We start from the raw sequence: 56,535 nt of genomic DNA, 5'->3' as shown, positions 1-56,535 counted from the left end.
CATATAAAGCGATCCAGCCTTTCCGGGGCCGGATCGCGAATGATCAGTGATAAGCCGGGAGCCGGTCTTTGTGCGCTTCAAATAAGTCATCGCACAAAGATATGATGTCATTCATGGAAAGCTCGGCGCTCGTATGCGGGTCAAGCATGGCCGCCTGATATACGGCTTCCTTTTTTAAAGTAACGGCCGCTTCGATGGTTAAAAGCTGTGTGTTAATGTTTGTTCTGTTGAGCGCCGCGAGCTGCTCCGGAAGTTCGCCCGAATAGGACGGCATAATGTGGTTTTTGACGGCTGTGCAAGGCACTTCAACGACCGCTTTCGCTGGCAGATTCGGTATCAGCCCGGTATTCAGCACATTGCCGCCGAATGTGAACGGACGGCCCGTCTCCATCGCTTCAATAATTCTCGAACCGTATTCTTTTGAGCGTTCATGCGTCAGGTTTTGGTTGTTGATGATGCCGTCTCTCATCGTTTCCCAATTGTTGATTTGTTCCGCGCATCTCCTCGGATATTCATCAAGCGGGATTTGGAGTTCATCTATCAGCTCCGGATACCGGCTTTTTATAAAATACGGGTGATATTCGGCATTATGCTCAGATGATTCCGTTACGTAGCAGCCGAATTTATCCATCAGCTCAAACCGCACCATGTCCTTATGTTTCGTCTTTTGTTTTTCGCGTGCCCGTCTTTTGATTTCCGGATATAAATCAATTCCGTCCTTTTTAATCTCCAAAAGCCAAGCCATATGGTTGATGCCGGCAATGCGTTCTTCCGTACCTTCATGATCCATGCCGAGTGAGTCAAACAGATCTTTGGTACATACCTGGACGCTGTGGCACAGGCCGACCGTTTTGACATTTGTATGTCTGAGCATCGCTCCGGTCAGAGAGGCCATCGGATTTGTATAGTTTAACAGCCACGCATCCGGGCAGACCTCTTCCATGTCTTTTGCGATGTCAAATAAAACGGGGATGGTGCGAAGGGAACGGAAAATGCCGCCTATCCCGACGGTATCGGCAATCGTCTGACGGAGACCGTACCGCTTCGGGATGTCAAAGTCAATGACCGTCGCGGGTTTATAGCCTCCGACCTGAATGGCGTTTATCACATAGCCGGCGTGTTTCAGCGCCTGTTTTCGGTCATCGTAGGAGATGATGGATATACTCGTATTGTAGCGGTCTCTCATGTTTTCCAGCATGAGCTGGGATTCTTTCAGCCGTACAGCGTCAATATCATAAAGCGCGAATTCAAACCCGTTTAATGCTTCAGTCAGTAAGCAGTCCCCCAGTACATTTTTTGCGAAAATCGTGCTTCCCGCTCCGATAAACGTAATTTTCTTCAACAGAAATTCCTCCCTTTTCTTCTCAGCCTTTGACCGCCCCGGAGGACAGCCCTGAGATAAAATATTTTTGAAGCGCCAAAAACAATACGACCATCGGCAGCATCGCCATAATCGCGGCTGCGGCGACTAAGTGAAGATTGTTCGCGTTTTCGCCGAAAAATCCCGTCATGGCCACGGTCAATGTCTGCACCTGTTGATCTTGTAAAAAGAAAATCGCAAATTGGTAATCGTTCCAGATAAACACGCAGGAAATAATGCAGACCGTTGCGGTAATCGGTTTCAACAAAGGAAACACGATTGTATAAAAAGTCCTGATCAATCCCGCGCCGTCCATCCTGGCGGCTTCCTCAAGCTCTTTCGGAATGGAAGAGCGGATAAACCCTGAATATAAGAAAACGGTCAGCGGCATATATGCAGCCGTATTAATGAGAATGGCTGCGGCATGCGTATTGATCAGCCCCGCATCAGCGACCATCTTGTATAAAGGAACCATGGAAGTCAAAGGCGGGATGATCATGATTGAAATCAAAAGGCCGAAGATGATTTTGTTCAGCTTTGTATTTCTTCTTGCGAGCGGGTATGCGGCAAGCGAACCCATGAAAATTAACAAAGCGGCGGAAACGGCTGTAATGATGATCGTGTTCAGAAAGGATTGCCCGAGAGAGGCACGTTCCCATGCTTCACGAAAATTCTGAAATGAAAAGACGGATGGCAGCGACCATTTTGAACTGTAGTCTCCTTTTGCTTTTAATGACGTGGTCAGCAAAATATAAAAGGGGACAATATGAACGCACGAGATAACGGCTGCCAACAGCGTAAAAATCCGCATTCGGGCTGTTTTCATGACATTTCCGTCTCCTTTCGCTTGAAATACACGAGAGCCGAAAAGCTGATGACAAGAATAATGACGGACATAAATACTCCTTGGGCGGCGGCATATCCCGCATCCTGCCGTTTAAAATATAAATCATACATAAACGTCGACATCGATTGAGAGGAATTGCCCGGCCCGCCTGCGGTCAGCGCGAAAATGACATCAAACAGCTTCAGCCCTCCGATGATATTGATGACCATGTTGATGGTGACAGCCGGCATCAATAAAGGCAGGGTGATGGTGAAAAACGGCTGAAGACCTCCAGCGCCATCCATTTTTGCGGCTTCGTAATAATCTTTCGGAATGCTTTGCAGCCCCGCTAAATATACAATCATCGCAATGCCTGCGTATTGATACGTGTTAATCATGACGATAATCCACGGGTTTGCCGCAGGGCTTGCCAAGGCGTTGACAGGACCGATTCCCAGTGCGCCAAATACATCATTCAGCGCACCCCCGTCATATGAGAAAATAAAATACCAAATGTATCCCATAATCAGCGGACTGATAATGACGGGCAGGTAGACGATCGTTCTTGTGAGCGCCTTCATTTTTAAGCTCTGATTCAAAAGCAGCGCATATAAAAGTCCGAGCATATTCTGAAAAAAAGTGCTTCCGATGCCGTAAAGCAAAGTGTTTTTCACAACAAGCCACGTGTCCGGATCTGTAAAAAGCCTTTTATATTGAGTGGCCCCCACCCATTGATACGTCTGTGAGAAGCCGTTCCAGTTTGTAAATGTGATAAAAGCGCCTTTGACAAACGGAAAAATCATGAAAATAAAAACCGTGGCAAGAGCGGGAACGTACATCCACCACAGTGACGCGGGTTTTACCGGCTTTTGATGTTGAAATCCTTGAGTTTCTCTTGCAAGATCACTCATTCTTTTTCAGCTCCCCGTGAATCAGATTGAAGCCGGAGCCGCTTATATTCCCTGCCGAGTTTCGCTGAAATTTCAGCGGGGGTTAAGATATCGGCCATCAGCTCCTGCCCGGCTGTTCCCATCACATCCCACATTCCGTTCGGCAAATAAAGGCGGTCAAAATAAGGCTGCACCTTAATATGCTGATAGCGCTTATAGTCATTTGCGTAGAAAATGTCCGTTTGCACATTCACTAATCCGGCCGGAAGCGAGGTCGCTTCGGCAATTGATTTTGCATGCTCGGGGCGGGCCATAAATGCGATAAACTGTTTCGCTTCTTCAAGCCGCGGGGAATCCTTGAATGCCGCCAGCGTGTAACGTTCGCCTCCGATCCAAACCGGCGCGTCTCCCTTGTGGACGGCCGGGGTCGGTATGATGCCGACTTTTACCTTCGGATTGATTTGAGCGACGTCTTGGCCGAGGGTGCCGCCCTGCAGCGTAAAGGCGATTTTGTTTTGCGCCATCAGTTCAATGAGCTGGGACCGTTTTGCCGTCACGGCATCTATATTGAGCAGGTTTTCCTTTTGCATCTCTTTCAGTTTGTCAGATAAATAGGTGAAGTGTGTCCAGCGGAAGGTTCCGTTTAACAGCTGTTTTTTGTAACGGTGTGCGGGATCTGTGATGAGAAGCGGTGCGGCGAATTGATCGTAATATTGGGCAAATGAGCTTTTCTCATAGCCGGCAAACCAAAAGGGGGTGATTGTTCCGCCGCTTTTTTCTTTAATCTGTTTCAATGCCTTCATAAAATCATCCATTGTTTCCGGCGGTTTTATTCCGTATTTTTCCAACAGTGTGCGGTTGTAGGCCAGTCCGTCCTTTGCCTGATTCAGAGGGAAGGCGTATATTCTGCCTTTGGCGTCTTTGAGCATGTTGTTTAAATTCGGATCGAGCCGCTTCGTCCAAGACATGCCGCTGAGGTCAGCGGTATATTCTCCGTAGCGGATTTTGGCCCAGCCGTGTGTGTCGAAAAGATCGGGCATATCACCGGCCGCCATTCTGACCCTCATCATATTTTCGTAGTCATTGCCTGGGAAATGAACGTTTACTTGAATGTCCGGATGTTCTTTTTGGAATGAATCAGCCAACTTTCTGAATACGGCGCGTTCGCTGTCTGAGGATATGGTGGAATAGACTGTCAATGTTTTCTGCTTTTCTCCGGCGCCGCTCTGTTCTGCCGAGCAGCCGGGAAGGATCATGCAAGTAAAAGAAAGAAACAAAGCCAGTAAGCGTTTCATCTTTTCCTCCTTTAAATATGATAGTAACGCTGCGGGACACGTCACCTCCTTTCTTGTGAGCCGCAGCTTTGTCTGACAATCAATGAAGTGGGGAGCGTCACGGCCAGCGGGACGGTTCTGCCGTTTAAACGGTCGAGAAGCAATTTGACACCCGTCCGGCCCATCTCTTCCGTGTATACTTTTACCGTTGATAACGGCGTGCTGGCGTATTCTGCCTCATCAATTCCGTTGAAGCTGACAACCGCCGTATCGCGCGGGACTTGAAGGCCGGCTTCCTGCAAGGCTTTTAAAGCGCCGACAGCCATCGAATCACTTGCGATAAAAAAGGCATCGGGGAGACTGCCGCCTTTGATGGCTTCATTCATCAGCCGGAACCCTTCGTGCATGCTGTATTCGCCGATCAGTACATGCTCCGGCTCGGCGCCGGCCATTTGTAAGAAAGCGGTCAGACGCTTATCCTCAATCGTTTTATTGCTGTTTACGCCGTCTATGACGGTATGCTCCCGCTCCCGGCCGCCGATATAACCGAGCCGCTGATAACCGAGCGACAGAAGATGTTCTATCGCCTTCTGCGCTGCGGCATAAAAATCCACGCTGACGGAATCGTAGCGGGCGGGATCGGGGGTGCCGTTAACAAATACCGCGTGCCTGAAAGCGGCGCTGATATTCGTAAGCGCCTCGTCTTGCAGGCTGCCGATGACGATCACGCCGTCCAGTTCGTGAAACATATGCTCTTGAAAAGAACCGAGATGGATAGAAGATGTGATAAAAACTTTTTGCCGAAAGCATTCTTCCTCAATGCCTTTTCGGATCGCCGAAAAATAAGGATCCTGCCGTTCTTCTTCCGGTGACAGACAGCTGACAACGCCGATCAGGGGCGCTGAATCGCTGCGGCTGCGGTTCTTCCGTTTTTTTGCCGACGGCTGATAGCCCAGCTCATCGGCGATCCTCAGAACTTTTTCTCTTGTTTCATCAGTCACGGCCAAAGAGTCATCCTTATTCAAAATTCTCGATACTGTCGCGCTGGATACAGATGCCTGTAAGGCAATATCTTTGAGACGGACCATTTCGCATCTCCTTTTTACTAAATATTTACTAAATAGAAATGACCTGGTTATTGTTAAAATGATATTATCATACGTTAGTAAGCGTTTTCAACAACTATTTTTGGTTGCTTTTAGTAAAAATCAGTAAAAAAGAAAATCTGTTTTTCTCTATCATATTTCAATTGAACCGGAATAAATTGATAGAGAAAGGAGAGGGTGATGTGCTGAAGATAGCTGTTTTTGATGAGGAGCATGAAAAGGATCTGCAGACTGAAGTCAATACATTTTTAAAGGGGATTTCTGATGAACAGCTCGTTGATATTAAATATACGGTAGCGGCGGCCTGTGATCCTGAAGGTGAGCAGCTTTATTGTTTTTCCGCTCTCATTTTATACCGAAAATAAAAAAGCCCGGACGAAATGCCGGGCTTCTTTGTGCATTATGCTTTTTTGACGCGGGGGCTTCTCGGTTTTTGGTATTTCTCCGCTTGTTTGATTCCTTTTCTCTCGCTCGCTAATGACTTGTACAGAGACACGATCATCAGAAGGATCACGACTGAAAACGGAACCGCGGCGAGAATGGCCGTGTTTTGCAGTGCGGCCAGACCGCCGGAATATAATAATACCGCTGCCACGGCGGACTGGATGATGCCCCAGATGATTTTCACCCGGTTTGACGGGTCTAATGAGCCGTAAGACGTTTGCATTCCAAGCACAAATGTCGCTGAATCCGCTGATGTAATAAAGAATACAGCGATCAGAACAAGCGTTAATACGGATGTCACCATTGTCAGCGGATAGTGGCTGAGTGCGCCGAACAGCATCGTATCCGTTGACATTCCCGCGACATTGAATACGCCTTTCTGCTGAAGATCCATCGCGGATACACCGAAGATCGCAAACCATAAGAAAGCCAATATACAAGGTGTCACCAACACCCCGATTAAAAATTCCCGGATCGTCCGGCCCCTTGATACACGGGCGATAAAAATGCCGACAAACGGCGACCAGGATATCCACCAGGCCCAATAGAAAATGGTCCAGCTGTTAATCCATTCGCGTTTTTGGGGATCATTCGGAGACAAGCGAAAGCTCATCTGCACGATATTTTGGATGTATTGGCCGATAGAATCGGTAAATGAGTTCATAATCAGCACCGTCGGGCCTGCAATGAGCATAAAGATCATTAAAATACCCGCGAGCGCCATGTTGGTATTGCTTAAGTATTTAATCCCTTTGCCGATTCCGCTCCACGCAGAAATCAAAAATAACACGGTCACGACAGCGATCAGGATCAGCTGAATGGAAAATGTTTTCGGAATGCCGAATAAATAATGCAGACCGCCGTTGATCTGAGTCGCTCCGAGCCCTAAGCTTGTCGCCACACCGACAACGGTCGCAAACACCGCGATACAGTCAATTGCTTTGCCGATCGGCCCGTTTACTTTATCGCCCAAAAGCGGTGTCAGTGTGCTGCTGATCAAACCGGGCGCGTCTTTTCTGAATTGAAAATATGCGATACATAAAGCGACGACCGCATAGATGGCCCAAGCGTGCAGCCCCCAGTGGAAAAATGTGTACCGGAGCGCATCACGAAATGCTTGGGGCGTTTCTGTTTCACCTGAGGGAGAGCTGATGGCGTAATGGCTGATCGGTTCCGCAGCCCCGTAAAATACCAAACCGATTCCCATGCCCGCGCTGAAAAGCATGGCAAACCATGATAATAAGCCGAATTCCGGTTTTTCCCCGGGTTTGCCGAGTTTTATTGTGCCGATCGGACTCACAATGAGAAAGAGACAGAAACCGACAAATATAGAAACGACCAGCAGATAATACCAGCCGAAAGAATCCGTAATAAATTTTTGTGCCGTATCAGTGACTTGCTGCAGGCTGTCAGGAGAAATGGCCCCCCATAAAACCGCAGCTGCTGTGATGACAATCACAATCCAAAAAACACTGGAGATGTTCTTCTTCAAACGTTCTCACCCTCTGACTATTTTTTTCAATACGCCATTTTGTTTTAGTGTGGTCGTACGATTGCAGATCATTCCTTTCTTCCTATTCCCTCAATCAGGTGAAACAAAACGCAGAAAACTCTATCATGTTTTTGGTCAATTATCAACGGGGACGCTCAGGTAAATGCGCTTTAAACCATTTAGAGCGAGCGTGAGAAACGTCCTGCATTCAAACCGGCGAGACGACCCGTGACAAAGGCTGAAGTGATATTGTAGCCCCCGGTATAGCCGTGAATGTCGAGTATTTCTCCGCAAAAATATAAGCCTTCCATTTTTTTAGACGCCATTTGTTTCGGCTCAATCTCTTTTACGGAAACACCTCCGCCTGTGACAAACGCTTTGTCCAAAGAAAGCGTTCCGTCAGCGGCAACCGTAAATTGTTTGCAGTCTTTGACAAAAGCCCTGAATTGATCCTTCGGCAGTTCCGTAAAGCTTGTCTGCGGATCAAGACCGTTCCGTTCCAGAAGAAAAAGCAGGTACCGTTCCTGCATCCACGGCTTCAGCGCGTTTTTGAGCGCTTTTTTCGGTGCGTCTTTCAGTTCCTTGTGCATCTTTTGAAATAACTCTTCCTCGTTGATGCCGGGAAACAGATCGATGCGGAGTTTGACCTCTGGCTGCTTTTTCAGTTCTTTGACGACAAACTGGCTGCAGCGGAGAATGGCGGGGCCTGACAAGCCGAAATGGGTAAACAGCATGTCCATCACATGTGTGACGATTGGTTTGCCTTTTTTATTCAGGACGCTGACGGCCGCGTTTCTAAGAGACAGCCCCTGAAGTGTTTTTTGTTTAATAAACGGTTCTGACGACGTAACCGGCACTTCCGTCGGAAAGAGTTCGGTCACGATATGACCGGCCGCTTCCGCCCATGCATAGCCGTCTCCGGTGCTGCCGGTATGCGGGACTGATTTTCCGCCGACCGCGATAATGACGGCGTCTGCGTTAATGTGTTCGTCATTGTTTGTCGTAATGCCTGCTGTCCTGCCGTTCTCGTACCGCACTTCTTTGATTTTTTCATTTGTGCGGGTGGTGACATTCAGTTGTTTTAATCGGTTCAAAAGCGCATCGACAACGCTTTGCGCTTTGTCCGTCACCGGGAACATGCGCCCGTGGTCTTCTTCTTTCAGCTGAATGCCGAGTTTTTCAAAAAAGGCGATGATATCTTCATTATTAAATTCGGAAAACGCGCTGTATAAAAAGCGGCCGTTGCCGGGGATGTGTTTGATGATTTCTTCAACGGGGAGGCGGTTGGTCACGTTGCAGCGCCCGCCGCCGGAAATCGCCAGCTTCCGTCCCAGCTTGTTTCCTTTATCGATTAATAATACGTCCGCCCCTTCTTCGCCTGCGGCAATCGCAGCCATTAAACCGGACGGACCGCCGCCGATCACAATCACGTCATAATGTTTCATATTTCATCAACAACTTTCTTTTTCACGTATAATAGGCGGAAATGTCCGCTTTCTGCTATTATAGCGAAAGAAAGGGAATCCTTAAACGTATTTTGTTTTTTAAAGGGTTTTCCCAAAAAGTTTCCCGCTGTAATTATTACCGTCTAATTGCCCAGTTGTGTTAAAATAGAAAAGTTGAATCTTCGTAGAAAATGGTGATGAGGAAACATGTCAAGCAAATTGTTAAGGGGCACGTTCGTGCTGACGCTCGGCACCTATATATCGCGGATTTTAGGGATGATTTATCTGATCCCGTTCGGAGCGATGGTCGGAGCGACGGGCGGAGCTTTGTTTCAATACGGATATAATCAATATACACTGTTTTTAAACATTGCCACGATGGGATTTCCCGCCGCGGTTTCAAAATTTGTCTCGAAATATAACTCCAAAGGAGACTATGAGACGAGCAGGCGGATGCTGAGAGCGGGAATGTCGGTTATGCTCGTAACCGGGATGATCGCTTTTTCAATTCTTTATATTTCGGCGCCGTTTTTTGCGGAAACATCTCTCGGCGGCACGAGTAACAACGGACTTACGATTGACCACGTCGTTTATGTCATCCGGATGGTCAGTCTGGCACTTTTGGTCGTGCCGATTATGAGTCTTGTGCGCGGTTTTTTCCAAGGTCACCAGATGATGGGGCCGACAGCCGTTTCACAGGTTGTGGAGCAGCTTGCCCGGATCATCTTTTTATTGGGCGCAACGTATTTGATTTTAAGAGTGATCAACGGCGGCCTTGTTATCGCAGTCGGATACGCGACTTTCGCGGCGCTGATCGGATCATTCGGAGGGCTTGTCGTCCTTTATATTTACTGGAATAAGCGGAAGGGCGATCTCCTGGCGATGAAGCCGAATCTCGTCCCGTCTGCGAACTTAAGTTATAAAAAAATGTTCATTGAGCTTTTCAGTTATGCCGCTCCTTACGTATTTGTCGGACTGGCGATTCCTTTGTATTCATATATCGATACGAATACGTTTAATAAAGCGATGATTGCGGCGGGCCATAAGGATATCAGCCAGGACATGCTTGCGATTGTCACCCTTTATGTGCCGAAGCTTGTCATGATCCCGGTTTCTCTGGCGACCGCTTTCGGTCTGACGCTGATTCCGACGATTACTGAATCGTTTACGAGCAGGAATTATAAGCTTTTGAACCAGCAGATTAACCAGACGATGCAAATCATTCTGTTTTTGGTTATTCCCGCCGTTGTCGGGATGTCCGTGTTATCGGGGCCGGCCTATACGTTCTTCTACGGCTCTGAAAGTCTTCGCCCGGATATCGGACAGGATATATTGTTCTGGTACGCGCCTGTCGCGATTTTGTTTTCTCTGTTTACCGTAAACGCCGCGATCCTGCAAGGGATTAATAAGCAGAAATTTGCTGTCGTGAGCCTTTTCATCGGCGTCATTATAAAAGTGGTGCTGAACGTGCCGCTGATCAAGCTGTTTCAGGGAGACGGGGCCATCCTGGCAACGGCGCTCGGTTATATCGCTTCTCTTCTGTACGGTTTTATCATGATTAAGCGCCATGCGGGCTATTCGTATACGGTACTTATAAAACGGGTCATTTTAATCGCAGTCCTGTCCGTCCTGATGGGAGTCGCGGTCAAGCTGACTCAATGGCTGCTCAGCTTCTTTGTAACATACCAAAGCGGCCAGGTGCATGCGGCGATTGTCGTCTTTGTCTGCGCCGCTGTCGGCGGTGCGGTGTACATGTTTGCCGCGTACCGAATCGGATTTTTACAGAAAATGTTTGGAAACCGTCTGCCCCGCGTTTTGAGAAGTGGCAGGCATTCCGCCCATTAAGAATAATGAATAGTCCGCTTATCGCGGGCTTTTCTTTTTAAAGGAGAGGATCAGGATGAGACTTGATAAGCTGCTCGCCAACAGCGGATTCGGCTCAAGAAAAGATGTGAAAAAAATCGTCAAGGCTGGGGCTGTCATGATTGACGGAGAGCCGGCGAAAGATGTGAAAACCCATGTCGATCCGGAAAAACAGGACATCACGGTATACGGAGAGCCGGCAGATTATCGTGAATTTATTTATGTCATGATGAATAAGCCGCAAGGAGTGCTGTCCGCTACCGAAGACAGCCGCCAGCAAACGGTGGTTGATCTGCTGACGCCTGAAGAACAGCGATTTGAACCGTTTCCGGCGGGACGTCTTGATAAGGATACGGAAGGCTTTTTGCTTCTGACCAATGACGGGCAGCTCGCTCATCGCCTGCTTTCTCCGAAAAAGCATGTGCCTAAAACATATGAGGTCCGGTTAACTTCACCTCTGTCACCGGAAGACATCGTTCATCTGGAAAGAGGCGTCTTCATTGAAGGAGGCTATAAGACGAAGCCGGCAGCCGTTGAAATCATTACAGAAAGTCCGGATGAAACGGTGATTCACTTGACCATTACAGAAGGCAAATATCATCAGGTGAAGCTGATGGCAAAGGCTGTCGGAAATGAAGTGGCTTATTTGAAGCGGCTTTCGATGGGGGCTGTTTCTCTTGACCCGGATCTTAAACCGGGAGAATTCCGCGAGCTGACTGAAGAGGAGCTCGAAACGCTGAGAGGCGCTGAAGTGTAATCGATATCAGAAAAGCCCAAAACAGATTTGTTTTGGGCTTTTTATATAGAGGAACAAAAAACAAGGCAAAGACGCTGCTTTGCCTTGCAGCATGTCAGGCCGAAAAGGGCCTTATGTAATTGTTCGCTTAAGATGTAATTTTCACTTTTTTTCGTGTTGTCTCCCACTTGCCTCGGCTAGGACTATGAACAAGATCATTGTATGCTAACACATTTAAGTCTCGCTGAATGGTTCTAGGTGTAATGCCGAATTCATCAACCAGTTCCTGTGTTGTCACAAGGCCTTTTTCCTGGATGAACATGTAAACTGATTTAATCCGAGTCAGCATACGATTTGTTGAAGGTTTCAAAAAACCACTCCCTATCATAAGATCGGATGGACTTGATATACCACAACTTTCGACTCTAAAACTTCGTACGAATAAGCAACAAAGGATGACATTCTGTTTTTTCTCTTTTAACTGCCTCCATTATACACGATATGGACGACATGAATCTAGGAATAAGCGCAGATAATTTTTTCCAAATGGGTGCCGCCTTGGTGCATTACTATGTCCGGTCCGCTTTTATTATTATGGAAACTGAAACTTTTTTTATACATGTCCGTATGAAAACGGGGGAGTGAGAAGTTTGGGAGAATTATTGAATGCAAACATTGTCTGCGCCGGTTATGCTGACAGGCCGAAGGTGATTTCTGATGTATCTCTGTCAGTCAACGCTGGTGAAATTGCCGGTTTAATCGGAGCGAACGGCGCGGGGAAAAGTACAGTGATAAAGGCGGTTCTCGGGCTGTCCCGGGATATAGAAGGCGATATTGAGTGGAATGATTCCTCTTATGCTTACATACCGGAGCGTCCGAGTTTTTACGATGAACTGACGCTTTGGGAGCACCTCGAGCTGACCGGGTCATTGCGGGGTATAGAAGGGGAAGAATGCCGTGAGCGGGCAGGGCGGCTGCTTGAAGAGTTTTCGCTGACGTCTGTAAAACATGATTTGCCTTCCGGCTTTTCAAAAGGGATGCAGCAAAAATTGATGCTCATACAGGCATTTTTGGCGAAGCCGGATATTTACATCATTGATGAGCCTTTTATCGGACTTGATCCGATCTCAACAAAGCTGTTTACCGACATGCTGATTGCTGAGAAAGAAAGGGGCGCGGGGATTTTAATGTGCACTCATGTTCTGGATACGGCGGAAAAAATCTGCGACCGGTTTTATTTGCTGGATCAGGGCGCTCTGCTTCTTCAAGGCACGTTAGAGGAGCTTCAGGAAAAAACGGGGAGCCGTTCACTGCTGGATTGCTTTTATTCAGCGGTTCGGAGCAGTCAGCGATGACCGGGCGGGCTTTGTTTTTTCAAAGGCTGTTTCATTATTGGCGGTATCAATGGAAGGTGTTCCAGCCGGTCATTGATTGGACGGTCGCGCTGTATATCGTTCTTCCGGCTGCCGCATTTGCCGTTTATCAATATGCTGATTGGCTGAACGGCAGGGGGCTTCTTAATGGAGCGGCAGGAGTATTAGGATGGGGCTGGCTGTATGTATTCAGTGCCCTGCTATTGTGCACGGGTTTTATTCATACCTTTTTGCTGGAAGCGGATCACGTATTTTTGGTGCATGCAAAACATCTGATGCAAAAGCTGAAACGATACGCGCTTTTGTATTCGATGTTCCTTTCCCTTATCAAATGGGGTGCGCTTGCCGTATTGTTATTTCCCTTATGGCGCCAATACGGTGACTGTACCTTACCGGCATATTCAGGTATGTTTTGCTGTCTGTTCGGCTTCCATACTGCAATATTAGCGGTGCACCGGCACAGAAAAAACAGCAGGCGGACATTCGGGACTCAGGCGGTGGGCTGGCTGAAAGTGATGGTTCTGATGGCGGGTGCGTTTTTTATGATCGTCTTTGCCGCCGAATGGTATTGGCTTTGGCCGGCGGGCTGTATATTGTTCATCTGTTCCGCTCTTTTGACTTGGAAAGGGACGGAGACATTATCAGCCTTTGAGGAAGAAGTGCTTGAGGAGAACAGGCGCAAGCTTTCATTCGCGGCCTCTGTTTTGATGCTCAGCCATGATGTGCAGCTCCCGAATGGTAAAAATAAAGGGCGGAGCAAGCCGTTTTTATATCCCGGCTCAAAGCACATCTTTACAAAACGGTCGGCGTATACGGCGTGGAAAGAATTGTTCTTTAAAGTGCTGATCCGAAACGGCGGGTATCTCCGGCAGCTTTACCTTTTAACCGCGGCTTTTACGGCTCTTATTCTCGTTCTTCCGCTCTTAGTGAAGCCGGCAGTCCTTATTTTATTTGCGATCGTCAGCCGCTATGCCGCGTCGCTTTTATTTGACCGGATCACGGATAAACCGGTTTTAAGCGGTATCAAGAGAGACAGTGATGATTATTTCCGGGCGCGAAACAGCGCATTAACCGTCATTCAAATCATCTGTTCCGCCTGGTGTCTCATTGCCGCGATTCTTTCCGTTCTTTATATGTGAAAATCCCTTTCCGAAAAAGGAAAGGGATTTTTCTTAATGTCCGTTCAAAATAAAAAGCTGAATAAAAAACAGCACGGCGAAGATGATGACTAGAGGATGGATTTCGCGCCATTTTTTCTTAGCTGCTTTAACAAGCGGATATGAAATGAAGCCAAGTGCGATTCCGGTTGAAATACTGGACGTTAAAGGCATCGCCAAAATGACGAGAAAGGCCGGGAACGCTTCATCAAGCTCATTCCAGCGGATATTCGATACCGCACCCATCATCAGGCTGCCGACAATAATCAGAGCCGGTGACGTAATCGCGGACACTTCCGATAAGACGCTGACAAGCGGGCTGAAAAACATGGAAACGGCAAACATAACGGCTATCGTCAGCGCCGTCAGACCCGTTCTTCCGCCGGCCGCCACACCTGCTGAAGATTCAACGAACGCGGTCGTCGGGCTGGTGCCGAAGATGCTTCCCACCGTGGTAGCGGTCGAATCAGCCAAAAGCGCTCTTCTGGCATTCGGCAGCTGATTGTTTTTGATCAATCCCGCTTGTTCGGCGACACCGATCATGGTGCCGGTCGTGTCAAAAATCGTAACGAGAAGAAAAGAAAACACAACGGCGTACAGACCGTGATGCACGACATCCCCGAGGGCACCGAACGGATTTGTAATCAAAAGCCCCTCCGGCAGGTGCGGGAAGGACATGAATCCTTTCGCGAAATGGATCTGTCCGGTCAAAAAGGCAATGATAGCGGTCAGCGCCATTCCGATGAACAGAGCCCCGTTTACATTCAGCACCATCAGTACAATACTGATGATAAGTCCGATAAGCGTTAAAATGACGGCGGGCGAATGAAGATCGCCAAGTGCGACCAGATTAGATTTATCAGCCGTGATGATTCCGGATTGGCGTAAGCCGATAAAAGCGATAAATAAGCCGATGCCGGTCGTAATTCCGTATTTTAAATTGTCCGGAATCGCTTCTATAAGTTGTTTTCTTAAAGGCGTTAACGATAAAATAATAAAGATGACTCCCGCGATAAAAACGGCGCTGAAAGCCGTCTGATACGTAATGCCGCTGCCTGTGCCGACAACGTGAAAGGCAAGATACGCGTTTAAGCCCATGCCGGGGGCAATGGCGATCGGAAAATTCGCAGCGAGAGCCATCCATAAAGTTCCGACAATGGAAGCGATAATCGTCGCGGTGAATACCTGGTCAAACGGAATTCCCGCATTGGAAAGGATCACCGGATTGACGACAATGATATATACCATTGTGAAAAAGGTGGTCAATCCCGCGGTAATTTCTCTTTTTATTGTCGTTTGATGCTTGTCGAGATGAAACATAAGTACCTCCAATGACGAACATTTTTTCAAAACATCATCTATATTATTCGTTTTATCGACATTTTGCAAGTCTTTATCAAGAAAGGGGATTTGTGATGAACTGGGAAGTTGAAGTCATCAGAAACAAAGAAGATCTGATCCGTGACACGCAGAAGTTTTTGCAGATCAACAGCGTAATGGACGAATCAACAGCCGGTCCCGGCCGGCCGTTTGGAGAAGGCGTCAATGCCAGCCTGACGTCACTGTTGGAATTCGGTGAAAAAGAAGGTTTCACCGTAAAGAATCTTGACGGCTATGCGGGCCATATTGAATGGGGAACGGGTGACGAAACCGTCGGCGTTCTGTGCCACGTCGATGTCGTTCCGCCCGGAGACGGCTGGACGAGCGATCCGTTTTCAGCCGATATCAGGGACGGCCGGATATATGCCAGAGGCGCCATAGATGATAAAGGGCCGACAATGGCGGCGTTTTATGCGCTGAAAATCGTCAAAGACATGCAGCTTCCTTTATCCAAACGCGTGAGAATCATCATCGGGACGGATGAAGAAAGTGATTGGAGATGCGTGGATCACTACTTCAAACACGAAAAAATGCCTGACATCGGCTTTGCTCCTGACGCAGATTTTCCGATCATTAACGCGGAAAAAGGAATTATAGATGCGTCACTGCGCATTGCAAAAAGCGCTTCTGATAAAGACGCAAAAAACGGGCTTCTGTCATTCCGTTCAGGACTGCGCTTGAACATGGTGCCGGATGCGGCTGAAGCGGTTATTGAAGGGAACGGTCTTGATGCCGTGCACGCATATTTCAGCAAATGGCTTGAGCAGTCAAAAACACAAGGTGAAGCAGTTTCGGAAAATGGAAAACTGACGCTTCGGGTATACGGAAAATCATGCCATGCGATGGAACCGGATAATGGTGTCAATGCCGGCTTAAAGCTTGCTGAATGCCTTAACGGAACAGAGCTGGATGAAGCCGGAAAGCACTTTGTCAAAACCGTCAGTGACTATTTTTCAAATGATACACGAGGCAAAAAACTGAAAATTGATTGCAGGGATGACATCAGCGGAGAGCTTACATTGAATGTCGGCACCTTTACATACAGAAAGGGTGAGGAAGGAGAACTCGGCATCAACATCCGTTATCCCGTCACTTCAGACAGCAAAGTCATCCGTGATGCTTTTACGTCTGCTGAAGAATTCCGGCTTGAAGAATTTAAAGACAGCAAACCGCACCACGTTTCTGCCGATCATCCGCTCGTAAAGACGCTTCAAAAGGTTTACGAAGGACAGACGGGAAAGAAAGCGGATCTAATTTCAATCGGCGGAGGAACGTATGCGAGATCCCTTTCGGCGGGCGTCGCGTTCGGGCCACTGTTCCCCGGCCGGCCTGACAGCGCGCATCAAAAGGATGAGTACATTGAAATCGATGACCTTCTCCGGTCAACCGCTTTATACGCCGAAGCCATTTATGAGCTTGCCAAGTGATAATAAAAAGGGACGCCGAAAGCGGCATCCCTTTTTATCATTCAAATGACCATAAATCCGTTGATAAATAACGTTCTCCCGTATCGGCCGTCATACAGATGACGATCTGTTCGGAAGGGAGGCGTTTGGCGGTTTCAATGGCGGCGAAGCAGGCGGCGCCTGAAGACGGGCCGACGAGTATACCTTCTTCCCGGGCCAGACGCCGTGTTGTCGTATACGCATCTTCATCAGATATTTTCATGATTTCATCGTAAACGTCCTGATTCAGTATGCCGGGAATAAATCCGGGGCTTGTCCCGACAAGCTTATGAGCGCCGGGTTTTCCGCCAGACAGGACGGGAGATCCCGCAGGCTCGGCGACATGAACAATCATATCCGGGAAAAGCTCCTTCAGCGTTTCTCCGGTTCCGGTAATGGTTCCGCCCGTTCCTGCCGTTGCCACAAAAGCACCGAGCGGTCTGTTGAGCTGCTGAACGGCCTGATAGATTTCAATGGCGGTCGTTTTTCGGTGGGCATCTGGATTAGCGCCGTTATCGAATTGCATCGGGATAAAACTTCCCGGAATCTGTTCGGCGAGTTCTTTCGCTTTTTTGATGCTGCCGGGCATTCTTTCCGCCCCCGGTGTTAACACAACCTCCGCGCCGTACGCTTTCAGGAGGTTGATGCGTTCTTTCGTCATTGTGTCAGGCATGACGAGGATTGCCTTGTAGCCGCGCGCCGCCGCGTTCATCGCCAGGCCGATGCCTGTGTTGCCGCTTGTCGGTTCGATGATGACAGAGCCAGGTTTTAAATGCCCGCTGTTTTCCGCTTCAATGATCATATTGTAAGCCGCTCTGTCTTTGACACTGCCGCTCGGGTTAAACGATTCTAATTTTAAATAGACCTGTGCTGCATGTTCTGGCTGAAGGCGATTGAGCTTTACGATCGGTGTGCCGCCGATCAGCTCCGCCGTGCTGTTTACGATTTTCAAGGCCGGCTCATTCCTTTCTGTATAAAACGTTCGGTACATAATATCCTATCATAATGAGCGGACAGGGTTCTCCTCTCCGCTTATCCGTTTTATAATAACACCATAACCAAAGAGGGGGAGATCCTCGTATGAAAGCTTCATTGCCGCATTATTTTATCGGCATTCCGATTCCGGCTGACATTGCTGAACCGATTTGGGAAGCAGCCAAAAGGGAGCCGGCGTTGTCATTCAAAAAATGGGTGCACCCGCATGACTATCATATTACACTCATTTTTCTCGGAGCCGCGGATGAAGAACGGCTTGCGAAATTATCGTCTCTGCTCGCAGATGCGGCGTCGGCAGCGCAGCCGTTTACCGTACAGTTTCAGCATCTGGATATTTTCGGCGACCGCAGACAGCCGAGAGTGCTTCACCTTGAGCCCGAACGGAATGAACTGCTCTTTGATTTGCGGGAAAAAACAAAACAGGCTGTTTTGAAAGCCGGTTTTCAAGTGGAAAAACGGCCGTATCACCCTCATATGACGATGGCGCGGAAGTGGGCGGGAGACCGGCCGTTTCCTGACGATGTGCCGTTTGAAAGCGGCAGGGTGCAAAGTGCCGTCAGCCGGTTTTCCCTGTTTCAGACCCATCTTGACCGGTCGCCTAAATACGAAGAAATCGCACAGTTTCAATTGACATAAACAAATATTCGGAGTGGAGAAATCACATGGCACAGATCATCAAAATTCACGACTGCATATCCAGATATGAACTTGATCCATATCATTATATGAACCAGTTTATCCGGCTGAAGAAAGAACGCTGGGAGGCGCTTCTTGAAGCGTTTGACCGGATGACGGAAGAAAAAGAAACGGAAACGGCTGCGGGCGGGGAAACCGATCAAGCGCCGGCCAGGAAAAAATTTTCTTTGAAAAAGAGAAAAGAAGAAAATACGGCCGATATAAATGAAAAGAGGCACCAATGGTTTGATGAGCCGGAGGGAGAAGAGGCGCTGTTCGGGAATCTTCCGTCTCAAAAGTCTGAGCTCGCGCCTTTTTTCAAAGATCAGCTGTATGACTTTCAATTAAAATGGGCGAGCTCCACGCTTTCTCAAAAGTCTGAGCTTTCGCAGGCGGTCAAAAGGGACAGGATGTTAAAAATGCTGGCTCAAAAGCTGCCCGATTCCTATTTTGTGATGTATCATCCGGTTCTGCAAATTCAGCAGGCGTCCGTCGAACTGAGCATGATCATCATCTCGCCGCTGGAGATTTTCTGCGCCGCTTTTATGGAAGCGGAAGAGGACAGCGTATATATCGGATCAAAACACCGTTTTTGGGAAGAAAGGGGCTCCGGCAGCACGCGCCAAGTATTGAATCCGTCTCTCAGCCTGCACCGGACAGGCTCGGTCGTTTCGCAAATCGTAAAAGAAAAGCAGGCCGACATTCCCGTGCGGAAGCTTTTGCTCAGCAGAACATCTTATATTGATTACCCGGAGCCGCCGTACGGGCTGGAAATAGCTGATAAACGGACTGCCGCAGAGTGGCTGGAAAAGCAGCAGAAAAATACGGCGCCGATCAAGCACCACCAGCTGAAGGCGGCGAAGGCTCTTTTGTCTTACGGCTTGAGCGATTCAAGCCGGAGACAGGAATGGCTTGATTAAAACGGACGTTTGCCGGCTGTCTCTTCATCTATGAAGCAGGTGAAAACAAACGATGAGTCAATGGTTTTTTATTATTAATCCGGCCTCAGGGGGCGGGCGGGGCCGGCGTGTCTGGAAATCAGTTCAAAAAGAGCTGACCAGGCGCGGGGTTAGCCACCGCTCTTTTTTGACCGGGCATCCCGGACATGCGGAAGTGCTGGCGAGACAGATTTCAATGATGCAGGATCATAAGCTTAAGCGGCTGTTCGTCATCGGCGGTGACGGGACGATGCATGAAGTCATTAACGGACTGAAAGGAACGGATCAGATTGAGCTGACCTTTGTGCCTGCCGGTTCGTACAATGACTTTTCGAAAGGGCTCGGTATTAAGAAGTCGGCGCTCCTCCAAGAAATCAAAAGTCTGCACCGCCCGCTCACACGGAAATTTTTTGCGGGAAACATCAACTTTTTTCATGACAAAGCGCAATCACTTTATTTTATTAACCACCTGTCTGTCGGCTTCGATGCCTCAGTTTTGAAGGCAGCCGCGAATTTTCCGTTTTCGCGCGTTCTTCGGTTTTTGCGTCTCGGCTTTGTGATTTACCCGCTCGCGCATTTACATACGGCCACGGGGTTTCAGCCGTTCAGATTTGTTTGTAAGGCAGACGGCCAGAGGCATGAATTCCGCAATGTCTGGTTTGTCATTGCGGCTAATCACCCTTATTACGGAGGCGGCATGAAAGCGGCGCCTTCAGCAAATCCCCGTCAAAACCATTTTGATATTGTCATCGCAGAAAACCTGTCCTTTTTCTCGCTGTATCGTTTTTTATGGGCGATGAGCTTCGGCCGGCATATCAAAATGGAAGGAGTGACGATGATAAAGGGGAAGGAATTCGTTTTTGAAACAGATGGGAAAATTCCGTTTCACGCTGACGGCGAGCTGATCGGAACGACGCCGTTTCGGCTTATGCCGGGCGGTACGCCGTTGAAAATAAAAACATAATAAACAAATGAAACCCGTCACATGTTTCACGGCAAAGAGCGGTTCGCGGCATAAATCTTCAGAATTCACAGGTGTTCTTGCTAGTTTTGCTTGACGAAGTTTGTGCTGTAGCGCTAAAATTTATAGGACGGCTATTGATTAGCATATGAGACTCTCAATAGCTGTCTTTTTTATTCTCATGAAATTGTTTATGACAGGCCGCTCCGCCAATAGTGAAAGGCTGGAGGCCTATTCTAAAATATTTTAAGAAATGATGGGTTGAACATTGATATGAACTGGTTGGGACAATTACTAGGTAGCGATTGGGAGATCTTCCCCGCCGGAGGAGCTACAGGAGATGCATATTATGCGAAACATAACGGCCAACAGCTTTTTTTAAAACGTAATAGCTCGCCCTTTTTAGCCGTGTTATCCGCCGAAGGCATTGTTCCGAAGCTGGTTTGGACGAAACGGATGGAAAACGGAGACGTCATTACGGCTCAGCATTGGATGGCGGGCAGGGAGCTGAAGGCAAAGGATATGAGCGGACGCCCGGTGGCTGAGCTGCTCCGCAAAATCCACACATCAAAAGCTTTGCTCGACATGCTGAAAAGATTGGGAAAAGAACCGCTTGATCCGGGCGCCCTTTTGTCGCAGCTGAAGCAGGCCGTCTTTGCCGTGCGGCAATTTTCGCCGCTTATTCAGGAAGGCCTTGCTTATTTGGAAGCTCATGTGGATCAGGTGCAATTCGGTGAAAAAGTCGTTTGCCATTGTGATGTGAATCATAATAACTGGCTTCTGTCTGAAGACAACCAGCTGTATTTAATAGATTGGGACGGCGCCATGATAGCCGATCCGGCCATGGATCTCGGCCCTTTATTGTATCATTACGTCGAAGAGCCAGCGTGGGACAGCTGGCTTGGGATGTACGGCATGAAGCTCACGGAAGGGCTTCGGCTGCGGATGGCGTGGTACATGTTATTGGAGACCATCACCTTCATCGCCTGGCACAAATCAAAAGGAAACGACAAAGCGTATCATGATGCCATGGAAGAGCTTCATGCCCTGATGAAGCGGATTGTCAAGTAGTCAGGAGTACGAATCCATCTGCTCCACCCATTGGGACAAATGGTTTTGGTGCTCCTGAATATGCGTGTCGATGGAATCGGCCGTGATGCCGGACTGGCTGTAGCGGTAGACATCCTCGAGCACGTTTTTTATATTTGAATCAAGCCCGGTGTTGGCCATCAGTGATTTGATGACGCGCTCCAGCTGTTCATACTCGGCAACCGTGCCGCAGCAATCCAATTGGTGGTCGGCCAGTATGTCCTTTAATAACCGGACCTGATGTTCGCTTGTTAAGCCCATGATTCATATACACATCCTTTCTGTGTCATACATTGTGCAAAGCGGTGCGGTTTTATGCATCACATGAGTGTTCCGGACCGGGGAGCCTCTTTTTTTATGCAGCCGGCGCCTTTAAAAGGCGCTTGCGGCTCTTTATGTTTCATGGTATGTTGTTACTCGAAATTATAGATAGAGGTGTCAATCATATGAGAATGCGCCATAAACCTTGGGCGAATGATTTTCTGGCAGAAAACGCTGACATCGCCATCAGTGACCCGGCCCAGTATAAAGGGCGGTGGAACACGGTCTTTGGCAATGACAACCCGATCCATATTGAAGTCGGTACGGGAAAAGGGCAGTTCATTTCAGGAATGGCCAAGCAGAATCCGGATATCAACTATATCGGGATTGAGCTGTTTAAAAGCGTCATCGTCACTGCCGTCCAAAAAGTAAAGGACAGCGGGGCTCACAATGTCCGTTTGTTAAATATAGACGCGGAAACACTGAATGACGTATTTGAACGGGGAGAAATCAAGCGCGTATATTTAAACTTTTCTGACCCGTGGCCGAAAAACCGTCACGAAAAGCGCCGTTTAACATTTAAAACATTCTTGAAAAAATACGAAGAAGTGATGGGCGAAACAGGTGAGATTCATTTTAAAACCGATAACCGCGGGTTATTCGAATACTCTCTGAAAAGCTTTTCCGAATACGGCCTGCTTCTGACGGAAGTCAGCCTTGATCTGCACAACAGCGATCCGAAGGGCAATATTATGACAGAATACGAAGAAAAATTCTCCGCGCTCGGCCAGCCGATTTACCGGGCCGAAGTTGAATGGAGAACAAAAGACAGACTCTGATGCGGGAGTCTGTTTTTTTATGCCGCCATTTGCTACCATTACATCAGGAGGGATCAAGATGGAGACATTGAATATTGGGAATATTTCACTAACATGGCTGGACGGCGGTGTAACGCATATGGACGGCGGAGCGATGTTCGGCGTTGTCCCGAAGCCTTTATGGTCGAGAAAATACCCCGTAAATGACAAAAACCAGATTGAATTAAGAACAGACCCGATTCTGATCAGAACAAACGGCCTGAATATATTGGTTGACGCGGGTATCGGCAGAGGGAAATTCTCTGATAAACAAAAAAGGAATTACGGCGTAACACAGGAATCCAATCTGAAACAATCTCTTTGTGAACTCGGGCTTTCCTGTGAGGACATTCATATTGCCGCGATGACCCATCTTCATTTTGACCATGCATGCGGCCTGACGGAGTACAGCGGAGAGGAGCTTGTCTCTGTTTTCCCGAATGCCCGCATTATCACTTCTGCGACAGAGTGGCGCGAAATGAGAAATCCTAATATCAGATCGAAAAATACATATTGGAGAGAAAATTGGGAGGCGGTACAAGATCAGGTCGAAACCTTTGAGAACGAGTATCAGCTGACAGAAGGCATTACGATGCACCACACCGGCGGCCACAGCGACGGCCACAGCGTCATCGTCTTAGAAGACGGAGGGGAGACGGCTGTGCATTTTGCCGACCTGATGCCGACGAACGCGCATAAAAATCCGTTATGGGTGCTGGCCTATGATGATTATCCAATGACTTCCATTCCAGAAAAGCAGAAATGGCAGACGTTCGCGGCAGAAAAAGACGCCTGGCTGATTTTCTATCACGACGCGATTTACAGAGCGGTAAAATGGGGCGAAGACGGCGAAGTGGCTGCATCTGTCAAACGGGAGAAAAAATAAGCGGATCGATGATTTACCTGTATGAATTTCGGGAATAAAAGCAAACCTAAGACAAATTGCTTTGAAAGGAAGAGACAGGTGAATCAATTTCAAGTGACGAAAGATGGAGAAATCAAAACAACTCTGCGCGGATTAGAAGTGCTTTCTACGCCTTTTTTAAATAAAGGGGTGGCCTTTACACAGGAGGAAAGAAAGGAACTCGGGCTCGAGGGATTTCTGCCGCCGAAAGTATTGACAATCGAAGAGCAGGCGAGGCGGGCCTACGAACAATTCAGTTCGCAGCCTGATGAGCTGAGCAAAAATGTCTACTTGACCGCTCTCCATGACCGGAATGAAACGTTATTTTACAGGCTGTTAAATGATCATTTAGGCGAAATGTTGCCGATCGTATATACGCCGACCGTCGGCACCGCGATCCAGCGTTACAGCCATGAGTACAGAAAACCCCGCGGTCTGTATTTGTCAATAGATGACCCTGAAGGAATGCGCGCCGCATTTCAGCAGTTCGGAAAAAATGAAAACATTGACTTAATCGTTGCGACAGATGCGGAGGGCATTCTGGGAATCGGTGACTGGGGCGTCGGCGGCATCGCCATTTCTGTCGGAAAACTCGCGGTGTATACGGCGGCGGCCGGAATTGATCCGTCACGAGTGCTTGCGGTCGTATTGGACGCGGGGACAAATCAGGAAAGCCTCTTAAATGACCCGCTTTACGTCGGAAACCAGCATTCAAGAGTGCGCGGCGAGAAATATGACCGCTTTATTGATGAGTATGTCTCGCTTGCCCGGGAAACATTCCCGAATGCGCTGCTTCATTGGGAGGATTTCGGTACGGCTAACGCCCGCGGCATATTAAAACGGTATAAAGATAAAGTCTGTACGTTTAACGATGACATTCAAGGAACGGGCGCGGTATCGCTTGCAGCTGTTTTAGCGTGTGCGAAAGCATCAAAAGTGCCTTTAAAAGAGCATAAAGTCGTCGTCTTCGGCGCGGGAACGGCCGGTATCGGAATTGCTGAGCAGCTGCGTGAAGCCATGGTGCATGACGGATTAAGCGAAGAAGAATCCTACAGCCATTTTTGGTGTATCGACAGAAACGGATTGTTAACGGATGATATGAAGGACTTGCGTGATTTCCAGGTTCCGTACGCTCGCCCTGCTGATGAAGTGAAAGAGTACGGCCGCAGCGGTGAAGGCGGATCAATCGATCTGGCGGAGACGGTGCGTCAAGCCAAGCCGACGATTCTGATCGGCACATCCACCGTATCAGGCGCATTTACGGAAGAAATCGTCAAAGAAATGGCCTCGCATGTCAAACGGCCCGCTATTTTGCCGATGTCAAACCCGACGACATTATCAGAAGCAAAACCTGAAGATTTAATTAAATGGACGGAAGGCCGCGCGCTTGTCACTACGGGAAGTCCATTCCCGCCTGTTGCGTATAACGGCGTTACCTACCATATCGGACAGGCGAATAACGCGCTCGTATTCCCGGGACTCGGGCTCGGAACGATTGTGACGAAAGCAAGGCTCATTACGGACAATATGTTCGTTGCCTGCGCGAATGCCATCGCCGGTATGGTGGACGTCGGCAAGCCCGGTGCGCCGATGCTTCCGAAAGTGGAGGATCTCAGGACGGTATCGGCAACCGTGGCGGTAGCCGTAGCGAAAGCAGCCATTCAGGACGGTGTAGCGGAAACGGAACCCGAGGATCTGATCCAAGCGGTGCAGGACGCGATGTGGCACCCCGTATATAAACGAATTCGGCCGATGTAACCGAATAAAGCCCAAAACGCTGATGGTTTTGGGCTTTATTTTTTGCTTGTCTGAATTATGAGGCGACAGAATCAATGACATCGACAATCTGGCCTGTTTTTGCATTGACCATAACTTCATATTGCTCCAGTTCGCCGAATGCCGAACGTGTCACGCCGGTTTTGTATACCTGGATGGTTTCTCCGTTTACCTGGTAGGGCTCGGGCTCTGTGTAAATCCATGATCCGTCTATCGGCCCGCGCTGTTTAAAAGCCGCTTTCACGATACGGAGCGCTTTTTCTGAAGAGATATAAGGTTTCATCGCATACTTTTTCACTGCGATGGCAGCGCATAATCCGACTCCTGCACCTAAGAGAAAATGACGTAATTTCAATATGAAGCACCTCCAATTATGTCGTAGTTTTTATTATACAGAAGATGCCAGACGGTGTTAAGTAAAGCGGCGGTTTTCCAGCCCATTCAATCTGAGCGCTTGGAAAACGGTTGTTTTTCTAATAAAATAAAAGCATTACATAGAAATGAGGGGAAAATATGAATGAGGAAACGAAAACGCTTTTCCGGACGCTGACGCAGCTTCCCGGCGCACCGGGAAATGAACATCAGGTCCGCTCCTTTATGAAACGGGAGCTTGCGAAATATGCGGATGACATCGTGCAGGACAGACTCGGAAGTGTTTTCGGAGTAAGGCGCGGCGCTGAAGATGCGCCGACCGTTATGGTAGCCGGCCATATGGATGAAGTCGGGTTTATGGTAACGCAGATTACGGATAACGGCATGCTGAGATTTCAGACGCTAGGCGGCTGGTGGAGCCAGGTGCTGCTTGCCCAGCGCGTCGAGGTGCAGACGGATAACGGACCGATTATCGGCGTCATCTCAAGCATCCCGCCCCACATTTTAACAGATGCCCAGCGCGCAAAGCCGATGGAGATCAAAAATATGATGATTGATATCGGTGCCGATGACAGAGAGGACGCGGTCAAAATGGGGATCAGACCGGGACAGCAGGTCGTGCCGGTCTGCCCGTTCACCCCGATGGCCAACGAGAAGAAAATATTGTCCAAAGCGTGGGATAACCGCTACGGCTGCGGGTTAAGCATTGAATTATTAAAAGAGCTGCAAGGAAAAGACCTGCCGAACAATCTGTACGCCGGGGCCACCGTTCAGGAGGAAGTCGGCTTGAGAGGGGCGCAGACAGCGGCCAACATGATTCAGCCTGATCTCTTTTTCGCGCTTGATGCCAGCCCGGCAAATGATATGAGCGGCGATAAGGAGCTGTTCGGCCGTCTCGGCGAGGGGGTGCTGCTCCGCATTCTCGACAGAACGACGGTCATGCACCGCGGGATGAGAGAGTTCGTCCTTGATATGGCGGAAACGCACAATATCCCTTATCAATATTTCGCTTCAGGCGGGGGAACGGATGCCGGACGGGTCCACATCTCAAACAGCGGGGTTCCGTCTGCCGTCATCGGCATTTGTTCAAGATACATTCATACAAATGCCGCTATCATCCATGTCGATGATTATGCCGCGGCGAAAGAAATGCTCATTAAGCTGGTCATGGCGAGTGACAAACAGACGGTCGAAACGATTAGAGAAAATGTGTAAAAAAATAAGCAGTCAATAAGTCCTTTTGAATACTTATTGACTGCTGTTTTTACATGATGCCAGGTAACACATATTGCTTCTCAATATTATTATCAAAATTGTTCCAATTCAAGCATTGAGATGAGTAGCGATTTCACAAAGTCGAGTGACATTTTCAATTTTTATTTGTTCTGCAAGGAGGTATGTTTATGACAAAAAAGACAAACATAAAATTTCCTCTTGTCTCTAACTATCTTCCTCTTGATCTGATTAATACTGAGGTGGTGAGTTACGGTAAACGTCATAATTTAATAAAGTCAAAAGAGGATCTTTTGGAATGGTTAAGGTTAATGGGGAAAGGAACCCCTTTTTTCAGTCAATTAACTTTAAAAAATGCACAAGATGAATTGACCGCTGTGATGGTTGAGAAAATACTAAAGTTTCGATCAATACTAAGAGAAAATTTCGAGAAAATTGCAGATGGTGAAGAACCTGGAGAATCTTTTATCACTTTTTTAGAAAAAAAGATTGAATCGGCTCCATTTTCATATAAGATTCTCGATGCTAAACTTGCCCGTATTCCGATTGGGAAAATTGATGATGCAATTATATCGCTCATCGCTTATGAAGGTTTATCGCTTATATATACAAAAAAGATCAAGTTAATGAAGCGATGTGCTAATGAAGAATGTGTCTTATTATTCCTTGATAACACCGGAAGAAGAAAATGGTGTTCAATGAAGATATGCGGCAACAGAGAAAAGGTTTCCCGTCACCTTAAAAAAACATAGAACAAATTTTCTTTATTGTATTGTCGAAATCATCTTGCACTTTACTTTAATTTTGAATAATCACATATAAATAAAAAGTTAATGAACAGCCTTATTTCAATATTCTTTTGAGTAAGGTTGTTTGTCTTTTTTAGAAAAAACAATCAATAAGTAACTTAACGGCTTTTACGGAAAATTAAAATGTCGCTCATAAAACAACCAATTTGCAGCTAAAACCCAGTTGAATTATAAAAAAGGTTAAAGTAACAAACAGGAAAATGATATTTCAAGCGTTCTTAAAAGATCATTTTTGAATAGAAGAACGATCTTTGAAAGAGAGAAGGATTATAATTTCAGATTTATAACCCTTTAAAATTAAATTGACAGGTTATTTTAATTGTTTTAAACTTAGTGAAAAGGAGGGGTTATATTGAAGATTGAGCAAACAGCAGAAAATCCACAAAGTAAAAAAGGATATTATTTCAAAAAAATGAAAGGAGGAGGAAAAAGTCCTTTAAAAGTAAATGTTAAAGATGCTTCAACAGGCTTATTAGGTGGTTTTATAACAATTTTAATCTTGTCATTGATAACCTATAAAACTGGATCTCTGTGGCTGATGGCGCCTTTTGGGGCAAGTTGTGTACTGGCTTTCGGAGCGTGGAATGCCCCTTTATCACAACCTAGAAATATTATTGGCGGACACTTCATCTCGACATTGACTGGACTTGTTATATATAATCTTCTTGGTTCTCATCCCTGGACATTGGCTTTAGGAGTGGGGCTAGCTATATTTTTTATGGCGGTTACAAAGACTACTCATCCACCTGCTGGAGCGGACCCTATTGTAGTTATTCAAGGGGCGTATGCTTGGAGCTATTTAGCTTTTCCGGTTTTTGTGGGATCTGTAATTATTGTTGCGGCAGCAGTTATTATTAATAACTTGCGAAATAATCGGCAGTATCCCACTTTTTGGTTTTAATCAATTTCAACGAGCAGCATATGTATCCGTTATTGCGCAGATTTCGCTCTCCTTCCTTACATATAAAGAAAACAAATATATAGTTCGTTTGAGGTTGAGTAAAATAATTTATGAATGAAGTGAAGAAAAAGAGGGCTGTGGGAATAATTTATTGCGGACAAATTCTTTTGGATTCGAGAAAAAAGTCTGAAAAGTAAGATTTGATACCATTCTATTGTAAATAGGTAAGCAGGACCGCATAAAGGCGGCCTGCTTATTCTGTTTCAAATAAATAAGAGAGTGCTTTCATCGCTTGATTGACGGTTTCGACCGTGATATTGGCTTTTCCGGAAAGCTCTTTCAGCGGATGATGAAGTTCTTTCGGACGGATGAGGATGAGCGGCTTTCCTTTTGCGATGGCATAAGAAGCATCCATCGCGGTATTCCACTGTTTATATTTCTCGCCAAACAGGGCGATCACAAAATCGGCTTTTTCCATCAGCACCTCTGTACGGAAATTGTTGATATCAGAAGCTCTGGCGTCTTTTAAAACAGAATCGGGCTGCACGCCCATAATCTCTTCTCCGATATTGTCTGAGCGTTCATGGTTTTCCATCGGGCCGACAAACGTAATCGGCAGGTCCAGCGCCGTTGCTTTTTGTTTGATCTCATCCCGCCAATCACTGTGGATTTCACCCGCTAAATACACGACAAACTGCATCTTTTGCCCCTCCTTATGTACATATTCAGATTTTCGTACGGCTACAAGCAAAATGGTAAACGAAACTTGCTTGATAATGCAAATGAAATATGATAATGATATTGCATATAGTTGGTCTTGCCGTAAACAGTCTGGTATGATCCAATTGGACAAACATCAGCATATAAAAAACTCATAATCCAGATGGAGGAATGACAATGAAAAAGATTGAAAGCACGGAAGAATTGCAAAAAGCGGTACAAGACGATTGGGCGGTATTTATGTTTTCAGCGGATTGGTGCCCGGACTGCCGCTTTGTGGAGCCGTTTCTCCCTGAGCTGGAAGCGGACTTTCCTGAATTCACTTATTACTACGTAGACCGCGATCAATTTATTGATACATGCGCGGAATGGGAAATTTACGGCATTCCGAGCTTTATTGTGTTTAACGGAGGAAAAGAAGTGAACCGCTTCGTCAGCAAAGACCGTAAAACAAAAGAAGAAATTGAGCAATTTTTAACCGATTCCCTTGCTAAAGCATAAAGGAGGCCACGGGCTTTGAAAATGACGTCAAGGAAGCTGGCGGATTTATTAAAACAGCGCCTGCAGCACGAGAACCGATCCTTCTTTTTTGACAGAGAAAAAGACACCCTCCGTGTTGAGGATCAAACGACCAAAAAAGGCATCACATTGGAGCTCCCGCCGATCATTGCGAAGTGGGAGACGAAAAAAGAAGAAGCGATCGACGAAATCGTCTACTATGTGTCAGAAGCAATGGAGGCGATGGAAGGCAGCGGACAGGAGATGTCCGGAAAGGAAGCCGGAATCTATCCGGTCATCCGCTCCACATCATTTCCCGATCAAACGAGCGACGGCATTCCGCTCGTGTATGATGACCATACGGCCGAAACGAGAATCTACTACGCGCTTGACCTCGGTAAGACGTACCGCTTAATTGACAGCCGTATGCTCGAGAAAGAAAAGTGGACAAAAGAACGGATCAGGGAGACGGCGTCATTCAATCTCCGCTCTCTTCCTTCGGTTGTGAAACAGGATACGGTTGCGGACAATTATTTTTATTTTTTCAGGGCGAATGACGGCTATGACGCCAGCCGGATTCTCAATGATTCGATTCTTCATGAATACAAGCAGGCCGCTGAAGGCGAATTGGCGATTTCCGTCCCGCATCAAGATGTATTAATACTTGCTGACATTCGAAATGAATCGGGTTATGATATTTTAGGGCAAATGTCCATGAGCTTCTTTGCAAGCGGCACGGTGCCGATTACGGCCCTTTCATTTCTGTATAATGAAGGCAGACTGGAACCTGTGTTTATCATGGCGAAAAGCCGGCCGAAAAAGGATTAGAAAGGATTTTTCTTATGAACGCTTTTTACAATAAAGAAGGTGTGGGAGATACGCTTCTGATCTCTCTTAAAGATGCGGCACGCGAAGAAATCGGCTATGAAAGAGAAGGCGATGTCGTCAGAATCTTTAACAAAGAAACAAAAGAAACGACGGGCTTTAACATTTTTAACGTGTCTTCTTACTTACAGATTGAGGACAACGGCCCCGTCGCTTTGTCTGAGACATTCGTTCAGGATGTGAATGAAATACTGAACAGAAACGGCGTTTCAGAAACGCTGACGGTTGACCTTTCTCCGAAATTTGTTGTCGGTCACGTTGAATCGAAAGAAAAACATCCGAATGCGGATAAACTGAATATCTGCCAAGTGAATGTGGGAGAGGAAACCCTTCAAATCGTTTGCGGCGCGCCGAACGTGGACAAAGGGCAAAAAGTCGTCGTCGCTAAAGTCGGCGCGGTAATGCCGAGCGGACTTGTGATTAAAGACGCTGAATTAAGAGGCGTTCCGTCAAGCGGCATGATCTGCTCCGCGAAAGAACTCGCTTTGCCGGATGCGCCGGCGGAAAAAGGGATTCTTGTTCTTGAAGACAGCCGCGAGGCCGGCGAAGCATTTCAATTCTAACTCCCATAAATAAGCGCACAGAATCGAATGATGTGAGAGAAAGCCGTTAAGCAGGCCTGCTTAACGGCTTTCTTCAGTTAGAAGCTTAATCTTTTCTGAGCCGCCCGGCAATGGTATACTAAATATCGTCCCAGACTACTAAAAAGGGAGTTAGAGAGTGATTAAACATGAGTTGGCTGAATAAATTTTTTGACTTATTTTTAGGTGAAAAAGAAGAAGAGCATGAACGTGAACCGAACACGCATGCCCAAATCCCGAAACAGCAGATACCGGATCAGCCAGAAGGCAAATTAACGCGCATGGAAGATCCTAAAATATATTACGAATATCCGAAAGGGAATTTCCGCTTCCCCGTCGTTCCGGACGGCTATAAGCGAACGGAGCAAAACCAAAGACAGCGGGAAAGGCACGAACGCCGCCAGCCGTCCCGGGGTTATGCCGCCGGGCAGGAGCAAACCGAGCGGAAACAGCATACACATAAAGAGCCTGATACGGTGAAAAAGCCCTTTAAACCGTCATCCATTCCTTCACCGGTTTACGGCTTTCAATCTCAGCACAGCATAAAAAAAGCGCCTATTTCCGAAAAGCGGCGTGAAGAGAACGTAACATTGCTGTCAGAGGAGCAATTTGTTTCGCCAAAAGCCGGTCAGGAAACGGAAAAAGAGCCCGTCTTCACAACATCCGGCATAACAAAACAGACGAATGACCGGCCAGAACCGTTTGCGAAACAAGAAATGGAAGAAATCCCGGCCGTTAAAAAAGAGGAGCTTCACACCGAGGCTGAGAATGCAAAAGAGCAAGTGTTTGCAGCAGCAGAACCGCAGCAGACTGAAGAGCGGGAGCACACGGAAAGCGCAGAGTCTGCCGGCTTTACAGAAGAACAAGAGCATGAACAAACCCGCCCGCAGCCTATAATAGAGTCTGAGTATGAAGCATCCCGAACGGCTGAAAACACAGAGGAACAAGCGGCGCCGCAGGAGGAATATCAGGAGCCTGAGCCGGAAAAAGCACCGCCTTTTGAAACCGCAGAAGAACCGGTGTATACATACACAGAACCCGGATACGATGAGGAAGTTCAGCCGCAGTCTGAAGACAAGTCCGAATCAGCTGAAACCGACGCGAAACAGGAAGCAGACTCTCAGCCTGAGTACAATGAAGCCGAGCGGCATTCAGACCCCGAGCCTGAACCTGCAAGCATCGAGACGGCCGATGCCCAATCCCGGCCTGCCGAAGAAAAAACGGAGCATCGCGGACAGCCTCAGCCTGTGAGAAAAGCGGAGCGGCCGAAAGAGCGCAATGTACCGTTTAACGTCATGATGCTTAAAAGCGATAAACACAAGCAGACGAAGACGCCAGAGGGCGGAGCGAGCTATGTCTTTCCGAATCTGTCGCTTCTGGACGTACCGCCGGCGCAAAGACATGACGACCAATCGTGGATTGAAGAACAGCGCGAGCTTTTAAACGTTACACTGAAAAACTTTAATGTGCGCGCCCAAGTCGTTCATGTCACACAAGGCCCGTCCGTCACACGTTTTGAAGTGCATCCTGAGCCCGGAGTGAAAGTAAACAAAATTACAAACTTAGCAGATGATATTAAACTGAGCCTGTCTGCCAAGGATATTCGGATTGAGGCGCCGATCCCCGGTAAAAACACGATCGGCATTGAAGTTCCGAACCGCGTAAGCAAAGTCGTCGATTTAAGGCAGATGATCAGAAGCGCCGCTTTCAGGACGAATCCGTCTCCGCTTACAGCCGCGCTCGGTGTCGATATTTCCGGAAACCCGGTCGTCATTGATTTGAAAAAGATGCCGCACGGGTTGATAGCGGGTGCGACAGGATCGGGAAAAAGCGTCTGCATCAATACCATTTTGGTCAGTCTGCTTTATAAGGCGGATCCGAGTGATGTCAAAATGCTTCTGATTGATCCGAAAATGGTCGAGCTTGCGCCTTATAACCAAATTCCGCATTTGGTCAGCCCCGTCATCACGGACGCCAAAGCCGCGACCGCCGCGTTAAAATGGGTTGTGGAAGAGATGGAACGGCGATATGAACTGTTTGCCCATTCGGGTGTGAGAGATATCGGCCGCTTTAATGAATTAACCGCCGATCATAAGACAGGCGAAAAGCTCCCGTACCTCGTAGTGGTTATTGATGAGCTTGCCGATTTAATGATGGTCGCGCCGAACGATGTGGAAGAAAGCATTGCCAGAATCGCGCAGAAAGCGAGAGCCTGCGGCATTCATCTGCTTGTCGCGACACAGCGTCCGTCTGTCGATGTCATTACCGGAATGATCAAGGCAAACATACCGACGAGGATTGCATTCTCCGTCTCAAGCCAGGTAGATTCCAGAACGATCATCGACATGGCGGGAGCGGAAAAGCTGCTCGGAAAAGGCGACATGCTGTACTGGGAAAACGGTACCGGAAAACCGGTGCGCCTGCAGGGCAACTTTGTATCCGACAGAGAAATTGACCGCGTCGTCTCTCATGTCAGAAAGCAGCTGCCGCCTTCTTATTTGTTTGAACAGGAAGAACTGATCAGGCAGGGAACCGCCCTCAAGGAAGAAGACGAACTGTTTCCTGAGGCGTGCCAATTCGTCGTGGAGCAAAACAGCGCCAGCACCTCAAGCCTTCAAAGAAGGTTCAGAATCGGTTATAACCGCGCCGCGAGGCTGATTGACATGATGGAAGCCGAAGGCATGATCTCAGAAGCGAAGGGCAGCAAACCCCGTGAAGTGCTGATTACGGCCGCTGACATTGCTCAAGAATAAGAATATCGTTCATTTTTCTCACAAACATGGTATGATAGTGGATGGACCATCAAAACTGCATCACTGTCACGCGCTGAAATATCATGCGGCAGGTTTAATCAAAAAGAAAGTTACAGATACTGACGATAACGTAAAAATAAATGGAAGCGCCGCTGTGCGGGCTTTTCGCCCGCGGCGGTCGCAAAATGAAATGAGCGTCATATACTGGGGAACAGATAGACGTTTGTTGGAGGTACGATTATGACTGTTTATCATTTTGTTGGAATAAAAGGGACAGGTATGAGCCCGCTTGCTCAAATCCTGCATGATACAGGGTATCAGGTGCAGGGATCGGATATCGAGAAGCAGATTTTCACTCAGGCTGCCCTTGAAAAAAGAAATATCCCGATCTATCCGTTCAGCGCCGATAACATCAAACCCGGCTTAACGGTAATCGCCGGTAACGCATTCCCTGATTCTCATCCGGAAATCGCAAAGGCGCTCGCTGAAGGGATTCCTGTCATCAGATATCATAAATTTTTAGCTGAATATATGAAAAAATATACAAGTGTCGCGGTAACGGGCGCACACGGCAAGACGTCCACAACGGGCCTCTTGGCACACGTGATGCAGCAGGCGAAGCCGACTTCGTTTCTTATCGGGGACGGAACGGGCAGAGGAAATGAAAGCAGCGAATACTTTGTATTTGAAGCCTGCGAGTACCGCCGTCATTTCTTAAGCTATCAGCCTGATTATGCGATTATGACGAATATTGATTTTGACCACCCTGATTATTTCGCCAACATTGACGATGTGTTTGATGCTTTCCAAAACATGGCGCTTCAAGTCAACAAAGGCATCATTGCCTGCGGTGATGACGAGTACCTGCCGAAAATTCACGCCAATGTGCCTGTCGTGTATTACGGCACGGGAGAAGAAAATGATTTTCAAGCGAGAAACATCGTAAAAAATACGGAAGGCACGACATTTGACGTCTTTGTCCGCAATACGTTTTACGATACGTTCTACATCCCGGCATACGGCCATCACAATGTCCTCAATTCCTTAGCGGTCATTGCGCTCTGCCACTATGAAGAGATAGACGTGAACATGATTAAGCTCGGACTTGAATCATTCGGCGGCGTCAAACGCAGATTCAATGAAAAAGTGATCGGCAGCCAGGTACTGATCGACGACTACGCCCACCATCCGACTGAAATCAAAGTCACGATTGAGGCGGCGCGCCAAAAATATCCCGAACGTGAAATCATCGCGGTATTTCAGCCGCATACGTTTACACGGACGCAATCATTCCTGGATGAATTCGCAGAAAGCTTAAGCGCGGCCGACCGCGTGTATCTGTGTGACATTTTCGGCTCTGCCCGCGAGAACGTCGGCAAGCTCACGATCACGGATCTTCAGGAAAAAATCGATAACGCAGAACTCATTGAAGAAAATGACACATCCGTGTTAAAAGCGCATGAAGGTGCAGTGCTGATCTTCATGGGCGCCGGAGACATTCAAAAATATATGAGAGCCTATGAAAACGTCATAGCGTAACGAAAAAGCAGTGGGGCTCTCACTGCTTTTTTGTGCGTGCTGCAAAGGGATTTACCGAGAAACGGAGAAATAGTATACATACAGATCTTTCATATATGTTTATCATTTTAAGAATTGGGTATATACCACTATATCCTGCAATAAGGAGGTATTAGATGATCATCATTCTTTACTTAAGCGTCGCACTCATTGCCGTTGCATTTCTCATCCTTGTCATCTATCTGTCCAAAACATTAAAGTCCGTGCAGATGACCTTAACAAACGTTGCCTCGACTTTAGACGGCCTTGAAGGGCAGATGAAAGGCATTACCGCAGAGACAACCGAGCTGTTACATAAGACAAACCGTCTCGCGGAAGACATTCAGGAAAAATCAGAGAAATTAAATACGGTTGTCCATGCTGTCCAGGAAGTGGGAACTTCCGTCCAGCAGTTTAATACATCCATAAAGCAGGCAGCAGGTTCCGTTACGGCCTCTGTAAGAGAGAATCAGGATAAGATCAGTCAGGTTGTCACCTGGAGCCAGGCCGCTATGGAAATATGGGACAAGTGGAAGCAAAAGAAAAAAACATCGCTTTAATCATAAGAAAAATCCACTAAGGAGGAATCATAATGAGCAAAGATGGAATCAATAGTAAGGATTTTTTAATCGGAACGCTGATCGGGGGAATTATCGGCGCGACAACGGCGTTGTTTCTGGCGCCTAAATCAGGTAAGGAGCTGCGCGACGATCTCGGCAGTCAGGCTTCTGCGTTAAAGGATAAGACGGACAGAATGACGGCCGACGCGAAAGAAAAAGGCTCTCAATATGTCAGCATCGCCAAGGACAAAACATCTAATATCACCCAGCTGGTAGCTGATCAGTCAGGCCAGATTATGAATAAAGTAAAGGATTTAAAAGACCGTTCTAAGAGCACACTAACCGAGAAAGCCGAAGAGACGAGAAGCGAAATGCAGGACACGGCCCAAAGCATCAAGGCCGAAGCGGAAGACGCCGGGGAAAAAGCCGGTCAGGCAAATCGCTGATCCTCAATAAGGAGAGATAACCGACATGACAAAACAGCTGATATCGTCTGAAGAAGAGTTCAAAAATGCCGCTGAGAAAGAAAACACGCTCGTGTTTTTGAAACACAGCACAACCTGCCCGATCAGCCAAGCCGCGTTTCAGGAGTTTGACGCCTTTGCATCGGAGCATTCGGAAGTGCCTTCTTATTACCTGCAGGTGCAGGACAGCCGGCCGCTTTCAAACTATATCGCCGAGACATACGGCGTGAAACATGAAAGCCCGCAAGTATTCGTCATTACAAACGGCGAAGTGAAATGGCACGCGTCTCATTCACAAATCACAAAAAACGCAATAGAGCAGCACCTCTCATAATTGCTGGCCGCCGGTTGATACCGGCGGTTTTTTTTTGAAAAAAACTATTGATCATTTCAGCCGGATCATGTAGGATATCAATATACGTTACTTCAATGCATAAAAGCTTAAAAGCGTTTTGGTGATAAAGTAAAATGTGAAAAAATTTATTATTTCATATTCCTATTTTCGCATAACTGTAGTAAGATGCATGTTAACCATTAAAATAAAACATAGCATAGAAGGGATGAAAAAGATGAGCAACAAGGAATTAGAGAGCCTAAGACAGCAGGCAGACGCACTAAACTTAGAAATCCTTAAATTAATCAATGAACGCGGAGCCGTTGTAAAAGAAATCGGTAAAGCAAAGGAAGCACAGGGTGTCAACCGATTTGACCCTGTCAGAGAGCGTACAATGCTTAACCGCATTATTGAAAGCAATGACGGCCCATTTGAAAACTCAACGATCCAGCATATTTTCAAAGAAATTTTCAAAGCCGGACTTGAACTTCAAGAAGAGGATCACAGCAAAGCGTTGCTCGTCTCCCGGAAGAAAAAAGCAGAAGATACGATCGTTGATATTAAAGGTGAAAAAATCGGTGACGGCGATCAGAGATTCATCGTCGGACCTTGTGCCGTAGAAAGCTATGAGCAGGTTGCCGAAGTAGCGGCCGCAGCGAAAAAACAAGGCATTAAAATCCTGCGCGGAGGCGCGTTTAAACCCCGCACAAGTCCGTATGATTTCCAAGGTCTCGGCGTTGAAGGCCTGCAAATTCTTAAACGCGTCGCTGATGAATATGACCTCGCGGTGATCAGTGAAATCGTAACGCCCGCCCACATTGAGCAAGCGATTGATTACATTGACGTCATTCAGATCGGCGCGCGGAACATGCAAAACTTTGAATTGCTGAAAGCGGCCGGCTCCGTTAAAAAGCCGGTATTGTTAAAACGCGGTCTTGCCGCAACAATTTCAGAGTTCATCAATGCAGCTGAATACATCATGTCACAAGGAAACGACCAAATCATTCTTTGTGAGCGCGGAATCAGAACGTACGAAACGGCAACGAGAAACACACTCGACATTTCTGCCGTGCCGATTTTGAAACAGGAAACTCACTTGCCGGTGTTTGTTGACGTCACACACTCAACAGGACGCCGCGATCTCCTGCTTCCGACAGCAAAAGCGGCGCTTGCGATCGGCGCTGACGGCGTGATGGCCGAAGTTCACCCTGATCCTTCCGTTGCCCTTTCAGACTCTGCGCAGCAGATGGATATACCTGAATTCGAGAAATGGCTGAACGAATTAAAGCCAATGCTGAAAGTAAAAGCATAATACAACTCCGCTCTTTAAAGGCCGCCTCGCGCGGCTTTTTTTTCGTATCTTCATTTTATTTAATTATAAAATGAAAGTGAACGTTTTCATCACTGGGAAAAACGTGTATAATTTCATGAGAGATATTTAAATTTGATGAATAATGAAAAATAATGTACACTACTGACTTACGCTTACAATCATAAACGACAGAATGCGAAATCGTACGACATTTCTTTACATAAAGTGTTTATGCTATAGATAAGGATAAGTGTATCCAGTAAAAGGAGTGGTTTCAGTGAGCAACATTACGATATACGATGTGGCCAGAGAAGCAAATGTCAGTATGGCAACTGTTTCCCGCGTCGTGAACGGCAACCCGAATGTAAAACCGACGACCAGAAAAAAAGTATTGGAAGCCATTGACCGGCTCGGCTACCGCCCGAACGCGGTGGCAAGAGGGCTTGCAAGCAAAAAAACGACAACGGTCGGCGTCATCATCCCTGATATCTCAAGCATTTTCTACTCGGAACTTGCGCGTGGAATTGAAGATATCGCGACGATGTACAAATATAATATTATTTTAAGCAACTCGGACCAAAATCTTGAGAAAGAACTGCATCTGTTAAATACGATGCTCGGCAAACAAGTGGACGGTATCGTATTTATGGGCGGCAACATTACGGACGAGCATGTCGAAGAATTTAAGCGCTCTCCTGTGCCGATCGTCTTGGCGGCATCAGTGGAAGAACAGGGCGAGACGCCTTCTGTCGCCATTGATTATGAACAGGCGATTTATGATGCCGTTAAGCTTTTCATTGATAAAGGGCATCGCGATATTGCATTCGTCTCCGGACCGATGCAAGAGCCGATCAACCGTTCGAAAAAACTGCAAGGGTACAAACGGGCGCTTGAAGAAGCGGCGATTCCGTTTAACGAGCAATTCGTAGCGGAAGGCGATTACACCTATGATTCCGGTATGGAGGCGCTTCAAAGCTTGATGGGCCTTGACCGGAAACCGACGGCGATTCTTTCTGCGACGGATGAAATGGCCCTCGGCATTATCCATGCGGCCCAAGATCAAGGTCTTTCGATTCCTGATGATCTTGATATTATCGGTTTTGACAATACGAGATTGAGCCTGATGGTCCGCCCTCAGCTTTCAACAGTCGTGCAGCCTACGTACGATATCGGCGCCGTGGCGATGAGACTTTTGACAAAACTGATGAACAAAGAGCCGGTTGAAGAGCATATCGTCGAATTGCCTCACCGCATCGAATTAAGACAATCAACCAAGTCATAAAAAAACGGAAAAGCAAGCTTCACTCTGAGGGGTGGAATCTTGCTTTTTTACTTGAGTAAGGAGAAGATATGAAACGTTTTGATTATCTGACGCCCGTTGGCTTTATGTTAGGCTGTATTATTGTCGCAATCGGTATTCTGTCAGGGACGGGACTGGCGGGAATCAGTTCATTTTTAGATCTGACTTCTTTTTTAATCGTCACAGGCGGCCTTGCTGCGGCGATCTTTATCAGTTTTCCGCCGAGGGATTTAAAGAAAACCCCTTCTGTTCTGAAACAGGTATTCTCCCGTCAGGATGACAATGTGAAAGAGCTTGTCAGAGTATTTGTCAGCCTTTCGGAGCAGGCGCGCAGGCAGGGGCTGCTGTCTCTGGATGACCAGGCGCGTGAGATCAAGGATCCGTTTTTAAAAAAAGGGCTTTTGCTTGCGATTGACGGCTGGGACGAGGAAACGATCCGGCTGGTGATGGATTCTGAGATCGCCGCGATGGAAGAAAGACACAGAAAAGGAAGACGCGTTTTTGAAAAAGCCGGTGATTTCGCACCCGCCTGGGGAATGATCGGGACGCTCGTCGGACTCGTTCTCATGCTCAAAAACTTAAATGACCCGCATACCCTCGGACCGAACATGGCCGTTGCGCTATTGACGACGCTGTACGGAGCGCTGCTTGCCAACTTGGTATTTATCCCAATCGCGGCAAAGCTTGAAGAAAAAACGGAAAGTGAAATTTTCATCAAACAGGTCATGATCGAAGGGGTTGTCGGCATCCAATCGGGCAAAAATCCCCGCAACCTCGAGAGTCAGCTTGTCGTCTTCAGCTCAAGAGAAGACTGGCGTAAAGGACAGCCTGCGAACAAGAAAAAGGGCGCTGTCCATGAAGCTTAGAAAAGAGCGTTTTGAAAGAAGAAACAAACCGGAACATTCCGGCGGTTCACCGAGATGGATGGTGACGTTCGCTGACTTGATCACGCTCATTCTCGTGTTCTTTATATTGCTTTTTTCGATGTCGCAAATAGACGCGGAAAAATTTCAATCTGCCGTTTCATCGATTCATACAAACGGCAGCGGGGGTGAACCGGCGTCATCAGACAAAGCAAACGAAAATAAAGAACAGGATTTGCTGTTACAAAACGTGAAGACATACATAAAAGCGCATCATTTGAGTTCCAAATTGACGGCGAAGCGCGATGAGCGCGGAGTGGTCCTTGTGCTGCAGGAGGCCGTTCTGTTTCAGACCGGAAAAGCGGATGTGCTGAAAAACGCCGAGCCGGTTCTGCATCAGATCGCGGTGCTTTTAAAAACAATTCCGAATGACATACAGGTAGAAGGCCATACGGACAGCCGCCGGATTTCCACCTATCAATTTCCGTCGAACTGGGAGCTGTCGTCTGCAAGAGCGGCGAGTGTGATCCGGTATTTTACCGCGAATGAAGACTTTTCCGCCAAACGGTTTATCTCTGCCGGGTATGCGGATACGAAACCTGTGAAGGACAACAAAAGTCCCGGACATATGAAAGAAAACCGCCGTGTAGAAATTGTGATCAAAAAAACGACCTCCTCATAAGGTCGTTTTTTATTTTGTCTTATACCGCTGCTCAGACCGGATGGCAAAAAGTGCTTTTTCCACGGTTTGGGCATTTTTTTCTGAAATTTCTTCTTTGCGGGGAATCGGAGGATATAATTGTTCAGGATCACTCCAAAAAGCGGGCAACGTGCAGGGGGAGTGCTTCTGCCATTTATCAATCCATTTCTGCGGTATGCGTTCCCCGGGATCAATCCCTTTCATCTCAAGCCAAATGCGGCTCCATGCTCTCGGGACGACTCTCCAAATATCGTATCCGCCGCCGCCGACCGCGATCCATCTGCCGCTGCAATATTGATGGGCTAATGAATGAGCGAGCCGCGGGATCTCCTGATAAATGGAGATTGTATTGGACAGGTGTGTCAACGGGTCGTAATAATGGGCGTCCGCACCGTTTTGGGTAAGAATCACATCCGGTTTAAAAAAAGCCGCGATTTCTGAGGCGGCCGTTTTGTAAGCGTGAAGAAAGGAATCGTCCTCTGTGAAAGCGTCCAGCGGAATGTTAAAAGAATAGCCGTAGCCTTGCCCGCTTCCTTTTTCCAGTACCTGTCCCGTCCCGGGAAATAAATAACGCCCGGTCTCGTGAAAAGATACAGTGCAGACATCAGACCTGTCGTAAAACGTAAATTGAACGCCGTCGCCGTGATGGGCGTCTGTATCAATGTATAGCACTTTTGCCCCGTAGTTCTTCTGGATGTATTGGATGGCCACGGCGCTGTCATTATAGATACAAAAGCCTGAGGCCCTGCCGCGGAAGCCGTGGTGAAGGCCGCCTCCTAAATTGCAGGCGTGCCTAGCTTGTCCCGTCATGACATAATCAGCCGCCGTTAAGGTGCCGCCCACCAGAAGTGACGCGGCATCATGCATGCCGGCAAAAACGGGGGTGTCTTCCGTTCCGAGACCGTAGCTTTCTCCTTCTGCGGCAGGGAGCCGGCCCGCACCCGCTAGTTCCACCGCCTGTATATAATCCTCCGTATGAACGAGAGCCAGCTCATCTTTAGCGGCCGTGCGCGGTGTGACGATATCTCCTTCGTCAAACGCATCCGCCGCCTGAAGCAGATCGTATGTTAAAAGCACGCGGCGCTGATTGAACGGATGCTCCTGATGAAATTGATACGTCTGATAAGAAGGCGAGTAAACAAAAACGCTGTCTCTCATGGCTGATCCCTCAAATGTTTCGGCCATAAGACATTGTATCCGGCTTCTTGAACGGCACGGATAAAAGGGAGCGGATTCATCGTCTTCACCCGGAAGACGAGAATGTTCGACCCGGCGGAATCATGGGGATAGACGAGCACACTCAGGATTTGCAGCTGAAGATCACGGCACATGCAGCTGAGATCAGCAAGGCTTTTTGTCATATCCGTCACCAGGATTTCCACCTGTGATCCCGGCTGGGCCGCGCCTGTCAGGCTGACGAAAGTCCGGAGCACGTCGGTTTTCGTTAAAATGCCCGTCAGCTTATGGTTTACCGTAATCGGCAGACAGCCGATGCCGTGCTCATAAAAGGAAGCGGATATTTCTTCCACAAAGTCAAGCGGATGGGCGCAGATGACATTCCGCTTCATAATGGTCTCCACTTTGTTTGTCAGAAACGCGCCGCGTTCCTTTTGGTCAAAGCTGCCGGGGCCGGCCTGTTTAATGTCTCTGTCTGTGACAATACCGATGACGTGCAGCTCGTCGTCGATGACAGGGAGATGGCGGATATGATATACCTTCATTTTACGGACGGCTGTTTCAATGGAGTCGTGTTTTGAGACGGTGATGACGTCCCGTTTCATGATTTGTTCTGCAATCATCTTTTTATCCCCTTTGTATGTCAGTCAATACATAAATCGCTGATAAAAACGAAGCCTGTCGAACTGTTCAATTGACTCCTGACTGACGTGCCTGCCGATGCGGGCCATCAGACAATTGGCCGGGTGAGAGCTGATTTCCGGTTCATCCGTTGCGAACCAGACAAGACCCCCGGCACTCATCATCTTTTCCATGATCTTCCTGTATGCCCATACATCTTTTTTCATTCCTTTTAAATCCCAATGCCAGTAATATTCCGTCGTCATGATGATGTACCGTTCCATCTGTTCATCCATCATGCTGACTGTCAGCAGCGTTTTTCCGACAGAACAGCCCCTGTAGCCGGGAGCGACCTCGATCGCCCCGAGTTCAAGGAGGTCTTCCATATTTCCGTCAGACCACCGTTCAAGCGGATCAGGATATAAATACGTCACATAGCCGATAATCGTCTGTCCGTCCCTGGCGATAATGATCCGACCTTCAGGAAGCCCGGCGATCTCGATTAACGCTTTGTGCTGTTCATGAGGAAGGCGAAAGGCTGTCAGGCCTTCATGAAACTCATACTGTGCTAGGTCCTCTGGAGGAACGGGCCCTTCTACTAAAAGAGGGCCGGCTGCTGTCTGAATTGATGAAGAATGGTACGTTTTATGATGTTTCACTGATTCACCGCCTGTCGGTTCTTAATAAAAACACATCTCTCTTAAGCATAACAAAATATAAAGCGTTTTCAATAGGGTTGTAATTTATATTTTAAAAATTGAGAAAACTGTGAACATCTACTATAATTAGTCTATAGATAAGCAAAGGGGGATGTTGCATGAATTTGAAAGCGTTGCCGGCGGAAAAGGGGAATTATCATCTGCGAAATTATGAGGAAACGTACCGCAGCTTCGATTGGAAAGAGGTCGAAGCGGAGTTTTCCTGGCATCAGACGGGGAAGCTGAATGCGGCGTATGAAGCAATTGACCGTCATGCCGAATCATTTCGAAAAAACAAAGTAGCGCTGTATTACAAGGACGCAAACCGGGATGAAAAATACACATTTAAAGAAATGATGGAGGAATCGAACCGGGCGGGAAATGTACTGAGACGGTATGGAAACGTGGAAAAAGGGGACCGCGTTTTTATTTTCATGCCGCGTTCGCCGGAGCTTTACTTTATCATGCTCGGCGCAATTAAAATCGGTGCGATCGCCGGTCCTTTATTTGAAGCGTTTATGGAAGGCGCCGTCAAAGACCGCCTCTTGAACAGCCAGGCAAAGGTTGTCGTGACGACACCTGAACTGGCCGAACGGATTCCGGCGGACAGCCTGCCCGACCTCGAGCATATTTTCATTGTCGGCGGCAGCAAAGAAGCGGGAGATAAAATCATCCATTATGATAAAGCGGCTGAGGGAGAAAGCACGAGACTTGATATTGAATGGATGGACAGAAGAGACGGCTACCTGCTTCACTACACATCAGGATCTACCGGAACGCCCAAAGGTGTGCTCCACGTTCATGAAGCCATGATTCAGCAATACCAGACCGGCAAGTGGGTGCTTGATCTTAAAGAAGGCGATATTTACTGGTGCACTGCGGACCCGGGCTGGGTGACCGGGACGGTGTACGGGATATTTGCGCCGTGGCTGAACGGAGCGGCGAATGTGATCGTCGGCGGCAGATTCAGTCCGGAAAACTGGTACGGCACGATCGAGAAGCTCGGTGTCAGCGTCTGGTACAGCGCTCCGACGGCTTTCAGAATGCTTATGGGCGCCGGAGATGAAATGGCATCCAAATTTGACCTTACTTCACTTCGTCACGTCCTGAGTGTCGGAGAACCTTTGAACCCCGAGGTCATCAAGTGGGGACATAAAGTATTCGGCAAGCGCATCCACGACACGTGGTGGATGACAGAAACGGGCGGACAGCTCATCTGCAATTATCCTTGCATGGAGATCAAGCCGGGTTCAATGGGGAAACCGATTCCGGGAGTGGAAGCGGCGATCGTTGACAATCAGGGAAATGAGCTTCCGCCGTACCGAATGGGAAATCTCGCCATTAAAAAGGGCTGGCCGTCGATGATGGATTCCATTTGGAACAACAAAGAGAAATATGATTCTTATTTCATGCCGGGCGGCTGGTATGTTTCCGGAGATTCTGCTTATATGGATGAAGACGGTTATTTCTGGTTCCAAGGCAGAGTCGATGATGTCATCATGACATCCGGCGAGCGCGTCGGCCCGTTTGAAGTCGAAAGTAAACTTGTTGAACATCCGGCGATTGCCGAAGCCGGCGTCATCGGAAAGCCGGACCCTGTCCGGGGAGAAATTATTAAAGCGTTTATCGCGCTCAGAGAAGGGCATGAGCCATCCGATCAGCTGAAGGAGGACATTCGCCTCTTTGTAAAACAGGGGCTTGCCGCGCATGCCGCACCGCGGGAAATTGAATTCAAAGATAAACTTCCGAAAACACGGAGCGGAAAAATCATGAGACGTGTGCTGAAGGCATGGGAGCTGAACCTGCCGGCAGGCGACCTGTCCACAATGGAAGATTAAAGACGGCGTTGACATCGTATCTTATTTATGTTAAAAATGAGTAAGCTTCATACGAAAAGGTTTTGATTGAGACAAGTAGGGTATCTGATTGTTCAAGAGAGCTGATGGCCGGTGAAAATCAGCACATAAGATATGCCGAATACACTCATGAACCGCTTTTGCGAACAAAGCCATTCCAAGGCTTTCAGTAGTGAAAGAACGGACACGGTCCGTTATCAAAAAGAGTGATAAAAGCTTTTTTATGCTTTTATTAGTAGGGTGGTACCGCGATTATATCGTCCCTTCGTTTTAAACGAAGGGGCGTTTTTTATTTTCATAAACAAAGGAGCAGACAAAATGACTAACTTATTAGAGGATTTATCATTCCGCGGCTTAATCCAGCAAATGACGGATGAAGAAGGACTGAATAAACAGCTGAACGAAGAAAAAATCCGTTTATACTCAGGGTTTGACCCGACGGCTGACAGCCTGCACATCGGACACCTTCTGCCGATATTGACACTGCGCCGTTTCCAGCTTGCAGGCCACCATCCGATTGCGCTTGTAGGCGGCGCGACGGGACTGATCGGCGATCCGAGCGGCAAAAAAGCGGAGCGTACGTTAAATACTCAGGATATCGTTGTCGAATGGTCGCAAAAAATTAAAAATCAGCTTTCCCGATTTTTAGATTTCGAGGCCGGAGAAAACCCCGCTGTCATAGCGAACAACTTTGATTGGATCGGAAAGCTGAGCATTATTGAATTTCTCCGTGACGTCGGAAAGAACTTCGGAATTAACTACATGCTTGCGAAAGATACCGTAAGCTCAAGAATTGAAACCGGGATTTCTTACACGGAATTCAGCTACATGATCCTGCAATCCTACGATTTTCTGAATCTGTACAGAGAAAAGAACTGCAAACTCCAAATCGGAGGCAGTGACCAGTGGGGCAACATCACGGCCGGTCTTGAACTGATCAGAAAATCTGAAGAAGAAGGGGCGAAAGCTTTCGGTCTTACCATTCCGCTCGTCACAAAAGCTGACGGCACGAAGTTCGGCAAAACGGAAGGCGGCGCCATTTGGCTTGATAAAGAAAAAACATCGCCGTACGAATTCTACCAGTTCTGGATCAATACAGATGACCGCGACGTCGTCAAATATTTAAAATACTTTACTTTCTTATCAAAAGAGGAAATTGAAGCTTATGCTGAAAAAACGGAGACGGCTCCTGAGAAAAGAGAAGCGCAGAAACGTCTCGCTGAAGAGGTGACTGTTCTTGTACACGGCCGCGAAGCGCTTGAGCAGGCCGTTCATATCTCCCAGGCGCTGTTCAGCGGCAATATTAAAGAGCTTTCCGCTCAAGACGTCAAGGTAGGATTTAAAGATGTACCTTCGTTTGAAAAAGACCGCTCTGAAGAACTGTCTTTAGTAGACGTGCTTGTGGAATCTAAATTGTCGCCTTCAAAACGGCAGGCCCGCGAAGACATTCAAAACGGAGCTGTTTACATTAACGGCGAGCGCCAGACGGACATCGGGCATCTTCTGACTGCGGAAGACCGCATTGAAGATCAATTTACCGTACTGCGCCGCGGAAAGAAAAAATACTTCCTGATCACGTACTGAAAATAAAAAGCAGTCCGGCCGCTCAATGCGGCAGGCTGCTTTTTTATGTTTTGTGAATACTGCACGGGGAAATGAGTACAGTACATAGTATAAGCAAAACAGGGAAGGGGTGCTGCGCCGTGAATTTCATGTTTACCATCGCAAAAGAAAGATTGCAGCGGGATCATTGGGAACAGCAGCAAAGCATAAACGCCGAAGCCAAAGCCGAGGAATCAGAGACGGAAGAAGAAAATCCGACATCATAAAGGGAAAGCCTCCATTCTGCGGAATGGAGGCTTTTGATTGTCACCATATCAGCCTGACGGCGGCCATCAGCACGACTCCTGTGATGACCGTGATGGATAAGCTTTTTGTCCGCATCGCGCAAAGCAATGTCGGGATGAGAACGATCATTGCTTTCCAATCAAAGGTCAAAGCGCTGTTTGTTTTCACAATCATGCTTTCCGTTACCAGAGCCGTCAAAATACAAAGCGGAATAAAGGAGAGCCATTTTAAAGCCAACTCAGGCATCTGAATGTTCCGGACAAATATAAACGGAACAATGCGCGGCACAAGTGTAACAATCATGCAGCCGAGTATAATCCAGATCATTTGTGTGCTGATGCTCATTTGTCTGTCACCACCCCGATCGTTGCCACAATCACGGTTGAGGCGATGACCGCGATGTGTGACGGGACGAAATACGATAACAAGACCATAAAAATGATCATATAGAGAATTAAGGAGAGGCTGTGCTTCAGCTTTTCCGAAGCGGACGACTGCAATTGCAGCACAAGCAGCGCCGCAAACATAGCGGGCAAAGCAAAGTCCAGGCCGAGCGCATAAGGATCAGATATCCATTGTCCGAGAAGCCCGCCCATCACGCAGGAAATAACCCAGCACATGTAAGCGGTTATATTGAGACCGTTCATCCACTTATCGTATAACCTGCCGTTCTGAGCCGCTTTGTTCACCGCTACCCCGAAAGATTCGTCAGTAAGCAAAGCCCCGAAGCCGATATTTTTCGCCAAAGAGTATTTCGTGAAATACGGCGCGATGGTCAGGCTCAGCAGAAGGTGCCGCAGATTGACGATAAACGTCGTTAAAATAATAGCGGAAATCGGACTCCCGGAAACAAGGAGCGAGCAAATAATAAATTGGGCGGCGCCGGCATAGACACACAAAGATAACAAACAAATTTCAAGAATGCTTAGATGAGAGGCAACGCCAACGATGCCGAAAGCAAAACCGATGCTCATATAGCCCAGCAGCGTAGGCACACAATCCCGCACCCCCTGTAAAAACGTATCGTTCATTTCCCGGGAAACGGCGGTTTTTTGCACTTCTGTGTTAATCATTTTTTATACTCCTTTCATAGAGATTATAATGATAACGACTAATGAAAAAATCAAAGAAAATACGGTTCACATTTATATGAACCGATTTCCGGTGACGACATGAAATAACGAATGGTTTTGTTTCATCAGGCCCTCAACTTTTTCAGCCCCTACTTCTTTCACAAGCTCCGCGAACATCAGATCGTGCCTCATATATTCCATGGCCACGAGAACGAGAGCGGGATCTTCTGATTTAATGGCCCAGGCATTCGTCTGCGGAGAAAAATTGGCGATTAAGACTTCTTTATTATCGCGGGCAGCTATCGTTAATCTCCCGCCCATCCGTTTCTCCGCCACTTCAGGAGACATATTATGATTTGTCGTATTTCCAAGCTTCACTTCCGGAGGGCCGAACACAATCGAAAAGACGGGCAATTGTTCGGCGGCGCGTTTGTTAGCGGCTTCTTGAATAAAGGGAATCTGCTGTTCCCAGACAGACAGCCACAACTCTTCCTCGGCTTTTTCAATCATATCCTTCATCTCATTGATGACATGATCATTCGTGCTGATGCGGCGGATGACATTCATCTCCTGCTCGCTTTCCAGCGCCAATAACTTTTCCTCAAGGTAGCCGAATGAGCTCTCGAAATCGTGCCGGAGCCGGTCGATTAATTCCTTTCCGGCCAGCGGGGCATATGTAACCGGATCAGACGGCACAATATGGACAGCGCCTTTATCAACTAATTTCCCCAATACTTCATAGATCATTGAGCGGGGGACGCCTGACCTTTTGCTGACTTCATATCCGGTAACAGGCGAGTGTTTCAACAAGCCGATATATGCTTTACATTCATATTGAGAAAATCCAAACTTCTGTAATTCTTTCAGAACATCCTCCATAAACATCCTCCGTAGTGGTTATTCATGAAACTACTATAATGTAAGCGATTATATCTTGTCAATGGGACTTGAGTGCTGAAAGAAAGGTGCGCCTGTTTTGTCGCTTTCCAACTTAGTTTATGGTGAGTTACATGTATGGCTTTTGTGAAAAACGTTGCCGTAGACCCACACGAATGCCGTTTGATACGATAAATTCAAGAAGTTAAAAGAGGAGGATCACGGTGGAAAACACCTCTAAAATCGCTTTTTTATCGGTTATAAGCAATTCCCTGGTCGTCATGCTCAAAATAGTGGTGGGGATAATAACCGGATCTGTCGCGATACTTTCTGAAGCCATTCATTCTTTTTTAGATTTGATCGCCGCCTTCATTGCCTTTATCTCCGTCAGGATTTCAAAAAAACCGGCTGATACAGGGCATCCGTACGGTCATGGAAAAGTCGAGAATCTGTCGGGGACTATCGAGACGATTCTGATTTTTGCGGCAGGGATTTGGATGATATATGAATGCGTTCAAAAACTGGTCAACCCGGCGCCGGTTCATCTGCCCGTATTGGGCATTGTTGTGATGCTTGCGGGGGCTCTCATTAATTTGATCGTTTCGAAGTTCGTAAAAAGAGAAGCCGAAAAGGTTAATTCCGTGGCAATGAAATCAAATGCCCTGCATTTACTGACTGACGTGTACACATCATTAGGCGTAGCGGCAAGCCTTTTGGTCGTTACCTTAACGGAGTGGTACATACTTGATCCCATTATAGGTATGGTGCTGGCGGTGTATATCATATATGAAGCGTTTAAGTTAATGAAAGAAGCATTCCCGCCGCTGATTGATACCCGTTTGTCGGAAGAGGAAGAAAAAACAATTTTAAAGATTATTGAAACATTTCAACAGGAATTTATTGAAATTCACGATTTTCGTACAAGACGCTCCGGCCCGCAGGAGTATATTGATTTTCACCTGGTCGTAGCCTCTCACGTGACGATTAAAGACGTGCACGACCTGTGTGACCGCATTGAAAGAGATATTACGAATGAATTCAAACAAGCACAGGTAATGATTCACCCCGAGCCGGAGAGCGAGAGGAAGAAATAAATCGATCTTATGTTTGCGTTTGTTCCCGGCAAAATGCCTGCAAAAGGCCCGTTCCCACGGGTCTTTTTGTTGTATAAATGACTATTTCTCGCTCATATGAGAGAGAAGCTTATACACGTGAGGGGTTCATTTCATACGTTATGTTGTAAAGAAAAAGGGAGGTGAACAGAATTGAACGCTATTTCTGTTAAAGAAATTGAACATGGAGTTGCCGTTGCGGAAAGAGAAGGTTTAGGGGAGTATTTATACCAAGAACCGGTTTCTAAAAAATGTTCGCGCCGTTCCCGCAGCAGAAAACGGACACACCGTTCCCGCAGCAGAAGACGGACGCATCACCGGACACACCGTTCCCGCAGCAGAAGACGGAGCCATCACCGGACACACCGCTCCCGCAGCAGAAGACGGACGCATCACCGGACACACCGCTCCCGCAGCAGAAGACGGACGCATCGCCGGACACACCGTTCCCGCAGCAGACGGTCTCATCAAAAACGCACCCGCAAACGCTGTTTTAAATGCTGACTGCAGACTCTATTACAAGTAACGGGGATCTGCTATAATGGCAAGAGAACTGCATAAAAGATCCGGTATCATCATCTGCGGACACTGAACTGACAACATGGCGCTGTTTGTTCGTGTCCGTTTTTTATGTCAAAAAAGATGCCGGAGGATAAAAAGGAAGGGATGACGCCGAATGAAGCTGAATGAGGATTTTTATAACTCTGAAGGAAAGACAGTCTCTTTGCCAAACATAAGCAGCAAGCTTTTGCATATCACGGACAGCGGGCATATCAGCATTGACTTCATCAGCATAAGCAGGCTGCGGAAGGCTTCAAAAATCGCGATCTTAGGTGACAGCGTCGCCCGGGGGCTGCGTGCGGAATACGGCTTTGGTGACATTCTGAAAGACCGGACAAACGCTGAAATAACCAATCTGTCTGTCAGCGGCGTTAATATGAGCAACAACGGAAGCGGTAACATTTATCAGCAGGCGCTTAAAACAAAGGGACATGATGTCATCATTGTCCAGGGAACAGATGATGATTGGTGCAACCACATTCCCATCGGCACAGATGAAAAGGATATCACCACATTTTACGGTGGCTTCTGCCAAGTGATTCAGCAGCTGCGAAGCGGAAATAAAGGCGCGAGCATCATTGTGGTGACCCCAACGAGACAAGCAAAAATATCAAAAGGAAAAATCGTCCGCCGTGATACTGATAAAAATAAACTGGGTCTGAAGCTGGCTGACTATGTGAAAGCCCAAAAAGAAGCCTGCACACTCCTCTCTGTACCGTATGCCGATCTGTTTGATACTGATCTTATCGACCCGTATAATCCCGCTTTCCGCAGCATGTGCATGTCAGAAGGTCTTCATCCGAACGAGAAAGGGCATCAAATCATATTTCAGGAAATCTGCCGGAATTATTATTACTATTATGGGTAACACAGCGCTAACAGATTATTTTCGGATTTGCTTTTCTAAAAGCTCAATTATTCTTTGAGATGCGTGTTTTTGCGCTCTCAAAAGCGAGACGATATTACCGGTAAAACCGATTAAAATGATAAGCAGCAAAATGATCATCCACATAGCGAACCTCCTGTCGGGTTTTAAAACATTCTCTTTTTATTTTACTTATGATGGATGGGCCGGAGAATAGGTCTAACTGATGGTGTTTTTTGAGAGCCGGTGAAAAGTCCATAAAAAAAGCACAGACTGAACAGGTCTGTGCTTTTTTCTCTTATTTCAGCAGGTTCAATGATTCACGATTAAAGGCTTCCAAATCGTCAGGTGTTCTGCTCGTTACGATGTTATGGCTCACGACGACTTCTTCATCCTTATAATTTGCGCCGGCATTGATTAAGTCTTTGCGGATGCTGCGGAATCCCGTGATATCTTTTCCTTTAAGAAGGTCGGTATCAATCAGCAGCTGCGGGCCGTGGCAGATCGCGAAAACGGGTTTCTGATTTTCCACGAATGCTTTAGTGAATTCACCCGGGCGGTCATCTCCGCGCAGAAGATCCGGTGAAAAGCCTCCGGGAATCAATAACGCATCGAATTCCTTGGCGTCTGCGTCTGAGATCGCTTGATCGATCTTTACTTTCTCACCGTGCTTGCCCGTCACTTCTTTCCCTGCTTCCAAATCTATTGTCACCACACTGTGGCCCGCTTCTTTAAATGCGTCCGCCGGGCTTGTATATTCAATATCCTCAAATTGATCTGTCATCAGAACTGCGATTTTTTTGCTCATACATCATGCCTCCTGGGAATTTGTATATGACAAGAATATCAGGCAGATTCCCGCCTCACAACGTATTTGCTTATGAAAAAAGACCCCTCTGAAAAAGAGGAGCCAAAAGGTACGGAGGTCTGCTGAAACTTACGTGTTTAACTTGAGATAAGGCAAGAAATCGAACCAATTACTTTTTGCGTCTTTTTTTATGCTTTTTACACCCGCATTTCCCCGGATCTCCCGGATCAATGACTTCGTGAATTGTTTCTTCCTTATAAACGTGGCGGGGAACATAACGGATATGCTCTCTGTTAATGTGTTTGATGGGATGGACGTAAACCACTTCTTTGTCAGTATACTTGTCAGTCACAATATACTTAGGGTCACAGTAATACACTTTCGATTTTTTACCCATTCATCTCACCTCCCGTACTTTATTAAATGCTGGCAAGGAGGGTTTTGCATCGGACAAGTACACCGTGGCAAGTCCACAATTTTTCATATGCAATTTCGTTTTTCTGGTTTTTCCTGAATCCGCCTCAAATTGGAACGGTTAACCCTTTTTGAGCGGGGAAATCTATAAAAAAGAATTCAAAAACGATTCTTTTCTCAGGTCAATCGAGATGCATACATCTTTAGGGGGATTTCAGAATGCTCGATGAAAAAACGATTGAAATCATTAAAAGCACAGTGCCGGTCTTAGAAGAGCATGGTGAAGAAATCACAGGCCGATTTTATGACCTGCTGTTTCAGCATCACCCTGAGCTGCTGAATATCTTTAATCAGACAAATCAAAAGAAAAAAACACAGCGTACGGCCTTGTCGAATGCTGTGATTGCGGCCGCAGCCAATATTGACAGGCTGGAAAACATCGTTCCCGTCGTCAAACAAATCAGCCATAAACACCGGAGTATAGGTGTTAAGCCCGAGCATTACCCAATCGTTGGAAAGTACTTGTTAATCGCGATAAAGGATGTGCTAAAAGACGGGGCCGCTCCTGAGGTCATTCAGGCATGGGAAAAAGCATACGGCGTCATTGCAGACGCTTTTATCGGAATTGAGAAGGACATGTATGAACAAGCGGAAACGCAAAAAGGCGGCTGGAAAGACTATAAGGCATTTACAATTGATAAAAAGGTAAAAGAAAGTAAAGAGATAACGTCGTTTTATTTAAAACCGGAAGACGGACAAGTTCTCCCCGAATTCAAAGCGGGGCAGTATATCAGTGTAAAAGTATACATTCCGGACACGGGCTATACGCATATCCGCCAATACAGCTTATCCGACGTGTCCGGTAAGGATTATTACCGGATTTCCGTGAAAAAAGAAGGGGTTGTTTCCTCATATCTGCATGACCAATTACACGAAAAGGATTCAATTGAGATCAGCGCTCCGGCCGGGGATTTCGTATTAGACCCTGATTCCAAAAACAATCTGGTTCTCATCAGTGCCGGTGTCGGAATTACCCCGATGATCAGCATGTTAAAGACGGTTGCCAAAACCCAGCCGCAGCGAAACGTTCTCTTTATCCATGCGGCAAGGAGCGGAGAGTATCATGCGTTGCGGCATGAAGCTGAAGAAGCCGCGGAACACTCATCCGTTGACACCCTCTTTATTTACAGCGAGCCGTCCGAACAAGACCGTTCAGAAAACATTCGTTTTCGGGAAGGCCGGATTGACAAACAGCTGTTAGAAGAAGTGATGACAGATAAAGATGCTGATTTTTACCTGTGCGGATCACCGTCGTTCATTAAAGAAATGAAAAAGCTGATTTCTGAATTCAATACACCGCCGGAATCCATTCACTATGAATTATTTGAACCCCAGCTGAGTATGGTGTGACGGAAGAAGGAAGGATTTTAATGTATGAAGCACCCGGATTGGGTGCTTTTTTATTCTCTTGCGAGGAAAGTTTGCTGCTCAACATTTTATGTTAAGCTTGCTTAATTAATGAAATAAAAGACACATGGCCCGCGCATCAAAGAGTACGGGCTTTTTGTCAACTTGGAGCGGCGATTTGACGATTAGAGATTGGTATGAGGCAGCACTGAATTTTTACTTGCAAAAAAGTTTAAAGACAGGATGAATGGTTACTTGTTTGGATACAAACAACGACTTTAAAGGAGGAAACAGTATGAGATTAATCAGTTTAGATCATATAAAGAGATAAACTTGTCATAGACACGAAATAGTACGAATGCTTTGCGGTTATTCTATCCAATGGAGCTGCAAGGATGGCTCCGCTCCCCACATACGGGGAAACAAAGATAATTATAAATCATGGCAAGGTCACCCGCGTTAAATGGGACGAAGGCTATTTCTTCTATGCATACTGCACATGGCTTTTTTTCTGATAATAAGACGCTCCCTATTTCCACGCTATCTCCTCCTCAGCGCCAACAGGCTTTCCGTCTTGGACTTGTATCCAATTAAACAATTCTGGAAAGCAGGATGAGTCCCTATTTCTTTGTGATTCCTTAATATAAAAACAATATCCCGCCAATGGCAAGCAATAGGAACGATAATTAAATTGGATTGCAGCATGCTATCCGTTAAATCTTCGTCAAACAGACTGGCAGAAAGCACCAAAAAGAATATTTGCACACAGAATATTCCTCTTTTTACATCATAATAGATAGTATTCAATAATCCATCTCTAATTTGTTTTTTTAGACAAAAAAGAACCAGACACGCATCAGCAACTCGTTCAATTTTTGTTAGGATCAGAATGATTTTAAGTACTTTTGTACTTCAGTCTCCCCTTGCTTAACTGTTAAATTCTCATTTGTGGCTTCAGCCGCTTAGACATTATTAAGAAAAGTAAAACTCAAAACTGATGTTACTAAAAGACTCAATGCGATTTTTCATTTGTTTCTCCTTTTTTGGGTTTGTGGTACTATTATCCTGTAATTACTTTAAAAGGACAAGTCAATACATTTTTTGGAGGTTGTTTATGACGAACGAGTATAAAAAGCCCGTTTTATTTACAGTTTCTGCATTGGTGATCATTTTCCTAGTGTTTTTCTCATTAAAAATCTATAACTATTACAATCTCGAATATCCTAACTGGGAAGGTAAAAGTAAGGATCACAACTGGGAAGTAGTCTTTAAAAAGAATGAAGATACTCCAAAAGAGTTTAGCGGGGAAATTCTTTGGATTGGCGATAAAGATAAAACTGATAAAACTTATATAGAATCCATAACAATAATGAAAGATAATAAAGCACTTCTTGATTCTTCAGATTTTAACAGCGATATCCCTATGAAGGATTATTCAGGTGGTACCTTTAGCGATGGATCAGCTAAAGAAAAATCATTTTCATTTTTAGAACGCTTAGAAGAATCTGATCTAAAAGGATCTAAGATAACGGTTCAAGTGAAATGGAAACAAGATAACCAATCATTCAGTACGGAAAAGTTCGTTCTTTCAAAGAAAACGATATTTAATCTCTAAATTTATTGAGTTTATTCTAACCAGTTTCTAATCTGAACTGGGAGAAGATTTAATTAAATAAGTCCAAGACGGAAAAGCCTGCGGACACTGATCATTGTACAGATATACTGTGCTCTGATTGGTGTCTGTTTTTTGTTTTTCGGAAGCATCGATAAAGAAGTGCTGAATATTGCGTAGGAGTCAATCTGAGGGCATTTCCTAAAAGGTGGGGAATGGGGTTGGCAAAGGATGAAACGAGCCGGGAGCGGCTGATTTAAGGGGAAATAACAGGAGGAAACATATGCAAGATTTAATCATTGAATATAAAAGCGCATTGAAAGATGTTAAAAAGATGTACCGGCAGTTATCGGCGGTTGCTGACAGTCTCTTAACCGCTGAACAAAAAAATGATAAAAAGATAATTGGGGGCATGATAAACGACCTTGAATATACAATCGAATGGCTGCAGAATGGGAGACAACCCGGCGCCCGCCGTGGTGCTGATCGTAGGGATGTGTATAAAAGAACAATTCTGG

The 56,535-nt window shown here is 46.9% G+C and carries 61 protein-coding genes, 2 pseudogenes and 1 other annotated feature (1 of these 64 only partly in view); of the genes and pseudogenes, 40 read left to right on the top strand and 23 right to left on the bottom strand.

The window, feature by feature from the left end; all coding sequences use genetic code 11:
* A protein-coding gene (locus RUW00_RS20350) for a GNAT family N-acetyltransferase (RefSeq protein WP_014418678.1) crosses the window boundary here: on the top strand, positions 1–7 show its final stretch. The gene continues 470 nt to the left of window position 1, outside the view; the window shows 7 of its 477 coding nt (coding positions 471–477); its start codon lies off the left edge, out of view; the stop codon is at positions 5–7.
* 36 nt (positions 8–43) lie between these two features.
* Here RUW00_RS20350 and melA read toward each other — a convergent pair whose 3' ends face one another.
* From melA to RUW00_RS20325, 5 genes are read right to left on the bottom strand one after another with little or no spacing between them, the layout of a single operon-like run.
* Complete coding sequence (gene melA, locus RUW00_RS20345; protein ID WP_014418677.1) at positions 44–1,342, bottom strand: alpha-galactosidase MelA; 1,299 nt, start codon at positions 1,340–1,342, stop codon at positions 44–46.
* 22 nt (positions 1,343–1,364) lie between these two features.
* Positions 1,365–2,186 carry a carbohydrate ABC transporter permease gene (locus RUW00_RS20340; RefSeq protein WP_280145398.1) on the bottom strand — a complete coding sequence of 274 codons (822 nt, stop codon included), beginning with the start codon at positions 2,184–2,186 and terminating at the stop codon, positions 1,365–1,367.
* Positions 2,183–3,097 (bottom strand): carbohydrate ABC transporter permease, encoded by a 915-nt coding sequence (locus RUW00_RS20335; protein ID WP_191389137.1) that lies wholly within the window; start codon positions 3,095–3,097, stop codon positions 2,183–2,185. Before RUW00_RS20335 ends, RUW00_RS20340 begins: the two co-directional genes overlap by 4 nt.
* The gene (locus tag RUW00_RS20330; RefSeq protein WP_061862494.1) at positions 3,094–4,371 is read right to left on the bottom strand and encodes an ABC transporter substrate-binding protein; all 1,278 of its coding nucleotides are present in this window, start codon (positions 4,369–4,371) and stop codon (positions 3,094–3,096) included. The genes RUW00_RS20335 and RUW00_RS20330 overlap by 4 nt, the downstream gene beginning before the upstream one ends.
* 41 nt (positions 4,372–4,412) lie before the next feature.
* The gene (locus RUW00_RS20325; protein ID WP_038459551.1) at positions 4,413–5,438 is read right to left on the bottom strand and encodes a LacI family DNA-binding transcriptional regulator; all 1,026 of its coding nucleotides are present in this window, start codon (positions 5,436–5,438) and stop codon (positions 4,413–4,415) included.
* A gap of 200 nt (positions 5,439–5,638) precedes the next feature.
* Between RUW00_RS20325 and RUW00_RS20320 the strand changes: the two genes are divergently transcribed.
* Positions 5,639–5,821, top strand: a complete 183-nt coding sequence (locus RUW00_RS20320; RefSeq protein ID WP_003152309.1) for a sporulation protein Cse60 — start codon at positions 5,639–5,641, stop codon at positions 5,819–5,821.
* 35 nt (positions 5,822–5,856) lie between these two features.
* Here the strand turns inward: RUW00_RS20320 and opuD are convergent, their stop codons facing one another.
* Positions 5,857–7,392: a glycine betaine transporter OpuD gene (opuD, locus tag RUW00_RS20315; RefSeq protein ID WP_014418673.1), complete on the bottom strand. Its 1,536-nt coding sequence runs from the start codon at positions 7,390–7,392 to the stop codon at positions 5,857–5,859.
* A 179-nt stretch (positions 7,393–7,571) separates the two neighbouring features.
* Positions 7,572–8,837 carry a BaiN/RdsA family NAD(P)/FAD-dependent oxidoreductase gene (locus RUW00_RS20310; RefSeq protein WP_280145397.1) on the bottom strand — a complete coding sequence of 422 codons (1,266 nt, stop codon included), beginning with the start codon at positions 8,835–8,837 and terminating at the stop codon, positions 7,572–7,574.
* A gap of 207 nt (positions 8,838–9,044) precedes the next feature.
* Here RUW00_RS20310 and RUW00_RS20305 point away from each other — a divergent pair, with 207 nt between their 5' ends.
* Together RUW00_RS20305 and RUW00_RS20300 are read left to right on the top strand one after the other, a co-directional pair.
* On the top strand, positions 9,045–10,682 hold the full coding sequence (locus RUW00_RS20305) for a putative polysaccharide biosynthesis protein (RefSeq protein WP_280145396.1): 1,638 nt from the start codon (positions 9,045–9,047) through the stop codon (positions 10,680–10,682).
* 55 nt (positions 10,683–10,737) lie between these two features.
* A complete protein-coding gene (locus tag RUW00_RS20300) occupies positions 10,738–11,457 on the top strand; it encodes a pseudouridine synthase (protein ID WP_280145395.1) in 720 nt (239 codons plus the stop codon).
* A gap of 127 nt (positions 11,458–11,584) precedes the next feature.
* Here the strand turns inward: RUW00_RS20300 and RUW00_RS20295 are convergent, their stop codons facing one another.
* Complete coding sequence (locus RUW00_RS20295) at positions 11,585–11,806, bottom strand: DeoR family transcriptional regulator (RefSeq protein WP_003152337.1); 222 nt, start codon at positions 11,804–11,806, stop codon at positions 11,585–11,587.
* Positions 11,807–12,086: 280 nt separating this feature from the next.
* On the opposite strand from RUW00_RS20295, the gene RUW00_RS20290 reads away from it, so the two are divergent.
* On the top strand, positions 12,087–12,791 hold the full coding sequence (locus RUW00_RS20290; RefSeq protein ID WP_021494477.1) for an ABC transporter ATP-binding protein: 705 nt from the start codon (positions 12,087–12,089) through the stop codon (positions 12,789–12,791).
* Complete coding sequence (locus tag RUW00_RS20285; RefSeq protein ID WP_315956760.1) at positions 12,788–13,948, top strand: ABC transporter permease; 1,161 nt, start codon at positions 12,788–12,790, stop codon at positions 13,946–13,948. The genes RUW00_RS20290 and RUW00_RS20285 overlap by 4 nt, the downstream gene beginning before the upstream one ends.
* Positions 13,949–13,981: 33 nt before the next feature.
* Here the strand turns inward: RUW00_RS20285 and RUW00_RS20280 are convergent, their stop codons facing one another.
* The gene (locus RUW00_RS20280) at positions 13,982–15,286 is read right to left on the bottom strand and encodes an NCS2 family permease (RefSeq protein WP_014418668.1); all 1,305 of its coding nucleotides are present in this window, start codon (positions 15,284–15,286) and stop codon (positions 13,982–13,984) included.
* A 95-nt stretch (positions 15,287–15,381) separates the two neighbouring features.
* Here RUW00_RS20280 and pepV point away from each other — a divergent pair, with 95 nt between their 5' ends.
* Entirely contained in the window at positions 15,382–16,773 is a 1,392-nt protein-coding gene (gene pepV, locus RUW00_RS20275; protein WP_280145393.1) for a dipeptidase PepV, read from the top strand.
* A gap of 37 nt (positions 16,774–16,810) precedes the next feature.
* Here pepV and cysK read toward each other — a convergent pair whose 3' ends face one another.
* Complete coding sequence (cysK, locus tag RUW00_RS20270) at positions 16,811–17,782, bottom strand: cysteine synthase A (protein ID WP_020954278.1); 972 nt, start codon at positions 17,780–17,782, stop codon at positions 16,811–16,813.
* A gap of 89 nt (positions 17,783–17,871) precedes the next feature.
* Between cysK and thpR the strand changes: the two genes are divergently transcribed.
* From thpR to RUW00_RS20250, 4 genes are all read left to right on the top strand, one after another.
* Complete coding sequence (gene thpR / locus RUW00_RS20265; protein WP_280145392.1) at positions 17,872–18,423, top strand: RNA 2',3'-cyclic phosphodiesterase; 552 nt, start codon at positions 17,872–17,874, stop codon at positions 18,421–18,423.
* A gap of 26 nt (positions 18,424–18,449) precedes the next feature.
* Complete coding sequence (locus tag RUW00_RS20260) at positions 18,450–19,382, top strand: hypothetical protein (RefSeq protein WP_017418394.1); 933 nt, start codon at positions 18,450–18,452, stop codon at positions 19,380–19,382.
* Positions 19,383–19,434: 52 nt separating this feature from the next.
* Complete coding sequence (locus RUW00_RS20255; protein WP_280145391.1) at positions 19,435–20,364, top strand: YegS/Rv2252/BmrU family lipid kinase; 930 nt, start codon at positions 19,435–19,437, stop codon at positions 20,362–20,364.
* Positions 20,365–20,634: 270 nt separating this feature from the next.
* Entirely contained in the window at positions 20,635–21,432 is a 798-nt protein-coding gene (locus tag RUW00_RS20250; RefSeq protein WP_280145390.1) for a phosphotransferase family protein, read from the top strand.
* Here RUW00_RS20250 and RUW00_RS20245 read toward each other — a convergent pair whose 3' ends face one another.
* On the bottom strand, positions 21,433–21,711 hold the full coding sequence (locus RUW00_RS20245) for a YtzH-like family protein (RefSeq protein ID WP_003152357.1): 279 nt from the start codon (positions 21,709–21,711) through the stop codon (positions 21,433–21,435). It abuts the gene before it with no gap.
* A 185-nt stretch (positions 21,712–21,896) separates the two neighbouring features.
* On the opposite strand from RUW00_RS20245, the gene trmB reads away from it, so the two are divergent.
* The 3 genes from trmB (at position 21,897) to RUW00_RS20230 (ending at position 25,230) form a co-directional block, all read left to right on the top strand.
* Entirely contained in the window at positions 21,897–22,550 is a 654-nt protein-coding gene (gene trmB / locus RUW00_RS20240; protein WP_003152359.1) for a tRNA (guanosine(46)-N7)-methyltransferase TrmB, read from the top strand.
* Positions 22,551–22,608: 58 nt separating this feature from the next.
* On the top strand, positions 22,609–23,454 hold the full coding sequence (locus RUW00_RS20235; protein WP_280145389.1) for a YtnP family quorum-quenching lactonase: 846 nt from the start codon (positions 22,609–22,611) through the stop codon (positions 23,452–23,454).
* 78 nt (positions 23,455–23,532) lie between these two features.
* A complete protein-coding gene (locus RUW00_RS20230) occupies positions 23,533–25,230 on the top strand; it encodes an NAD-dependent malic enzyme (RefSeq protein WP_007408782.1) in 1,698 nt (565 codons plus the stop codon).
* 55 nt (positions 25,231–25,285) lie between these two features.
* Here RUW00_RS20230 and RUW00_RS20225 read toward each other — a convergent pair whose 3' ends face one another.
* Positions 25,286–25,603, bottom strand: coding sequence for a PepSY domain-containing protein (locus tag RUW00_RS20225; protein ID WP_003152366.1), 318 nt, complete (start codon positions 25,601–25,603; stop codon positions 25,286–25,288).
* Between the two features lie 158 nt (positions 25,604–25,761).
* On the opposite strand from RUW00_RS20225, the gene RUW00_RS20220 reads away from it, so the two are divergent.
* From RUW00_RS20220 to RUW00_RS20210, 3 genes are all read left to right on the top strand, one after another.
* Positions 25,762–26,835 carry a M42 family metallopeptidase gene (locus RUW00_RS20220; RefSeq protein ID WP_014418662.1) on the top strand — a complete coding sequence of 358 codons (1,074 nt, stop codon included), beginning with the start codon at positions 25,762–25,764 and terminating at the stop codon, positions 26,833–26,835.
* Between the two features lie 188 nt (positions 26,836–27,023).
* The gene (locus RUW00_RS20215; protein WP_017418389.1) at positions 27,024–27,605 is read left to right on the top strand and encodes a CGNR zinc finger domain-containing protein; all 582 of its coding nucleotides are present in this window, start codon (positions 27,024–27,026) and stop codon (positions 27,603–27,605) included.
* Between the two features lie 469 nt (positions 27,606–28,074).
* On the top strand, positions 28,075–28,563 hold the full coding sequence (locus RUW00_RS20210) for an HPP family protein (protein WP_026092269.1): 489 nt from the start codon (positions 28,075–28,077) through the stop codon (positions 28,561–28,563).
* 253 nt (positions 28,564–28,816) lie between these two features.
* Here RUW00_RS20210 and RUW00_RS20205 read toward each other — a convergent pair whose 3' ends face one another.
* Positions 28,817–29,263, bottom strand: coding sequence for a YtoQ family protein (locus RUW00_RS20205; RefSeq protein ID WP_014418659.1), 447 nt, complete (start codon positions 29,261–29,263; stop codon positions 28,817–28,819).
* A gap of 197 nt (positions 29,264–29,460) precedes the next feature.
* Between RUW00_RS20205 and RUW00_RS20200 the strand changes: the two genes are divergently transcribed.
* The 12 genes from RUW00_RS20200 to motS all read left to right on the top strand — a co-directional run bounded on the left by RUW00_RS20200 (position 29,461) and on the right by motS (position 41,072).
* Positions 29,461–29,784, top strand: a complete 324-nt coding sequence (locus RUW00_RS20200) for a thioredoxin family protein (RefSeq protein ID WP_014418658.1) — start codon at positions 29,461–29,463, stop codon at positions 29,782–29,784.
* A gap of 15 nt (positions 29,785–29,799) precedes the next feature.
* A complete protein-coding gene (locus RUW00_RS20195) occupies positions 29,800–30,609 on the top strand; it encodes a DUF1444 domain-containing protein (protein ID WP_025649735.1) in 810 nt (269 codons plus the stop codon).
* A 14-nt stretch (positions 30,610–30,623) separates the two neighbouring features.
* Positions 30,624–31,229 carry a YtpR family tRNA-binding protein gene (gene ytpR, locus RUW00_RS20190; protein WP_003152375.1) on the top strand — a complete coding sequence of 202 codons (606 nt, stop codon included), beginning with the start codon at positions 30,624–30,626 and terminating at the stop codon, positions 31,227–31,229.
* Between the two features lie 167 nt (positions 31,230–31,396).
* Positions 31,397–34,000, top strand: a complete 2,604-nt coding sequence (locus RUW00_RS20185; RefSeq protein ID WP_267543361.1) for a DNA translocase FtsK — start codon at positions 31,397–31,399, stop codon at positions 33,998–34,000.
* 240 nt (positions 34,001–34,240) lie between these two features.
* Positions 34,241–35,539, top strand: a complete 1,299-nt coding sequence (murC, locus tag RUW00_RS20180) for a UDP-N-acetylmuramate--L-alanine ligase (RefSeq protein ID WP_032873626.1) — start codon at positions 34,241–34,243, stop codon at positions 35,537–35,539.
* A gap of 155 nt (positions 35,540–35,694) precedes the next feature.
* Positions 35,695–36,117 carry a DUF948 domain-containing protein gene (locus RUW00_RS20175; protein ID WP_007408777.1) on the top strand — a complete coding sequence of 141 codons (423 nt, stop codon included), beginning with the start codon at positions 35,695–35,697 and terminating at the stop codon, positions 36,115–36,117.
* Positions 36,118–36,149: 32 nt separating this feature from the next.
* Positions 36,150–36,563 (top strand): YtxH domain-containing protein, encoded by a 414-nt coding sequence (locus RUW00_RS20170; RefSeq protein WP_003152380.1) that lies wholly within the window; start codon positions 36,150–36,152, stop codon positions 36,561–36,563.
* Between the two features lie 25 nt (positions 36,564–36,588).
* Positions 36,589–36,915 carry a bacillithiol system redox-active protein YtxJ gene (gene ytxJ, locus RUW00_RS20165; RefSeq protein ID WP_014418654.1) on the top strand — a complete coding sequence of 109 codons (327 nt, stop codon included), beginning with the start codon at positions 36,589–36,591 and terminating at the stop codon, positions 36,913–36,915.
* Between the two features lie 235 nt (positions 36,916–37,150).
* Positions 37,151–38,227, top strand: coding sequence for a bifunctional 3-deoxy-7-phosphoheptulonate synthase/chorismate mutase (locus RUW00_RS20160; protein ID WP_003152383.1), 1,077 nt, complete (start codon positions 37,151–37,153; stop codon positions 38,225–38,227).
* 277 nt (positions 38,228–38,504) lie between these two features.
* Entirely contained in the window at positions 38,505–39,509 is a 1,005-nt protein-coding gene (ccpA, locus tag RUW00_RS20155) for a catabolite control protein A (RefSeq protein WP_003152385.1), read from the top strand.
* A 68-nt stretch (positions 39,510–39,577) separates the two neighbouring features.
* Positions 39,578–40,393 (top strand): flagellar motor protein MotP, encoded by an 816-nt coding sequence (motP, locus tag RUW00_RS20150; protein ID WP_007408775.1) that lies wholly within the window; start codon positions 39,578–39,580, stop codon positions 40,391–40,393.
* Positions 40,383–41,072, top strand: a complete 690-nt coding sequence (gene motS / locus RUW00_RS20145) for a flagellar motor protein MotS (protein ID WP_003152387.1) — start codon at positions 40,383–40,385, stop codon at positions 41,070–41,072. Before motP ends, motS begins: the two co-directional genes overlap by 11 nt.
* 9 nt (positions 41,073–41,081) lie before the next feature.
* Here the strand turns inward: motS and RUW00_RS20140 are convergent, their stop codons facing one another.
* Genes RUW00_RS20140 through RUW00_RS20130 form a run of 3 tightly spaced genes read right to left on the bottom strand, consistent with a single transcriptional unit; the run spans position 41,082 to position 43,546 of the window.
* Entirely contained in the window at positions 41,082–42,248 is a 1,167-nt protein-coding gene (locus tag RUW00_RS20140; RefSeq protein ID WP_280145451.1) for an acetoin utilization protein AcuC, read from the bottom strand.
* Positions 42,245–42,889: an acetoin utilization AcuB family protein gene (locus tag RUW00_RS20135; protein ID WP_280145388.1), complete on the bottom strand. Its 645-nt coding sequence runs from the start codon at positions 42,887–42,889 to the stop codon at positions 42,245–42,247. Before RUW00_RS20135 ends, RUW00_RS20140 begins: the two co-directional genes overlap by 4 nt.
* 24 nt (positions 42,890–42,913) lie before the next feature.
* On the bottom strand, positions 42,914–43,546 hold the full coding sequence (locus RUW00_RS20130) for a GNAT family N-acetyltransferase (protein ID WP_280145387.1): 633 nt from the start codon (positions 43,544–43,546) through the stop codon (positions 42,914–42,916).
* 158 nt (positions 43,547–43,704) lie between these two features.
* Here RUW00_RS20130 and acsA point away from each other — a divergent pair, with 158 nt between their 5' ends.
* The 3 genes from acsA to sr7p all read left to right on the top strand — a co-directional run bounded on the left by acsA (position 43,705) and on the right by sr7p (position 47,270).
* Positions 43,705–45,423: an acetate--CoA ligase gene (gene acsA / locus RUW00_RS20125; protein WP_280145386.1), complete on the top strand. Its 1,719-nt coding sequence runs from the start codon at positions 43,705–43,707 to the stop codon at positions 45,421–45,423.
* Positions 45,424–45,476: 53 nt separating this feature from the next.
* Positions 45,477–45,709, top strand: a binding site (T-box leader).
* A gap of 50 nt (positions 45,710–45,759) precedes the next feature.
* On the top strand, positions 45,760–47,025 hold the full coding sequence (tyrS, locus tag RUW00_RS20120) for a tyrosine--tRNA ligase (protein WP_007613147.1): 1,266 nt from the start codon (positions 45,760–45,762) through the stop codon (positions 47,023–47,025).
* A gap of 119 nt (positions 47,026–47,144) precedes the next feature.
* Positions 47,145–47,270, top strand: coding sequence for a small protein SR7P (gene sr7p, locus RUW00_RS20115; protein WP_007408768.1), 126 nt, complete (start codon positions 47,145–47,147; stop codon positions 47,268–47,270).
* A 40-nt stretch (positions 47,271–47,310) separates the two neighbouring features.
* On the opposite strand, the gene RUW00_RS20110 is transcribed toward sr7p, so the two are convergent.
* The 3 genes from RUW00_RS20110 to RUW00_RS20100 form a co-directional block, all read right to left on the bottom strand.
* Positions 47,311–47,634, bottom strand: a complete 324-nt coding sequence (locus RUW00_RS20110; RefSeq protein WP_007408767.1) for an AzlD domain-containing protein — start codon at positions 47,632–47,634, stop codon at positions 47,311–47,313.
* Positions 47,631–48,362, bottom strand: coding sequence for an AzlC family ABC transporter permease (locus tag RUW00_RS20105; protein WP_038464177.1), 732 nt, complete (start codon positions 48,360–48,362; stop codon positions 47,631–47,633). Before RUW00_RS20105 ends, RUW00_RS20110 begins: the two co-directional genes overlap by 4 nt.
* A gap of 72 nt (positions 48,363–48,434) precedes the next feature.
* Complete coding sequence (locus RUW00_RS20100; RefSeq protein ID WP_095272639.1) at positions 48,435–49,241, bottom strand: TrmB family transcriptional regulator; 807 nt, start codon at positions 49,239–49,241, stop codon at positions 48,435–48,437.
* Positions 49,242–49,462: 221 nt separating this feature from the next.
* On the opposite strand from RUW00_RS20100, the gene RUW00_RS20095 reads away from it, so the two are divergent.
* The 4 genes and pseudogenes from RUW00_RS20095 to RUW00_RS20085 all read left to right on the top strand — a co-directional run bounded on the left by RUW00_RS20095 (position 49,463) and on the right by RUW00_RS20085 (position 51,779).
* A complete protein-coding gene (locus RUW00_RS20095) occupies positions 49,463–50,332 on the top strand; it encodes a cation diffusion facilitator family transporter (protein ID WP_007408764.1) in 870 nt (289 codons plus the stop codon).
* A 171-nt stretch (positions 50,333–50,503) separates the two neighbouring features.
* A pseudogene (locus RUW00_RS23075) lies at positions 50,504–50,554 on the top strand (hypothetical protein); the annotation flags it as partial.
* Positions 50,555–50,601: 47 nt separating this feature from the next.
* Positions 50,602–50,847: a hypothetical protein gene (locus RUW00_RS20090; protein ID WP_280145385.1), complete on the top strand. Its 246-nt coding sequence runs from the start codon at positions 50,602–50,604 to the stop codon at positions 50,845–50,847.
* Between the two features lie 179 nt (positions 50,848–51,026).
* Positions 51,027–51,779 (top strand): SGNH/GDSL hydrolase family protein, encoded by a 753-nt coding sequence (locus RUW00_RS20085; RefSeq protein WP_014418647.1) that lies wholly within the window; start codon positions 51,027–51,029, stop codon positions 51,777–51,779.
* Positions 51,780–51,794: 15 nt separating this feature from the next.
* On the opposite strand, the gene RUW00_RS20080 is transcribed toward RUW00_RS20085, so the two are convergent.
* The 4 genes from RUW00_RS20080 to RUW00_RS23070 all read right to left on the bottom strand — a co-directional run bounded on the left by RUW00_RS20080 (position 51,795) and on the right by RUW00_RS23070 (position 53,058).
* Positions 51,795–51,923, bottom strand: a complete 129-nt coding sequence (locus RUW00_RS20080; RefSeq protein ID WP_255247560.1) for a hypothetical protein — start codon at positions 51,921–51,923, stop codon at positions 51,795–51,797.
* Between the two features lie 151 nt (positions 51,924–52,074).
* Complete coding sequence (locus RUW00_RS20075; RefSeq protein WP_095272626.1) at positions 52,075–52,584, bottom strand: type 1 glutamine amidotransferase domain-containing protein; 510 nt, start codon at positions 52,582–52,584, stop codon at positions 52,075–52,077.
* 169 nt (positions 52,585–52,753) lie between these two features.
* Entirely contained in the window at positions 52,754–52,981 is a 228-nt protein-coding gene (locus tag RUW00_RS20070) for a hypothetical protein (RefSeq protein WP_021494455.1), read from the bottom strand.
* 5 nt (positions 52,982–52,986) lie between these two features.
* Positions 52,987–53,058: an SWIM zinc finger family protein gene (locus RUW00_RS23070; protein ID WP_223204447.1), complete on the bottom strand. Its 72-nt coding sequence runs from the start codon at positions 53,056–53,058 to the stop codon at positions 52,987–52,989.
* Between the two features lie 159 nt (positions 53,059–53,217).
* Between RUW00_RS23070 and hmpA the strand changes: the two genes are divergently transcribed.
* The 4 genes and pseudogenes from hmpA to RUW00_RS20050 form a co-directional block, all read left to right on the top strand.
* Positions 53,218–54,408, top strand: coding sequence for an NO-inducible flavohemoprotein (gene hmpA, locus RUW00_RS20065; RefSeq protein WP_095272624.1), 1,191 nt, complete (start codon positions 53,218–53,220; stop codon positions 54,406–54,408).
* A gap of 392 nt (positions 54,409–54,800) precedes the next feature.
* On the top strand, positions 54,801–54,920 hold the full coding sequence (locus tag RUW00_RS20060) for an XtrA/YqaO family protein (protein WP_245207589.1): 120 nt from the start codon (positions 54,801–54,803) through the stop codon (positions 54,918–54,920).
* Between the two features lie 599 nt (positions 54,921–55,519).
* On the top strand, positions 55,520–56,020 hold the full coding sequence (locus RUW00_RS20055) for a DUF4944 domain-containing protein (RefSeq protein WP_095272620.1): 501 nt from the start codon (positions 55,520–55,522) through the stop codon (positions 56,018–56,020).
* A 280-nt stretch (positions 56,021–56,300) separates the two neighbouring features.
* Positions 56,301–56,535 (top strand): annotated as a pseudogene (locus tag RUW00_RS20050) (Fis family transcriptional regulator); the annotation flags it as partial.

Source organism: Bacillus sp. IS1 (assembly GCF_032461585.1).
Taxonomy (GTDB): domain Bacteria; phylum Bacillota; class Bacilli; order Bacillales; family Bacillaceae; genus Bacillus; species Bacillus velezensis.
This window is presented reverse-complemented; position numbering and strand designations above follow the sequence as displayed.

Excerpts from the sequence above, each read along its gene's own strand:
- RUW00_RS20175 (WP_007408777.1), top strand. The coding sequence starts at position 35,695 with ATGATCATCATTCTTTACTTAAGCGTCGCACTCATTGCCGTTGCATTT.
- RUW00_RS20060 (WP_245207589.1), top strand. The coding sequence starts at position 54,801 with ATGGCTCCGCTCCCCACATACGGGGAAACAAAGATAATTATAAATCAT.
- RUW00_RS20185 (WP_267543361.1), top strand. The coding sequence starts at position 31,397 with ATGAGTTGGCTGAATAAATTTTTTGACTTATTTTTAGGTGAAAAAGAA.
- RUW00_RS20075 (WP_095272626.1), bottom strand. The coding sequence starts at position 52,584 with ATGAGCAAAAAAATCGCAGTTCTGATGACAGATCAATTTGAGGATATT.
- RUW00_RS20070 (WP_021494455.1), bottom strand. The coding sequence starts at position 52,981 with ATGGGTAAAAAATCGAAAGTGTATTACTGTGACCCTAAGTATATTGTG.
- RUW00_RS20285 (WP_315956760.1), top strand. The coding sequence starts at position 12,788 with ATGACCGGGCGGGCTTTGTTTTTTCAAAGGCTGTTTCATTATTGGCGG.
- RUW00_RS20335 (WP_191389137.1), bottom strand. The coding sequence starts at position 3,097 with ATGAGTGATCTTGCAAGAGAAACTCAAGGATTTCAACATCAAAAGCCG.
- tyrS (WP_007613147.1), top strand. The coding sequence starts at position 45,760 with ATGACTAACTTATTAGAGGATTTATCATTCCGCGGCTTAATCCAGCAA.
- RUW00_RS20160 (WP_003152383.1), top strand. The coding sequence starts at position 37,151 with ATGAGCAACAAGGAATTAGAGAGCCTAAGACAGCAGGCAGACGCACTA.
- thpR (WP_280145392.1), top strand. The coding sequence starts at position 17,872 with ATGAAAGCTTCATTGCCGCATTATTTTATCGGCATTCCGATTCCGGCT.
- RUW00_RS20110 (WP_007408767.1), bottom strand. The coding sequence starts at position 47,634 with ATGAGCATCAGCACACAAATGATCTGGATTATACTCGGCTGCATGATT.
- ytpR (WP_003152375.1), top strand. The coding sequence starts at position 30,624 with ATGAACGCTTTTTACAATAAAGAAGGTGTGGGAGATACGCTTCTGATC.
- RUW00_RS20215 (WP_017418389.1), top strand. The coding sequence starts at position 27,024 with ATGACAAAAAAGACAAACATAAAATTTCCTCTTGTCTCTAACTATCTT.
- ytxJ (WP_014418654.1), top strand. The coding sequence starts at position 36,589 with ATGACAAAACAGCTGATATCGTCTGAAGAAGAGTTCAAAAATGCCGCT.
- RUW00_RS20140 (WP_280145451.1), bottom strand. The coding sequence starts at position 42,248 with ATGAGAGACAGCGTTTTTGTTTACTCGCCTTCTTATCAGACGTATCAA.
- RUW00_RS20080 (WP_255247560.1), bottom strand. The coding sequence starts at position 51,923 with ATGTGGATGATCATTTTGCTGCTTATCATTTTAATCGGTTTTACCGGT.
- motP (WP_007408775.1), top strand. The coding sequence starts at position 39,578 with ATGAAACGTTTTGATTATCTGACGCCCGTTGGCTTTATGTTAGGCTGT.
- RUW00_RS20325 (WP_038459551.1), bottom strand. The coding sequence starts at position 5,438 with ATGGTCCGTCTCAAAGATATTGCCTTACAGGCATCTGTATCCAGCGCG.
- cysK (WP_020954278.1), bottom strand. The coding sequence starts at position 17,782 with ATGTACCGAACGTTTTATACAGAAAGGAATGAGCCGGCCTTGAAAATC.
- RUW00_RS20205 (WP_014418659.1), bottom strand. The coding sequence starts at position 29,263 with ATGCAGTTTGTCGTGTATTTAGCGGGTGAAATCCACAGTGATTGGCGG.
- RUW00_RS20220 (WP_014418662.1), top strand. The coding sequence starts at position 25,762 with ATGAATGAGGAAACGAAAACGCTTTTCCGGACGCTGACGCAGCTTCCC.
- RUW00_RS20135 (WP_280145388.1), bottom strand. The coding sequence starts at position 42,889 with ATGATTGCAGAACAAATCATGAAACGGGACGTCATCACCGTCTCAAAA.
- pepV (WP_280145393.1), top strand. The coding sequence starts at position 15,382 with ATGAACTGGGAAGTTGAAGTCATCAGAAACAAAGAAGATCTGATCCGT.
- RUW00_RS20280 (WP_014418668.1), bottom strand. The coding sequence starts at position 15,286 with ATGTTTCATCTCGACAAGCATCAAACGACAATAAAAAGAGAAATTACC.
- motS (WP_003152387.1), top strand. The coding sequence starts at position 40,383 with ATGAAGCTTAGAAAAGAGCGTTTTGAAAGAAGAAACAAACCGGAACAT.
- RUW00_RS20305 (WP_280145396.1), top strand. The coding sequence starts at position 9,045 with ATGTCAAGCAAATTGTTAAGGGGCACGTTCGTGCTGACGCTCGGCACC.
- hmpA (WP_095272624.1), top strand. The coding sequence starts at position 53,218 with ATGCTCGATGAAAAAACGATTGAAATCATTAAAAGCACAGTGCCGGTC.
- RUW00_RS20245 (WP_003152357.1), bottom strand. The coding sequence starts at position 21,711 with ATGGGCTTAACAAGCGAACATCAGGTCCGGTTATTAAAGGACATACTG.
- RUW00_RS20200 (WP_014418658.1), top strand. The coding sequence starts at position 29,461 with ATGAAAAAGATTGAAAGCACGGAAGAATTGCAAAAAGCGGTACAAGAC.
- RUW00_RS20210 (WP_026092269.1), top strand. The coding sequence starts at position 28,075 with ATGAAAGGAGGAGGAAAAAGTCCTTTAAAAGTAAATGTTAAAGATGCT.
- RUW00_RS20250 (WP_280145390.1), top strand. The coding sequence starts at position 20,635 with ATGAACTGGTTGGGACAATTACTAGGTAGCGATTGGGAGATCTTCCCC.
- RUW00_RS20090 (WP_280145385.1), top strand. The coding sequence starts at position 50,602 with ATGTTCGCGCCGTTCCCGCAGCAGAAAACGGACACACCGTTCCCGCAG.
- RUW00_RS20055 (WP_095272620.1), top strand. The coding sequence starts at position 55,520 with ATGACGAACGAGTATAAAAAGCCCGTTTTATTTACAGTTTCTGCATTG.
- RUW00_RS20340 (WP_280145398.1), bottom strand. The coding sequence starts at position 2,186 with ATGAAAACAGCCCGAATGCGGATTTTTACGCTGTTGGCAGCCGTTATC.
- RUW00_RS20100 (WP_095272639.1), bottom strand. The coding sequence starts at position 49,241 with ATGGAGGATGTTCTGAAAGAATTACAGAAGTTTGGATTTTCTCAATAT.
- acsA (WP_280145386.1), top strand. The coding sequence starts at position 43,705 with ATGAATTTGAAAGCGTTGCCGGCGGAAAAGGGGAATTATCATCTGCGA.
- RUW00_RS20170 (WP_003152380.1), top strand. The coding sequence starts at position 36,150 with ATGAGCAAAGATGGAATCAATAGTAAGGATTTTTTAATCGGAACGCTG.
- RUW00_RS20300 (WP_280145395.1), top strand. The coding sequence starts at position 10,738 with ATGAGACTTGATAAGCTGCTCGCCAACAGCGGATTCGGCTCAAGAAAA.
- RUW00_RS20330 (WP_061862494.1), bottom strand. The coding sequence starts at position 4,371 with ATGAAACGCTTACTGGCTTTGTTTCTTTCTTTTACTTGCATGATCCTT.
- RUW00_RS20235 (WP_280145389.1), top strand. The coding sequence starts at position 22,609 with ATGGAGACATTGAATATTGGGAATATTTCACTAACATGGCTGGACGGC.
- RUW00_RS20310 (WP_280145397.1), bottom strand. The coding sequence starts at position 8,837 with ATGAAACATTATGACGTGATTGTGATCGGCGGCGGTCCGTCCGGTTTA.
- RUW00_RS20105 (WP_038464177.1), bottom strand. The coding sequence starts at position 48,362 with ATGATTAACACAGAAGTGCAAAAAACCGCCGTTTCCCGGGAAATGAAC.
- murC (WP_032873626.1), top strand. The coding sequence starts at position 34,241 with ATGACTGTTTATCATTTTGTTGGAATAAAAGGGACAGGTATGAGCCCG.
- RUW00_RS20085 (WP_014418647.1), top strand. The coding sequence starts at position 51,027 with ATGAAGCTGAATGAGGATTTTTATAACTCTGAAGGAAAGACAGTCTCT.
- RUW00_RS20255 (WP_280145391.1), top strand. The coding sequence starts at position 19,435 with ATGAGTCAATGGTTTTTTATTATTAATCCGGCCTCAGGGGGCGGGCGG.
- trmB (WP_003152359.1), top strand. The coding sequence starts at position 21,897 with ATGAGAATGCGCCATAAACCTTGGGCGAATGATTTTCTGGCAGAAAAC.
- RUW00_RS20260 (WP_017418394.1), top strand. The coding sequence starts at position 18,450 with ATGGCACAGATCATCAAAATTCACGACTGCATATCCAGATATGAACTT.